A 56,910-nucleotide genomic window follows, 5' to 3' on the forward strand; every position below is an offset into this window, starting at 1 on the left:
CTCCGCCAGCTCGAAGTAATCCGGGTCCGGTTCGGGCTGCACGAACGGGACGGCGAACAGCTCGGGAAGAAGAACGATGCCGGCGCCGGGAGGCCTCCCGGAGGCACGACGCGGGCCATCGCCTCTGGATACGGGGCCTCTATCCCGTACGGCCGAGCCCGTACGACGAAGCGGCGGAGGACGCCTCGCGGGCGTCGAGAAGCTCCTCCCAGTGTTCCTGCGCCCAGGCGCACGCGGCGTTCATCGGTTCGAGCAGGCTGCGGCCGAGCGGCGTCAGCGCGTACTCGACCCTCTGCGCGGGATGAACGGTGCGCACGATCAGGCCATCGCGCGCGAGCGTCCGGAGCGACTGGGTGAGCACCTTCGCGGTGATGCCGCGCAGGGGGATCCGAAGCTCGGAGAACCGTCGCGGCCCGCCTTCGAGGCAGCGGATGATCATCCCTGCCCATTTGTCGCCGAAGCGGATGGGCGTGAGGTCGGACGGGCAGACCGGATCGAACATCTCCGGATCGAGGGGCTCTGTCACCCCTTCACGCTAGCTGGGGATCCCGCTGGGGACCACCGCCGGCCGTCGCGCCGGACCACGGGTGGCCGGGTATCCCGGTGGTAACCACCTGCCCGGTTAATCTCCCGGCAGCGGCCGGCGATCAGGTCCGGCCCTGGACACGAGGGGTTCCAATGAGCAGGATCATCGTCTTCGGTGCCGGCGGCAGGGGCGGCCGGGCGGCCGTCCACGAGGCCCTCCGGCGCGGGCACCAGGTCACCGCGGTCGTGCGCGACCCGGCCGGGCACGGTGACCTGGCCGCGGACGGTGTGCGGATCGTCGCCGGCGACGTCACGGACGCGAACGGTGTCGCGCGGCTCGCCGAGGGTCACGACGCCGCGATCAGCTCCGTCTACGACGCGGGCGCGGCGCACGACGTCTTCTTCGCCGACGCCGCCCGCGCCCTGCTCGACGGGCTGACGAGGGCGGGAGTGGCCAGGCTGCTGACGGTCGGCCTGGCGTCGGTGCTGGGGACCTCCTCGGGGACGCTCCTGATGGACACGCCCGGCTACCCGCAGGAGTACCGGTCGTTCTACCTGGGGCACGCGGCAGGAAACGAGGTGCTGCGCACCGCCCCCGCCTCGCTCGACTGGCTGGTCGTCAGCCCGGCCGGTGACTTCGACCACGGCGGCGCCCGTACCGGCCGCTACCGCGTGGCCCCCGCCGAGGCGGCCAGCCGCATCTCCTACGCCGACTTCGCGATCGCGCTGCTCGACGAGATCGACACCCCCGAGCACCACCGCACGCACCTCGGCGTCGAGGCGGCCTGATGAAAGAGGAGGTCGTCGACAGCCCGGACGAACGGGTGGCCCGGCACAGCCGAACGGCACACCCCCTGGTTGATCGTCGAGCGTACGGGACGACGCGTCCCCACCGGCGCCCCCCGCCGTGACCGGACGGCACGGCGGGGGGCGCCGGGTGGTCAGCGGGTCTCGCCGGTTCCGCTCGCGCGTTCCAGCACCTCCAGGACGGTCCCGGCGAGCAGCGCGATCTTGTAGTGGTTGCGGGCCGCCGGAGCGTACCGCGCGGCCGCCAGCCCGGCCGCCCGGTCGAGGGGCTCGCCCGCCAGGAGTGCCTCCTCGACCTCGGGCAGGCGTACGGGGACGCGGGCGACACCCCCCACGGCCACCCTGGCGAAGGTGATCCTCCCGTCGTCGACGCCCAGCCGCGCCGCGGCCTCCACCAGCGGCCACTCGGCCTCGGACCTGCCGATCGCACGGTGGTAGGCGGCCCGCTCCCCGGGCACGGGCGGCGGCAGGACGACGGAGGTGAGGATCTCCCCCACCTCCAGCAGGTGGTCCCGGGAGGGGTCCGAACCGTCTCCGTACAGGTCGGCGACGGGGAACGGGTCCCTGCCGTGCGTCTCGGCGGAGGCGTCGCAGGCCAGCAGGGCCACCGCCAGCGACGACGGGTGCGGCGCGACGCACGGGCCGCTGTCGAGGATCGCGGCGTTCGGGGAGAGCCCGGCGCGGGCCGGGCAGTGGTCGCCGCCGTTCTGGTGGCAGGAGAAGGCCGGGTTGCGGAAGTAGGCGCAGCGGTTGCGCTGCAGCAGGTTGCCCCCGACGGTGGCCACCTCGCGGATCTGGGGTGTGGCCAGACCCGCTGCCGTCAGCGCCAGGCAGGGGTGTGTGGCGCCGAGGCGCGCGTCGCGGGCCACCCGCGCGACCGTGGTGAGCGCGCCGATCCTGACGGAGCCGTCCGGCTGCCAGGTGACGCCGGACAGATCGGGCAGGCCGCGCAGGTCCACGTGCGGTCCGGCCGCGCGGCGGCCCATCAGGTCGGTGCCTCCGGCGCGGAACTCGCCCCCGCGCCGTACGGCCTCGCCGAGGTCGGTGAGTACGGTCATCGAACACCTTCCAGTGTGAGGCGGGGGGTGTGCTCCGGTGAGAGGGCCGTCGGCCGTCCCCTCCCGGGGTCCGGGTACGGGTCCGGCCGCGTCCGCGCGCAGGGGGTCAACGGGTGATCCCTTCGAGGAGCCGGTCGGGACGGATGGGCAGGTCGTGAGGGCGCCAGCCGGTGGCGTTGTGGACGGCGTTGCCCACCGAGGCGGCCACGCCGACCGTGGAGATCTCTCCGACCCCGACGCCGTTGCCGTTGACGTGGTCCCACCCGTCGCGGTGGAAGTGCACGGTGATCTCGGGGGTGTCGCCGATGCCGGGGATGCGGTAGTCGTCGAGGTTCGCGGTCAGCACGTTTCCGGTGACCGGGTCGACCAGCCGCTCCTCGTACAGGGCGTAGCCGATGCCCTGCACGACACCGCCCTCGCACTGGCTGCGTGCCGGCCGCTCGGCGTAGATGTGACCCGCCGCGATCCCGGCCCACACCCGAAGCGGCCTGACGGTGCCGAGGCGGGTGTCGACCTCGACCTCGGTGACGTGGACGGAACCGCTGAACCCCCGGCCGATCGCCATGCCGCTCATCGGGAACGGGGTGACGTAGCCGCGCCGGTCGCGGCGGCGTCCGCCCACGACCCTGGCGCCGTCGGTCAGGCCCAGCTTCCGCAGGCGCCGCGCGGCGTCGCGCGCGGCGGGGGCCACCGAGGCCGTGGTGCGGCTGCCGATCGAGCCCGGCCCGTGCACGGTGCCCGTCCTGCCGACCTCGACGCGGACGCGCTCGGCGGGCAGTCCAAGCTCCTCACATACGACGCCGGCGATGACGGTGCGGACGCCGGTCCCGATGTCCTGGGTCGCGGTCGAGGCCACGACCACGTCACCCTCGACACGCAGCTCCACCTCCGTGGCGGGGTCGAGCATGTAGAGCCAGTTGGCGGCGGCCACCCCGACGCCCCGGCGGAAACGCCCCGTCTGGGAGCCGGTACGCGGCCTGGACGTCCACTCGGGCAGGGCCGCGGCCAGGTCGTAGAGCGCGTGCCGTTTGCGGTTGCCGTCCCAGCGGCGCCGCAGCGCGATCGGGTCCTCGCCCCTGCGGTGGGCGGCCTCGTCCACCGCCTGCTCCAGCGCCCAGAGCATGGGCGGCGCCCCCGGCCCGCGGAACGGGGTGCCAGGCGGCTCGTTGGTGACCACGTCGTAGTCGCGGAGCCTGCGGGGCGCGGTGCCGTACACGAGGCGGGCCATCAGCGCGACGGACGACCCGATGGCCACGCCGCCGCGCCCGTGGACGTCCATGGTGAGGGCGGCGAGGTCGCCCCGGTCGTCGGTGAGCAGTTCGACGGTGGTGCGGGTGCCCGGGCGGTTGCCCGCGTCGGTGAGCTCCTCGGCCCGGCTGAGCACCACGCGCACCGGCGTGCCATGGGCCCGGGCGAGCTCGACGGCGGCGATCGTCTCGACGGTGACGCCGACCTTGGCTCCGAAACCGCCGCCGACGTGGTCGGCGGCGATGTGGACCCGCTCGACCGGCAGGTCCCACCGCTTGGCGGCCTGCTCGGCGGTGATGACCACGGTCTGGGTGGACAGGTGCAGGTGCAGGTCGCCCTCGGCATCCCAGCGGGCGACGCAGGCGTGCGGCTCCAGCGGGGTGTGGACCTGCACGGCGGTGGTGAACGTGCCGGTCACCAGGCGGGGGTCGGCGTCGCGCCTGGCGGCCTCGATCCGCTTGGCGGCGGTGCGCCCGCGCCAGCTCGCCCTGGTGAAGGGACCGCGCACGTTGCCGTTCCAGGCGCCGGGCAGTTCCATCCCCTCGCTGGAGCTGGGGACGTGCTTTCTGGACTCCTCGTCGTAGACGGGCGGGGCGTCCGGCGCGTCGTCGAGCGCGGCGGGCCTCGGCTCGTAGCCGATCTCGGCGGCCTCCGCGATCGCCAGCGCCTCGCGGCGGGTGGGGGCGGCGACGGCGGCGACGGGCTGGCCCGCGTAGCGGACGACGCGGTCGGGCGGCAGCAGGTCGACCACGTAGGCGGCGTCCACCGTGACCGAGGTGACGCGGGCGTGCGCCCTCGTGGAACGGATGACCACGCCTTCCAGCTGGCCTTCGAGGCGCACGTCGGTCGTGTATCGGGCGTGGCCCGCGACCTTGTCCATCGCCTCCACCCTGGCGGGCGTCCCCGCGGCGCCGTCGTGCTCTCCCCGGCAGGCGGCGGCGATCGCGGCGTAGATGCCCTCGTACGCGCCACACCTGCACAGATGACCGGCGAGGGCCGCGGCGATCCGCTCGCGCGGTGGCGCGACGTCGCCGTGCTCGGCGCGCCAGGCGTCGACGAAGGCCGCGCCCTCGACCGCGAACCCGGGCGTGCAGTAACCGCACTGCAGGCCGTCGTGGACGGCGAGGGCCCGCTGGACGGGGTGGTCGAGCCCTTCGGCGGTGGTGATCTCGCGCTCCTCCAGCGCGGCGGACGGCAGCAGGCAGCTCGCCTGGGGCACGCCGTCCACCATGACCGTGCACGCGCCGCAGACCCCGGTGCGGCAGGCGGCCTTGGCGCCGGTGAGGCCGAGACCGTCGCGCAGGACGTCCACGGCGGCGTCGTCGGGGCCGGCCTCCACCGTGGTGGGCAGCCCGTTTACCGTTATCTTCATAACTCTCCAGTTGACGTCGTCAACATTATGTTGACAGTGTCAACCAGATACGTTGACGTTGTCAACACAGCCCTGCCCGGAAAGGGGATCCACGTGGTGGACGGCACCAGGACCCGCCTGGTCGAGAGCGCGCTGAGACTGCTGCGCGAGGAGGGCCTCGACGCCGTGACGCTACGCGCCGTCGGCGACCTGGCCGGCCTGTCCCGTACGGCCCCCTACCGGCACTTCGCCGACAAGACCGCCCTGCTCGCGGCACTCGCCGTCCGGGTCATCACCGATCTCAGCGCGCACGTCGCCGCCGCGGTCCTGGCGGCCGAGACCCCCCGCGACCGGCTGCGGGCCTTCTACCTGAGCTACGTCGAGTACGCCGTCGCACATCCCGAGGAATACCGGCTGGTGTTCGCCTCGGAGTTCGTCGTCGGGCACCACCCGGATCTGGAGACGGCGATCGACCAGGTGATGACCGCGCTCGACATGGAGGGTCCCTGGGAGGGGCCGGTGCCCAAGGCCAGGGTGATGGCACTGTTCTCGACCGCCCACGGTCTCGCTGAGCTGGCGGTGGCGGGACAGTTCTCCCACAAGGGGATCGGATACTCCGACGTCGTCGACGTCCTGGTGAACCCCGGCGAACGGTGACGAGCGGCCGCAGACGGTCAGAGAGGGACGGTGTCCCTCGGGCCGCCGTCATGGGGGGCACCGGCCGGGGAGGGGTGCACGACGGACCGGCCGCCGCGCTCGGCGGCCCTCGCCACGTTGCGCAGCATCGGCCCGAAGACCAGGCTGTGGAAGGGCGCGACCGACCACCAGTAGAGGTGCCCGGCCAGGCCACGAGGGTGGAAGATCGCCCGCTGACCGTAGACGGTCTCCCCCCGGTACGTGAGCACCCGCATCTCCAGCCAGGCGAGGCCGGGCAGGCGCATCTCCGCGCGCAACCGCAGCAGGCGCCCCGGCTCGATCTCCTCGACCCGCCAGAAGTCGACGGAGTCGCCCACCCAGAGCCGCCGGGGATCGCGACGCCCTCTGCGCAGGCCCACGCCGCCGACCAGCCGGTCGAGCAGACCGCGCAGGCTCCAGGCCAGGGGCAGGGAGTACCAGCCCACCTCGCCGCCGACGGACTCGATCACCGCCCACAGAGCCTCGGGTGAGGCGTCGACCCGACGGGCCCGCGCGTCGACGTACAGGCTGCCGCCCGCCCAGTCGGGGTCGGTGGGCAGCGGGTCACTCGGCGCGCCGGGGGTGGAGGCCGAGGACCAGCGGGTGACGACCTTGGCCTCCTTGACGCGCTGGAGGGCGAGTTCGACCGCCCGCCTCAGCCCGATCAGCCCGCCCGGCGGGTCGTCGACGTAGCGGGCGATGTCGTGCTCGCCGCAGACGGCCTCGTTGCGCAGCGACTCCACCAGCGGGCGGGCCAGGCTCGCCGGAACCGGGGTGACCAGCCCCACCCAGTGGCTGGAGAGGCCGGGGCTCAGCAGCGGGACCGGGATGATCAGCCTGCGGGGCAGGCCGGCGACCTCCGCGTAGACCCGCATCATGTCGGCGTAGGTGAGCACGTCCGGGCCGCCGATGTCGAAGGAGCGGTTCACCTCCTCCTCGACGGAGGCCCAGGCCACGAGGTAGCGCAGCACGTCGCGGATCGCGATGGGCTGCGTCCTGGTGCCCACCCACCGCGGCGTCGTCATCACGGGCAGCCGCTCGGTGAGGTGGCGCAGCATCTCGAAGGAGGCCGAGCCCGATCCGATGATGACCGCGGCCCGCAGCACCACCGCGGGCACCGAGGAGCGCAGGAAGATCTCCCCCACCTCGACGCGGGAGCGCATGTGCGGCGAGAGCCTCTCGTCCGGCGCGAGGCCCCCGAGATAGACGACCCGGCGAACCCCGGCGCGCTCGCACGCGGCGGCGAAGGTGGTGGCCGCCTCGCGGTCGGCGGCGGCGAAGTCACTCCCCCCGCCCATCGTGTGGATCAGGTAGTAGACCACGTCGATGCCTTCCAGGGCCTTCGCCGCCTGCTCGGCGTCGGCCGCGTCGGCCTGGGCGACCTCGACCCGGGAGACCCACGGCTGGTCGCGCAGGCGGCCGGCCGACCTCACCATGCAGCGGACCTCGTGCCCCGCGTCCAGCAGTTCGGGAACGAGCCGCCCTCCGATGTATCCGGTCGCGCCGGTCACGAGACATCTCATGCGTACATTTTCGTACGGCGCCCCCCGGTGGTTGCGGCCGGACCCTTTCCTGTGCCGCGCACGGGCTCACCGCCCCCTTGGCCCGCCGTTTCCACGCGGCCGGGTTTCCCGCCGGCGTTTCCAGCCCGCCGTTGCCCCGCCGTCGTTCCGTGCCCGCTTCCGCTCAGAGCCTCGCTTGGAACCCCTCTCGGATCTCCAGGAGGATCTCGCGGGTGCGCGTGGCCGGCTCGGCCTCGATGCACAGGCGCTCCATGACCTCCAGGTAGCTGTCGACGTCGTCGCGCTTCTCCAGGTAGACGGCGCTGGTGAGCTGCTCCATGTAGACGATGTCCGGCAGGTCGGGCTGGGAGAAGCGCAGGATGCTGAAGGGGCCTCCGGCCGCGGCGTGGCCGCCGACGCTGAAGGGCACGATCTGGACGGTCACGTTGGGCAGTTCGAGCGCGCGCAGGATGTGGTCGATCTGCTCGCACATCGCCTCGGCCCCGCCGAGAGGGCGGCGCAGCACGGCCTCGTCCAGCACGGCCCACAGATGGGGCGGGTCCTGGCGGTGCAGCAGCCGCTGACGTGCCATGCGCAGTTTCACCCTGCGGTCCAGCTCCTCCGGGGAGGCCGAGGGGAAGCCCAGCCGGATGACGGCCCGCGCGTAGCCCTCGCTCTGCAGCAGGCCGGGAACGAACTGGACCTCGTAGTTGCGGATGCCGCTGGCCGACTCCTCCAGGCCCACGTACGTCTCGAACCAGGCGGGCAGCACGTCGTTGTAGTTGTGCCACCAGCCGGCGAGGTTGGCCTTCTCGACGAGGGAGAGGAACGGCTCACGATCGGCGTCGCTCGTCACCCCGTACAGGGTGAGCAGGTCGGACACGTCCCTGATCCGGAAGCTGACCCTGCCGAGCTCCATGCGACTGACCTTGGAGTGCGAGGCGCGGATGGAGTGCCCCGCCTCCTCCAGCGTGATGCCCCGCTGCTCGCGCAGGCGGCGGAGCTGTGCGCCCAGGACGATCCGCAGCACGGTGGAGCTTCCCCGCGGTGCGGCCATCGAGGTCGTGGGAGCCGTGGGAGCCGTGGGAGCCGCAGAGGCCGCAGAGGCCGCGGAGGTAGGACCGACCGGCCGACCGTCGGCGTTTGGCATGATCATCTGCAGTCCTTCGGGCGCGGAACGCGATCCTGCGCCCACTCTTTGTGGCGATCGCGAGCCTTCACGGTACTCCGCTCGCCACGCTCAGACCATAGAAGATTTTATCTTTCAATCACAGCGGCGGATCTTCAATTGATCAGGTCGTCGAACTCCCCGCTCTTCACCCCGCGGACGAAGTCGTCGGCCTCGCGGCGGGTGTAGATCAGCGCGGGGCCTTCGGGGTCGCGGGAGTTGCGCATCGCGACCCTGCCGTCGGGCAGTTCCGCGAGTTCCACACAGTTGCCGCTGGGGTTGCTGAAGTGGCTCTTGCGCCACATGACACCGTCCATCAGGGCGGCCGACATGCCGTTGTACAGCTGGTTCATCCTCGCCTCTCACTGACTGGGGAGGGAAACAACACTCCGAGTGTAGGGCTTTTTGTGCAGATGCACGTGCATCTGTACTTGCCTATGCACATTACGGAAGGCAAGATGGCAGACGGATCAACCTCGCCACATGATCGTCCCCTCCTCAAGGTCGCCGATGACTGGTTACCGAAGACGCGAAGCCACACCCATCCGAGCTGAGATCGGAGGGTGGGAACGGTGGTTGTCGATGCTTAATCACCTGCTCCCCCCGAGCGGCCTGCCCCCCTGGGCCGGTAGGGAGGACCACGCCGGCCAGTTACAGATGGCCGTCCGCAGCCTCCGTTACGACTCGTGCGCGGCGCGGACCGCCCGCGAGTTCACCACCAAGGCGCTGCGGGCCTGGGAGCTGGAGCCGCTGATCGACGACACCGGCATCGTGGTCTCCGAACTCGTGACCAACGCCGTACGCCACGGCACGCGAGGTGTCCCGCACGCCCGTTCCTTCCCCGAGGTCAGGGTGATCCTCTGCCACACCGAGCGCTCGGTGCTGTGCGCGGTCACCGACCCCAGCGACCAGGGCCCCTGTCTGCGCGAGCCCGACTACGAGGCGGAGAACGGCCGGGGACTCCAGTTGGTCGACGGTGTCAGCGAGACGTGGGGCTGGGCACCGCTGGAGAGCCGGGGCAAGGCGGTGTGGGCGGCCTTCGCCCTGCCCCCGGCAGGAGAACGCCACCTGGAAGCCTGCCACTGACGACACGCGAGAGCCCGTCACCGAAGGTCGAGTGCCGGGAAAGTTACCCGAGTGGAAGGAGGCTCCAGCAGAAAACACCTCACCCCGTGGGCAGAAGGTCGATAATGTCCGCTGGAACCGCATGCCGGACGGAGGACACCATGGCGTCGTCGCAACCTGAGCGCCTCAGGTTCGATCCCACGATCCCGAACGCGGGCCGGATATCGGACTACTTCCTGGGCGGCAAGGACAACTTCGCCAGCGACCGGGCCGCCGCGCAGGTGGCGCTCTCCATCGCCCCCGAGCTCCCCGCCATGTCGCGGGAAGGGCGCAGATTCCTCGACCGCGTCGTGCGCTTCCTGGTCGAGGCCGGCATCCGTCAGTTCGTCGACATCGGCTGCGGCCTGCCGACCCAGGGCAGCGTGCACCAGATCCTGCGCGGCCTCGCACCCGAGGCGCGGGTCGTCTACGTCGACAACGATCCGATGGTCGTCGTCCACGCCCAGGCCCTCCTGAAGGAGGACAGCCCGGCCATCGTCGTCGAGGCGGACATGCGCGACCCCGAGCGGCTCCTCGCGCATCCCGGCCTCACCGGCCTGATCGATCTCGACGAGCCCGTGGCGCTCCTGCTCTTCTCGGTCCTGGCCGACCTCCCCGACGACGTCGAGGCGACGCAGGCCGTCGCCGCCCTGCAGAAGGCCGTCGCGCCGGGCAGCTACATGGCCCTCTCCCACGCGGTCTCCGATCTGTGCCCGGACAGGACCGCGCGGCTCGCCGCCCTCTTCCAGGACAGCGGGTCGATCACCGGTCCCCGCCGTGCGAACCTGCGCACCAAGGCCGAGGTCGAACTCTTCCTCGACGGGCTGAGGCCGGTCGAACCGGGCGTCGTCTACATTCCCGACTGGCGGCCGGAGGGCGCGATACCGCACCGGCCGGATTCCGTCTGGGTCGTCGGCGGAGTCGCACGAAAAGAATAGGCTTTTTTGGGAAACAATCGAGTTTTGCCTGCATTCGCTGCGCCTCGGCACCTGTTCACGCGACGCGCGATTCTCTAATGTCGCAGGCAACAGCGGAGGTGAAACCTGTTGAACGACACGTCCCGGCGGCCGGGGGTAGGCCTGGACACCAGCGTTCCCAACATCGCCAGAATGCACGACTACTTCCTCGGCGGGAAGGACAACTTCGCCGCCGACCGCGAGGCGGCCGAGGAGGTGCTCGCCGTCGCGCCCGAGATCAGGACCATGACGCACGAGGCCCAGGCGTTCCTGCGCCGGATGGTGCGATATCTCGTCGAGCGAGGCATGACCCAGTTCGTCGTCATCGGCTCCGGTCTGCCCAACCGCCGCAACGTCCACCAGGTGGCCCAGGAGATCGTCCCCGACACGCGCGTGGTCTACGTCTCCAACGACCCCGTGGTGCTCTCCCACGCCCGCGCCACGCTCGCCACCAACCCGTACACCACCGCCGTCGAGGGTGACGTCCTGCACCCCCGCGAGTTGCTCACCGACCCGGAACTGCTGCGTCTGGTCGACCTGGAGCTACCGGTGGCCGTCCTGATCCTGTCAGCCCTGCAGTTCATCCCCGACGAGGACGACCCGCACAAGAGCGTGGCCATCCTTCGCGACGCGGTGCCGGTCGGCAGCCACTTCGGCATCGGCCACGTCGTCTTCGACACGCGGCCGGAGGCCAAGGGCCCGCTGGTCGAGATCTTCCAGCGGGTCCTCGGCCGCACCGAGGACGCCTCCCGGCGAAGCGATGAGGTGCTGCGCTTCTTCGACGGGCTGGAACTCGTCGATCCCGGCCTGGTCTACATCCGCCACTGGCACCCCGACAACCCGCTCACCGCGCAGGGCCGCGACAGGACGTGGACGATGGGCGGGGTGGCCCGCAAGGCCAAGGACTGACGAGGACCGGCCCCGCACGCGACCGGCGGATCCCTCCCACCGGCCTCCGGGAGACTCCGGGAGGCGGACCTAACCCGCGACCAGGAGGTCGTCGCGCTCCACGGCCTCCAACGAGAGCGTCTTGTAACCGACCTCGTCGAACAGCACGGTGATCCGGTCGCTCTCCCTGCTCATCACCATCCCCGGCCCCCAGGCGCTGTGCCGCACCCTGGCGTGCATCGCGAAGGGCCCCTCGCCCGCGGCCTCCGGCTCCTGGGGCAGGCCCGCACGGCAGGTGTCGCAGGCCTCGCAGCCGCGCTCGCGCGGCTCGCCGAAGTATTCGAGCAGGAAGCGGCGGCGGCAGCCCGTGGTCTCCGCGTACGCGCGCATCATGTCGATCCTGGAGTCGTCGATACGACGCCGGGTGTCGTCCAGCTCGACGGCGCGGGCCGCGGCCGCCTCGGGCTCGGGACCGCCGGACACCCGGCGCAGGTCGCCCTCGCCGGTGACCTCGATCGCGTTCGCCCGCTCCAGGAGGTTGACCAGCCGGGTGAGCCGGGTGGCGCCGACGTCGAGCAGGGTCCGCATCTCGCCCGCGGGTACGGTGCCGCCGTGCTCGTGCACCAGCGTGGCGACCCGTAGCAGCAGTTCCTCGTCGGCGCGTCCCCCGACGAAGAACCTGCGCAGCCCGAGGTCCTCGGAACGGTAGAAGAGCACCGCGGCGGCGGGCCCGCCGTCCCGCCCGGCCCGGCCGATCTCCTGGTAGTAGGAGTCGGGCGACTCCGGCGGGGCGGCGTGCAGCACGAACCGCACGTCCGGCTTGTCGATGCCCATGCCGAACGCCGAGGTCGCGACCACGACGTCCAGCTCGTCGTCGCGGAACATCTCGTGGATCCTGTGCCGCTCGGCCGCCTTCATCCCCGCGTGGTACGCCTCGGCCCTGCGACCGGCCTCGCGCAGCGCGGTGGCGTACTCCTCGGCGGCGCGGCGGGTGGCGACGTAGACCAGCCCGAGTCCTGAGCGGGACGCCGCGTCCTCCACCAGCGCCCGCCTCAGATCCTCCTGGGTGACGAAGCGGCGCACCTGTAGGTCGATGTTGGGCCGGTCGAAGCCCCGCACGATCTGGCGGACGTTCCTCAGCCCGAGGGCGGTGACGATCTCGTCGCGTACCGCGGGGGCGGCCGTGGCGGTCAACGCCACCACCGGCGGATGCCCCAGCTGCTCGATGACCTGGCCCAGCCTCAGGTAGTCGGGCCGGAAGTCGTGGCCCCACGCCGACACGCAGTGCGCCTCGTCCACGGCGATCAGCGAGGGACGCGCGGCGCGCAGCCGCTCGACCGTCTCCGGTTTCGCGAGTTGCTCGGGTGAGAGGAAGACGAACTCGGCCGCGCCCGCGCGTACGGCCTCCAGGGACGCCTCGCCACCGGACTGGGCGGAGTTGACCGCGACCGCCCCGCCCGCGTCGGCCTCGGCCAGCCCGGCGACCTGGTCACGCTGGAGGGCGATGAGCGGCGAGACGACGACGGTGGGCCCGTCGAGCAGCAGTGCCGGCACCTGGTAGACGGCCGACTTACCGCTGCCGGTGGGCATGACCACGAGGGCGTCGCCCCCGGCGAGCAGGTGACGCATGGCGTCGAGCTGCCCGGGGCGCAGGTCACGCCAGCCGAAGACCTCGCGGGCCACGGCACGCAGCTTCCGCGCCCTCGGCCCGAACCTGTCCTTGATGCTCATGCCCTCCGCCTTCCCGCCGTGTGACGGCCAGGTACCCGCGGATCGGGGCACTAGTCGCGCGACGTCCCCTCGATCGAAGGAGGGCGCGGGACGGGTACGGGCGGGAAGCGGGAGACACCGTGAGGGGCGCCCCGTCGCGGACACCCCTCCTTCGGCCGGATCGCGGCCCGGCCTGTCGGCCGTCAGATCGCGGCTCGGCCCACCGGGTCGCCCCGGGTCACCCCGGTCCGCCGTGTCAGGTCACCACGCCTGCCGCGTCGCGGCTCGGCCGGTCTGCCGGGCCACCGCGGACCGCTGTCGGGCCACTGTGGCGCCACTGTCGGGCCACTGTCGGGCCACTGTGGGCCGGTCGCGGTTCGGACCGCCGGGGCACGGCGGCTCTACCGGCCCGCCGGCATCGTGACGGCCGTCGCGGTCGTCGTGACCGCGACGGCCGTCACGGCCGCCGCGTGTTCACCGCCTTCGCCGCGGTCACTTCGGCATGAGCACCGTGTCGACGAGGTAGACGACGGCGTTGGAGGTCTGGATGTTGCCGCAGAGGACCTTGGCGTCGTCGACGGTGAAGTCCTCACCGGAGCCCTTCACGGTCAGTGTCCCTCCCTGCATCGTGGTCAGCGTGCCTTGGGTCAGGTCCTCGGGGGTCTTCTTCCCCTCGACGACGTGGTGGGTCAGGACCTTGGTCAGCTCCGCCTTGTCGGACAGGAGCTTGTCGAGCTTCTCCTTCGGAATCTTGGCGAACGCCTCGTTGGTGGGGGCGAACACCGTGATGTCCTTGGCGGAGTTGAGCGTCTCGGTCAGGCCGGCCTGCTCGATCGCCTGGGCCAGCGTGGAGAGGGAGGGGTTGGAGGCGGCGGCGGTGGCGACCGGCTGTGAGGCCATCTCGCTGAGGCTGCCCTCGCCGCTGGCGGGCAGGGACGCGCACCCGGGGCCGAACGGCTCCGTCATCATGCCCGAGGGTTCGGGCGAGGCGCCCTCGGTGGGCATGGTCGAGTCTGTCGGGACCGGTGTGGGAGAGGTGATCCACCCGTGGGCGGCGACCGCCTGCGCGGCGGGGGCTGCGGTCAGGGCGAGTACGGTCAGGGCCGATGCCAGAAGAGACTTCTGCTTCACGGTTTTCTCCTTGGTTGGGCGGATGAGCCATCCGGGTCCGTCGGCGGGTTCCCGAGCCACTCATGTCCTGTATTGGAGATCAATTCCCTGAGATTTGAGGCTAAATGCCCCACTAGAGGACTCTTGACCACATATCTCCCGAGAGAGATAGCTATTTTCCATTCGACGGGGCGTTAATCAAGGCCCTCCGCATCCCCCCTTAGAGTGGGAATCATGAGCCCGAAGATCGCAACCAACGAGGTCGTCTCCCGCGACCGGCTGCTGGATTTCCTCCGTGACCGCCACCGCGCGCTGGTCATCACCGCGCGGCGCGACGGCAGGCCACAGGCGTCCCCGGTGACCTGCGGCGTCGACGCCGAGGGCCGCATCGTGGTGTCCACCTACCCCGAACGCGCCAAGACCTCCAACGCCCGCCGTGACCCGCGGGTGAGCGTCGTGGTCCTGTCGGACGACTTCGACGGCCCCTGGGTGCAGGTGGACGGCACGGCCGAGGTCCTCGACCTGCCGGAGGCCCTCGAACCGCTCGTCGACTACTACCGGTCCATCTCCGGTGAGCACCCCGACTGGGACGAGTATCGAGCGGCGATGACACGGCAGGGCAAATCGCTGTTGCGCGTCACCCCGGAGCGCTGGGGCCCCATCGCCACCGGCGGCTTCCCCGCCCGGCTGGCCTGAGGGCCTGGCGCCCGGACAGGCCCTCAGGCCAGGCTGCACTGCCCGGCCGCGTTGCGGTCGATCGACTCAACCGGACAGGCCCTCAGGCCCTCAGGCCGGGCGGGCCCCCTGGACCGGTCTGTCGGCCAGGAGACGACCTCCAAGGATCACCTCAGGTCGGCCAGGACGGCCTCGGCCGCCCTGCGCCCCGAGACCAGGGCCCCCTGCTGCGAGCCGGTGTCGCGGTGGTCTCCACAAACGTAGCGGCCCGGCGCGAAGCGCACCGGGCGCCGCAACGAGAACGGCGGCACCATCGCGGGCAGCGCCTCCTTGACGGCGTACGTCGCCAGATGGTCCCAGTTCGAGGTGTCCGTCCCGTAGATCTGTGAAAGCCGTGCCCTGACCCGGGGCTCGTCCGCGTCGGAGAGGACTCCCAGCACCGACGTGGAGACCAACGCCCGGCTCGGCGGCGCGTACGCGGGCGCGGCGTCGCTGATGACCAGGGTGTCGGTGATGTGGCCCTCCGCGTCGACGATCTGCGTGGGGTCGTCCATGGGCGAGCGGGAGGCCGCGTGGTAGAAGGTCGTCACCGAGCGCATCGCCGGAGTCTCCAGCCCCGGATAGAGTGCGGCCGCCATGGCGGGGTCGGTGGCCACCACCACCGCGCGGGCCTGGATCGTCTCGCCCCCGGCCGTCTCCACCCCCTCCTCGGTCACGGCGAGGACCGGGGTCTCCAGCGCGAGCGCCCCCGGAGGAAGGCGTCCGGCGAGCTGCCGGGTGATCTCTCCCATGCCGAGCGCGGGCACCCCGACCGTTCCCCGGGCGAAGGCGCGCCAGATGAGGTGGAAGAAACGGCTGGAGGTCTCCAGTTCCCGCTCCAGGACGACACCGGAAAGGAACGGGCGGATCAGTTTCTCGACCATCCTCGGTGAGACGCCCCAGTGCCGCAGTTCCTCGCGCGTGGTGCGTTCGCGCCCGTCGCGCAGCCGGCTCACCGGCAGCAGGAGGTCCCGTGCGGTCAGCGCCGCCAGGGCTGCCTTGTCTCGCGGAGAGCCCACGTCGGCGAGGAGCCCGCTGAGCGCCTGACCCGGGTGGCGCCAGGGCAGCATGAACCGCTCCCGCCGCCCTCCCTCGAAGGAGATCAGGCCGGACGGGATCGGGCGCAGGTCCAGGGCTCCGATGTCGAGGACCCGCGCGGCCTCCGGGTAGGCGGTGTTGAAGACCTGGAAGCCGCGGTCCAGCCGGAAGCCGTCCACGACGTCGGTGCGCACCCGCCCGCCCGCCTCGTCCGCCGCCTCGACGACGCGGACCTCCACTCCCGCCGAACGCAGCCGCAGGGCGCATGCCAGACCGGCGAGACCCGCACCGACGATCACCACCGTGTCCGGCATGACGCACCCCCTCACGTCGACGGCGGCACGAAACCTCAGGGAGTCCGTGGAACCCCTCGGGTGAGGGGATCCGCCGTCCTTGTCTTCGAGCGGCGGGCGCCGGGGGTTGCGCCCGCCGATCCGTTCGTCGTACGACCTACCCCAGCTTCACGGTGATCTCGCCTCCGAGCTGGAAACCTCCGGTCAGTTCCAGGTCGTCACCGCTCCAGAAACGGCCGGGGTCGTACCAGTTCGGCCGCCGCCCTCCGGGCAGCAGTCCCATGGCCTCGTACGTGACCGCGACGACCTCCGCGCAGTAGGCGCTCTCCAGGGCGCTCTCCTCGGTGCCCCGCTTGAGGATCCTGGGCACCCGCCCCTTCATCCAGCGGCCGGCGAGCCTGGCCGTCGAGGGGAAGGGCGTGCCGTCCAGCCGGGCGACGGTGCGCAGGACGGCGTCCTCCATCTCGGGGGGTGCCTGCGGCTCCAGCTGTCTCAGCCAGCCGCGCTGGCCGTATCTGGTGGCCCAGACCGTCACCGCCTCGCGCAGGTCGTGCAGCTGGACGCCGCGCTGGTGGGTTCCCGACCACAGGTCGGGCAGGGAGCGACCCAGTTCGGCGTGCCACATCAGGGGCGGCATGTCGTCGATGACGACCGACATGCCGACGTGGTTGACGGGGCTGTTCGTCATGGTCTGGATCGCTCGATCGGGCACCGTTCGACCGCGGAACAGCCACACGTCGCCGGTGCGGGTCAGGTTGACGGCCTCATCGAGGCTGATGCTCTTGCCGGACATTCCGATAGCGTAGGCACATGCGATGGTGGAAGATACTCGGTCTGGCGGGTGTGGCGGGCGTCGCGGCCACGGGAGTCGTGATCGCGCGGGCCGAGCGCCGCCGGCAGGCGTACACCCCGGAGGAGATCCGCGCCCGCCTTCGCGCCCGCCTGGAGGAGTCCTCCGGCGAGCTCTCCCGGGATTCCGCCGAGCCGGTTCCCAGGTCCGTCGGCCCCGCCGACCAGGCTCCCTGACTTCACGCCCTGTCCCGAGGCACCCTCCCCGCCGCCCGGGCCGGACACCCGGAGTCCGGCGGCGGCGCGCCTGAGTCGCTGCCGTGCCTCAGACGTCCGGCAGCGGCTCAGGCCGCGCCGCGCGGGGGCGAGCCGTCGTCGCCGTCGCCCTCGGGGGCCGTTTCCCGGGCGAGTAGCGCGCGGGGGCGGGCCGCGAGACGGCCCGCCCCCGTCCTGCGACCGTCAGTCGAACCGGATCGCGGCGGGGTCCCACCCCTCGGGCAGCGGTGCGGGCACCGGGCAGGTGCTGCCGACCTCCACGAACTCGCCCCGCTCCGCGGACTCCGCGATGGCGATCATCGTGTCGAGGACGTGCAGGCCGAGTTCGCCGGTGGTCCGGTGGGGCCTTCCCTCACGGATGGCCTGGGCCATGTCGAGCACGCCCAGGCCGCGACCGGCCTCGGTGCCCTTGATGGGAACCGGCGTCCACTCCTCGTCGGTGGCCCGGCGCAGCCGGACCTCACCGCCGAAGGTGTTGGGATCGGGCACCTCCATGGTCGCCTCGGTACCGGTGATCTCGACGAACCCGGTGCGTCCCAGCGGCGAGTCGAAGCTGAAGACGAGCGTGGCGGCCTGACCCGCGGCGAACTCCAGGAGCGTGGTCGTGTGGGTGGGCACCGCCACGGGAATACGCGTCCCCGCCTTGGGGCCGGAGCCGACGACCCGTTCGTCCCTCGCCCTGCGGCTGACCGCGGCGACCCGCGCCACCGGGCCGAAGAGGGTCACCAGGGTCGTCAGGTAGTAGGGACCCATGTCGAACAGCGGCCCGGCCCCGGGCTGGAAGAAGAACTCGGGGTTCGGGTGCCAGACCTCGGGACCCGGTGTCTGGAACAGGGTGAGGGCGGTGAGCGGGGTGCCGATGGCCCTCTCGGAGACGAGCCTGGCCGCGGTCTGCAGCCCCGCGCCCAGGAAGGTGTCGGGGGCGCTGCCCAGGAGCACCCCCGCCGCCGTGGCGGCCTCGACGAGCCGCGCGCCGGACTCCCTGTCCACGGTGAACGGCTTCTCGTTGTAGACGTGCCGCCCGGCCAGGACGGCGGCGAGCGCCACCTCGGCGTGCGCGGCCGGGATCGTGAGGTTGACCACCAGCTCCACGTCGGGGTGCGAGATCGCCTCCTGCGGGGAGGTCGCCACCGGTACGCCGTAGCGCGCGGCGACCTCCTCGGCACGGGCCAGGTCCAGGTCGGCGCACGCCACCACGCGCACGCCGGGGAAGGTGGTGAGGTTACCCAGGTACTGGTGGCTGATGTTGCCGCACCCGACGATCGCCACCCCGAGCGGGCCGGTCATGCGCTCACCCGCCCGGCGGCGACGAGACCGGTCAGGTAGGCGTGGCTGTCGTCCAGCGCCTGGAGCATGTCGGTGGCGCAGTGGTCGAGCTCCACGATCCGCACCGCGTCCGGCGCGGTGTTCAGCGCGTCCACGATGGGCACCTGGCCGGCGCCGACCGCGGTCATCGGGCCCTCCTGGGTGGCGGGGCCGTCCTTGACGTGCAGGTGGCTCACCCGCTCGCCCAGCCGGGTCAGCAGCCCCGAGGGGTCGACCCCGCCGGTCGCCGCCCAGTAGAGGTCGACCTCCAGCAGCACCGAGGGGTCCAGCAGCTCCGCCAGCACCTCCAGCGCGGGACGGCCGTCCACCCGCTGTTCCAGTTCCCACCAGTGATTGTGGTATCCGAGTCGCAGCCCGTGGTCGGCGGCCTCACGGGCCGCCTCGCCGATGTTCCTCGCCGCCAGCTCGACACCCTCCCTGTCGGCGAACCACTCGGCGGGGGCGGCGGGGACGATGACGGTCCGCGCGCCGACCGCGACGGCCCCGGCGAGCGAGGACGCGCGCCGCTCGTCGAGAAGCGGGGCGTGAACGCTGCACACCGAGAGCCCGGCCTCCTCCAGATCCTCGCGCAGACCTCCCGGATCGAGATGCGCGTCGAACGGCTCGACCGCGTCGTACCCCATGCCGGCGATGCGGCGCAGCACGGCGCGGCGATCGACGGCCGCCTGTTCGCGTACGGAGTACAGCTGGACGGCGAGTGAGCTCATCAGTTCTCCTTAGGCGTGGACACCTCCGCCTGCGGGCGAAGGAGAGAACGCGGCTTCCTACCCCGCGACGGGGAGGACCAGGGCCGCGGCGCCGTACAGGCCGGCGTCGCGTTCCAGGGAGGTCCGTTCGACGGTCAGGCGGCGCAGGAAGGCGAGGCCGGCCCGTTTGGCGACCGCCTGGCGCAGCGGGGCGAGCAGGGTCTCCCCCGCCCCGGACACGCCGCCCCCGATGACGACGTCGTCGATGTCGAAGAGCGCCGCCGTGGTGAGGATCGCCACGGCCAGCGCGTCGGCGGCCCGCTGGAAGGCCAGCTGGGCGGCGGGCACGCCGCGCGCGGCGTCGGCCGAGAGCGCGCGGGCGTCCGGGCGCGCACCGGGAGCGCTCCAGCCGTTCGCCAGCGCCCAGCGGACCATGCTCGGGCCGCTCGCGATCGTCTCCAGGCAACCGGTCGCCCCGCAGGGGCAGAGCTCTCCGTCGCGGTCCACGATGATGTGCCCGATGTGTCCGGCGTTTCCCGTAGGTCCTACGTACGGCGTCCCGTCGAGGACGAGGCCCCCGCCCACACCGGTGGACACCACGATGCCCAGCAGGGCGCGGGAGCGCGAGTGCCCGCCCCGCCACCACTCCCCCAGTGCCATGCACTGCGCGTCCCCCGCGAGGGCGACGGGGAGGCCGGGAAGGAGCTCGCTCACCGCGCCGACCAGGGGGAAGCCCCGCCAGGCGGGGATGTTGACCGGGCTGACCGTGCCGGCGACGGCGTCGAGAGGGCCTGCGGAGCCGATCCCGATCCCGGCCAGATCTCGGGTGTCATCGACGCCGACGGCGGCGTCTGCGGGGCGATCGTCCCGGGTACCACGGATGTCGTGGACGAGCGAGACCAGTGTCGCCTCGGGGTCCCGGCCGACCGGCACCTCCACCCTGCGTGTCACGGTCCCGTCGGGCCTGACCAGCGCCGCGGCGAACTTGGTGCCGCCGATGTCGATCGCGAGGGCGGTCACCGGCCGGCCCGCCCGGCATGCCGGGGCGCGACTGGAGGGCAGGTGACCATCGGTGCCACCGCGCGGCTGTGCAAGGGGATCCTCCGCTGATCGATGCCACAAAGGGTACTTTTCCCAAGTGACCGGGCAAACAGGCTGAAGGTACGACGGTAATGACAACGTTGTCAACGGTATACGGGGAGCACGGAGCCACCGGTTCACCCCAGGCCCTCATGAGTTGTGCAGCCTTATCCGATTTAAGGGCAGATACGGTTAGCCCAGGTGTGATGTGAGGAGACTGCGATGACGCACGAACACGCGGGACAGCCCGCCAGGCCGTCCGATCTGGTCGACGTGGCCCGCCTGGTGACCTCTTACTACGCCCTGCATCCCGACCCGGGTGAGATCGGCCAGCGGGTGGCGTTCGGGACGTCGGGACACCGGGGCTCCTCGCTGAACGTCGCCTTCAACGAGGACCACATCCTCGCGACCAGCCAGGCCATCGTGGAGTACCGGGCCGCGCAGGGGGTCGACGGCCCACTGTTCCTGGGCGCCGACAGCCACGCGCTGTCGGAACCGGCCACGGTGTCGGCGCTGGAGGTCTTCGCGGCCAACGGGGTGACGGTCATGATCGACAGCCGGGACGGCTACACCCCGACCCCCGCGGTCTCCCACGCGATCCTGGCCCACAACCGGGGACGTTCCTCGGCGCTTGCCGACGGCGTGGTGGTGACCCCCTCGCACAACCCGCCCGGCGACGGCGGCTTCAAGTACAACCCGCCGCACGGCGGCCCCGCCGACACCGACGCCACCTCCTGGATCCAGGACAGGGCCAACGCGCTGATCGCCGACGGGCTGAAGGAGGTCAGGCGGATCCCGTACACCCGGGCGCTGGCCGCCGACACGACCGGCCGGTACGACTTCCTCGGCCACTACGTGGACGACCTGCCCTCGGTGCTGGATCTCGACGCCGTCCGGGAGGCGGGGGTGCGCGTCGGCGCCGACCCGCTGGGCGGGGCGAGCGTCGCGTACTGGGGGGAGATCGCCGAGCGGCACCGGCTGGACCTGACGGTGATCAACCCGCTCACCGACCCGACGTGGCGGTTCATGACGCTGGACTGGGACGGCAAGATCCGGATGGACTGCTCGTCGCCGTACGCGATGGCCTCGCTCATCGCCAACCGTGACGCCTTCGACGTCTCCACGGGCAACGACGCCGACGCCGACCGGCACGGCATCGTCACGCCCGACGGGGGGCTGATGAACCCCAACCACTACCTCGCCGTGGCGATCTCCTACCTCTACTCCCACCGGCCGGGCTGGCCCGCCGGTGCCGGGGTCGGCAAGACGCTGGTGAGCAGCGGCATGATCGACCGGGTGGCCGCCGACCTGGGCAGGCCGCTGATGGAGGTCCCCGTCGGGTTCAAGTGGTTCGTGCCCGGCCTGCTGGACGGCTCGCTGGGCTTCGGCGGCGAGGAGAGCGCCGGGGCGTCGTTCCTGCGGCGCGACGGCTCGGTGTGGACCACCGACAAGGACGGCATCATTCTGGCATTGCTCGCCTCGGAGATCATCGCGACCACGGGCCGTTCACCGAGCGAGCACTACGGCGACCTGGTGTCCAGGTTCGGCGACCCCGCCTACGCCCGCGTCGACGCCCCCGCGACCCGGGAGGAGAAGGCGGTGCTCGCCAGGCTCTCGGCCGAACAGGTCACCGCGGGCAGCCTCGCCGGCGAGGAGATCACCCAGGTGCTGACCTCGGCCCCCGGCAACGGCGCGGCCCTCGGCGGGCTCAAGGTCTCCACCGAGAACGCCTGGTTCGCCGCCCGCCCCTCGGGCACCGAGGACGTGTACAAGATCTACGCCGAGTCCTTCAAGGGCCCCGAGCACCTGAAGCGGGTGCAGCAGGAGGCACGCGACCTGGTCTCGGCCTCCCTGGGCTGACGGCGACGGCGGCGGCATACGCCCGGCGGGCGCGTCCGGGGAGGGGTGCCCGGCGGGCGCCCCTCCCCGGACGAAAGCGGGCGCGGCCTCAGGTGAACATGCGCCAGGCGGCGGGCAGGACCGTCCAGCGGCGCCGGGTGATCCGGCCGGTCAGCTCGCCGTCGGCGTTCACCGGGACGGAGTCGCCCTCCACGGTCACCTCCCCGCCACGGGTGGTGATCACGTCGCGCAGGCCGGGATGGGTTCCCCTGCGCAGCCGGAGGGCGTAGGCGAGCCTGTCCAGCGGTCCGGTCGTCAGCGAGACGACGACGTCGGCCCTGCCGTCGTCGGGCCTGGCCCGGGGAGCCAGCGGGGTGCCGCCGCCGATGGTGAGGCCGTTGCCGATCCCCACCATGAGCACCCGGCGCCCGTCACCGACGGGGCGGCCGTCCACGGTGACGCGCAGCCGCCAGCCGGGGCTTCGCACACCGGCGAGCAGCGCTCCCGCCGCGTAGGCGAGCCGCCCGAGCACCGGCTTGAGCGGCGTCGCGTCCTCGGACGCCTCGGCGCCGATACCGAGGTGGACCATGTTGACGACGACCCCGTCCTCGTCGTCCACCAGCAGGTCGAGCGACTGCGGCCGGCCCGCGAGCACGACGCGGGCGGCGACCGGCGGGTCCAGCGGGACGCCCAGGCCGCGGGCGAAGTCGTTGCCCGTCCCCAGCGGGACAAGCCCCACCGTACGGGCCTCCAGCTCGCCGCGCCGGTGCAGGGCGGCGACCACCACGTGCAACGTGCCGTCGCCGCCCAGCACGACCACGTCCCTGCCCGGGCAGGAGTCGAGCATCTCGTCCAGGTCCTTCTTACCGGCGGGCGCCTCGATCACGTCGGCGCCACCGGCGCGCAGCGTTTCGAGTGCGACGGTCCTGGCCTTCTCGTCGGCGCTCCCCGCGCTCTCGTTGTAGATCGCCAGCAGCTCGGCCATGTCGTTCCTCCACGTGGTCGTCCCTACGGCTCCTGCCCACCGGAGTCCCGATCACGCGGGTCCCGCCCCATCCGCCACCAGCGCAGGGACACCCACAGCCCGGTCGCGACACCGATCAGCACGGCCAGGACGTACACCGCGCGGATCGTCTCCGGTGAGGTGTAGCCGTTGCCCGCCACGAGGATCGCCATGAGCAGCGCGGACAGCAGTCCCACCCCCACACCCCCGGCGATCCCGAGCAGCCCCACCTTCAGAGCGCGTGACAGACGGCCGCCGGGAGGCCGGGGCACCGGCGTCATGACGGCCATGAGGCGGCCCACGACGAGGGCGGGATCGTCGTCGACCCCGCCGGCGACGAGCTGGACGGTCACCCCTCCGCGCTCGGGCTCGCTCAGGCAGATCCATTGGCGCTCGTCGAGGAAGACCGTGGCGCCTCCCGCACCGGGAACGGTCAGCCACAGGAAGGGCGTGCCCTCGGGGAACGTCCTGACGCCGTGTCTGGCCGTCGGCGCGTGCACGTCGAGCGCCGCGCCGAGAGCCCGCAGCGCCACCTCCTGGCCGGATATCCCCACGGCTGCCTCCCTTCCTCGTCCCTGTGCGGCGCGCGACCGGGCGCTCGCCTTCCGGCGGGGCGCCCCGACCCGAGGGGCGCCCGGAGGATCGGAGCCGTACGGCGGACCTCGTACGGCGGATCCCGGGGGGCCGGGCCCCGCTCTCGGCGGGGCCCGGCGAGCGGTCAGGCGGATCTCACACGGCGGACCCGCGCAGAGAACCGGTCTCGGCGAGGGAAGGGGAGCAGATCTCGTCCAGCAGGTCGCGAAGCCGGGCCCGGTGGTCCTGGTCGGCGAGCCTGCCGTCGGCGTCGAACGGGGCGGGGGTCGTGGAGACGGCCAGTTCCGCGCCCCGCACCACCGCGCCCGCCGCGCCGAGCGCCCTGCGCAGCTGGATCTGCGTCCACATTCCCTCGTGGGCGCGCGGGCAGGCGGTCACCACACCCACCGGCTTGCCCATCAGGACCGCACCGCCCCGCGCGCAGACGATCCAGTCGAGCGTGTGTCCCAGCTGCGCCGGGAGCGCGCTGTGCGCCGGTGCGGTGATCAGCACACCGTCCGCGGCGGAGAGGCGGCGCCACAGATCGGCCACCGGCCGCGGGAGCCCGCTCTCCGCCAACGGCGGCACCTGCTCCAGGCCCCGCCAGATCTCGAAGTCCACCGTCGCGGGCAGTTCCCGTGCCGCCGCCTCCAGGAGCCTCCAGACGTACGCCCCCGGGCGAAGGCTTCCCGCGATCCCAACGATCCTCATTCCCGGCCCCATCCTGTCGCCGTACGGCGACGTCACGAGTGAGAGAGGTTCCGCCCTCGGTCACGCGGTCGAGGCCGCCGGCCGGGCTCCCCCTCGAACTCACCGACACAAACCGCTACTCGACCTCACCGTGACGCGAAGAGGGAGGTCCGATCGTGGTACGGGTCGAGCCGCCCCGCTCACGAACCCCGGAACGGCGATCACGCTTCCGTGAACCAGCACGGCGACGGCGGTGCCGGCGAACCTCACACTCCATCACACTCGGGGCCTGCCCTCAGTGCGGGGGGACGAACATGATCAAGCGTATCCTTCGCGAAAAAGCAGGTTATTTCTCTGTCAAGGGCGGCGAGGGCGCTGGAGGAAAGGCCGGTCCCGCGCTATGGAGCCCCCGGGTAGGTGCGGGGAGCCGCCCGGTCGGTGACCCGCTTGAGCTCGAAGAACGCCTCCTCGGTGGCGAGCACCTTGAACGCGTCCCAGAGCCGCCCGGCCCGCTCGCCGGTCGGGATCTCGCTGACGACGGGGCCGAACTGACCGGCGTGCCCGTTCACCGAGATGGTCGGGACGCCGATCAGCGCCTGGTTCCGCTCCCCCGCCGGCACCAGGGCGTGCGAGGCGTGGATCGCCTCGTCCCAGGTGTCGTCGCTCCGCGCCGCGAGCAGTTCGGGGGGCAGTCCGGCGTCGGCCAGCGCGGTGGCGATCACCGGCTCCAGCGACTCCATCGCGGCCCGCCAGCCCGCGAGACCGCCGTCGGGCGTCGTGTCGCGGGCGCGCCGGAACAGGCCGTCCTCGCCGTGGTAGCGGGTGCCGAGCGCGGTGTAGAGCTCGCCGACGGCGGCGTCCCCGGCCGCCGCGCGTGCCGCCGCGAACACCCGGATGGTGCCCCGGCCGAGCTCGACGATCTCGCGGTACTCCTGGGACATGTCCTGTTTCTCGTTGAGCACCGCCAGGCTCATCTCCCGCCAGTTGATCCTGATGGGACGCACCTCGCGCACCTCCAGAATCCAGCGGGAGGTGATCCAGGCCCAGGGGCAGCCGGGATCGAACCAGAAGTCGACCAGATCCTCACTCATCGGAATCCTCTTTTCCGTGGAAGTTCCTCACAGCATCGGACCTCAAGCACACTGAAGGTCAAGTTCGCCGACCGCACCGGAGCCGGGCACGAGCCGCGGCCACCGGCGTTCCCTGGGGCCGGACGCCGGGATCCCGCCCGTCCCGTGCCGCGCACGTGCCACCGATCTCCCCGGGGGGGAGCCCGCCGCAGCTGATCAGTCGTGGCCACCGACTCGCCACGACGCGGCCCGCGCGGGGTAGGGGGCTAACCGGCCGACGCGGCGCGCCGGGCGGCGGGGGTGATCGCCGCCACCAGACGCGGTGCGAGGGCCGCCGCCTGGGCGCGGATCTCCGGGATCGCCGTCGTCTCGTACAGGCTTCCGCGCAGCAGAGGGCCGAGCGTGAAGATCCTGTCGTCCGCTTCTCCCGACGCGTCCAGGACCGCACCGCCGGGATCGGCGTCCAACCCGAGCCGCAGCCGGTCCGGCCGGACCACGCCGTCGGCGACGAGGCGGGCGAGGAGGGGGTCACGGGCGATGTCGGTGCCGGGCCCGGTGGCGTTGACCAGCCAGCCGACGTCGAGTTCGCGGACGGCGCCGTCGGTGCTCACCTGGGCGCGCAGCCCGCGAGGGCCGGCGGTGGCCCGGAGCAGCCGGCCGCGGATCAGGTGAAGGCGGCCGCCGGCTCTGAGGTCGGCGATCCTGGCGGCCGTGGGGGGAGGGATCCGGTGGCGGTGAACCTCCCAGTGGCGAGCGGCCAGGCCCAGGAACCGCCGCTGGTCGTCCGGGGTGAGCCGGGCCCACAGTCTCTGGGCCTGTGGCCGCAGGCCGTCGACCACGCCGTACCAGTCGCCCCCGTTGTCCCGTACGGCCAGACGCACGGCGCGGAGCAGGTCGCCGATCCCCAGCGGCCCGTCCGGGATCGATGTCGGGACCGGTGGCGGCACGGGCCGGGGGTGCGGGCGCGGCAGCAGCGCGTGCCGCGACACCGCGTGGACCACGGTATCCGGGTGCGCCCGGGTCACGCTGACCGCCACGTCCACCATGGTCAGCCCGGTCCCCAGCACGAGCACCGGCGCGCCGTCGCGGATCTCCGAGAGCGCGTCCGGCGCCCACGGGTCGGCGACGTAGCCGGGGCTTTTCTCGTCCACGATCGGCGGCCTGGCGGACTGCGCGCGGTTGCCCAGGGCGAGCACGACGGCCTCGGCGTCGATCCCGCCGCCGCCCGACAGGTGGACCCGCACCCCCCGGTCCCTGGTCAGGGCGCTCACCGTGCCCTTCACCCTGCGCACCACACGGACGGGCCACTCCTCCGCGTCGGCCAGCAGGTCGCGAAGGTAGCGCCCGTACGTCTGTCTGGGCAGGTAGTCGGATTCGGAGACGTCCAGCCCGTCGTCGAGGGCCCAGCGCAGGAAGTGGCCGGGGTCGTCGTCCAGCCCGCTCATCTTGTTCGCGCAGGCGTTGAGGAGGTGATGCGGATCGGTGGTCGAGTACGCCTGTCCCAGCGCGTGCCGCCCGTACCGGTCGATCAGCACGACCTCCAGCGGCATGTTCCGTGCCCGCGCCTCGCGGAGCAGGTGGACGGCCGCCAGCGTGCCGCTCGCGCCGCCGCCCACGACGGCGACCGATGGGTAACCTGACACGCGATCCAGCATAACCCACTATCCCTACAGGATATACGGGATAGCAAGAACACGGGCCGCCCCATTCGCGGTCTTGACGCTTTCGGCGGCGAGCACCCCCTCCGAGGGCACCGCCCCCTCCCACCTCGACGGGAGGGGGGAGCGCGCACGGATGACAGAAAACTACTTTTGAGGCATTGAAAATGAAGGAAATCATCATTGATGGGTAACCTGCCTTGAGACACCTTCCTCCGCCCACCCGCCACACGACGCCTACCTCGATCAAGGTGACCGCATGCCCCATCGCAGCCCCGACCTGGCCCGGCTGGCCATGACCGTCCTCCAGCCCGGGTTCGACGGCACCGAGCCGCCCGGATGGCTGCTGCGCGCACTCGGCGAGGAGGGCCTCGGCGGGACCGTGTTGTTCGCCCGCAACCTCACCGGTCTCGGCCACACCGCCGATCTGGTCGCCCGGCTGCGCGCGGAGAACCCCGCCGCGGTGATCGCGGTGGACGAGGAGGGCGGGTCCGTCACCCGTCTGCAGGCCGCGCGGGGCAGCTCGTGGCCGGGCAACCGGGCACTGGGCGTGGGCGACGACGTCGAGGCGACCCGGCTCGTCGCCCAGGAGATCGGCCGCCTCCTCGCCTCCGCCGACATCACCCTCGACTACGCCCCGGTGGCGGACGTCAACGCCAACCCGGTCAACCCGGTGATCGGCGTCCGCTCCTTCGGCGCCGACGCGGAGCTGGTCTCCCGGCACACCGCGGCCTGGATCTCCGGGCTCCAGGGGACCGGGGTCGCCGCCTGCGCCAAGCACTTCCCCGGCCACGGCGACACCCACACCGACTCCCACCACGCCCTGCCGACCCTGCACGCCTCCGCGCGCCTCCTCGCCGAGCGCGATCTGCCCCCCTTCCGCACCGCGGTGGCCGCGGGGGTGCGGGCCGTCATGTGCGGGCACCTGCTGATCCCCGCCCTCGACCCGGAGAATCCCGCGACGCTGAGCCGGAGGATCGTCACCGGCCTGCTCCGCGAGGAGCTGGGATTCACCGGCATGATCGTCACCGACGCCATCGAGATGCGCGCCGTCGCGGCCCTCCATCCGCCGGGGGAGATCGCGGTCCGCGCCCTGGCGGCCGGGGCCGACGCGATCTGCGCGGGCATCTCCTCCCCCGGGGGCGAGAACGTCCACGAGTTGCGCGACGCCATCGTGGACGCCGTACGTGAGGGCAGGCTCGGCGAGGACCGGCTGGCCGAGGCCGCCTCCCGCGTCCTCGCCCTGTCCGGCTGGTACGCCTCGGACGCCGCCGCGCGGGCGCGGGCGGCGGGGATCGCCGCCAGGGACGCGGGGGACGAGGGGGAGGAACTCGGCCTGCGGACCGCTCGGTCGGCCATCCGGGTGACCTCCACGGCCGCTCCGGCCGTGCTCTCCGGACCGCCGTTGGTCGTCGACATCGCCCCCCGGCTGAGCGAGGCGGTCGAGCCGGGCACGCTCACCGGTCTCATCGGCGCCTTCGCCGAGGTGCTTCCCGGCACCGTCGGCCACGTCGTCACCGTGGAGGCGCCCGAGCTGCCCGACCTGGGTGACGAGAGCCGCCCGCTGGTGATGGTGGTGCACGACGCCGGGCGCCACCCCTGGGTCGGCGAGCTGCTGGCGCGGGCCGTCGCGCTGCGCCCCGACACCGTGGTGATCGAGACCGGGATGCCCGGCACCCCCACAGGGGCCGTGTACGTGACCACGAACGGCATCTCCCGGGCTTCGGCCCGCGCCGTGGCCCGCTGGTTGACCGGTGACCAATAGGCTGATTTATGACATGAAAGGCGCTTAATGAACGTCCTCGACGGCCCCACCCCCGTGAACCTGGTGGCCACGGTGAGGGCCGTCCTCCCCTCCCTCACCCCCGCCGCCCAGTCCATCGCCCGTCTCATCCTCGACGACCCCGGCGTCGTGGCCCGCAGCACCATCACCGAGTTCAGCGCGGCCTCCGGCACGAGCGAGGCCACGATCGTGCGCACCGCGAGGGCCCTTGGCTTCGCCGGATACTCGCAGCTGCGCTTCGCCCTGGCCGCGGCGGTGGCCAGGAACGAGCCGGAACGGCTGGTTCCCGGCGACCTCGGCCCCGACGACCCGCTGACCGACGTGATCGCGAAGGTGGCGAGGGCCGAGTCGGAGGCGCTGGCCGACACCGCGGCCCAGCTCAACCCCGACCGGCTGGGCCTGGTGGTGGAGGCGATGGCCGGAGCCCGCAGGGTCGACGTCTACGGGGTCGGCGCCTCCGGGCTCGTCGCGGTCGACATGGCGCAGAAGCTGATGCGGATCGGCCTGCCGGGTCACGCCTACACCGACGCGCACCTCGCGCTGACCAGCGCGGCACTGGTACGAGGCGAGGACGTCGCGGTGGCGGTGAGCTGCACCGGCGAGACCCCGGACGTGCTCGCGCCCGTGCGCGTCGCGCGACGGGCGGGCGCCACCACGGTGGCGATCACCAACAACCCGCGCTCCTCCCTGGCCGAGCTCGCCGACCACGTCCTGGTCTCGGCGGGCAGGGAGACCGCCTTCCGGCCGGGTGCCCTGGCCAGCCGGATCAGCCAGCTCCTCATCGTCGACTGCATATTCGTCGGCGTCGCCCAGCGCACCTTCGAGACCTCCGACGCGGCCCTGAGGGCGACCAGGGACGCCATCGACGGCTTCAGGACCGACTATCGCCGCAGGAGCAGGTCCGGCTCAGGACAGGCGCAGGGCCTCGGCGGCGACGGCGTGGCGTAGGTCACGAATGCCCGCCCGGCCGCGCAGGGGGTGGACGTTGTTGGTCAGCAGGACGACGGTGAGGGCGCGTTCGGGATCGACGACGAGCGAGGTGCCGGTGAAGCCCGAGTGACCGTAGGCGTCGGCGAGCGGGCCGACGATCGCGGGATCGCCGATCCGCACGCCCAGGCCGTGGCGGAAGCCCGCGTCCCTCACGCCGTGGTCGCGGGTGAGCTCCGCGACCGCGCCGGGCCCCAGCACCGGCGCTCCCCCGGTGCGCAACGCCTCGGCGAAGCGGAGGAGGTCGTCGGCGGTGGAGAAGATCCCGGCGTGCCCGGCGACCCCACCCAGGCCGTGCGCGGTCTCGTCGTGGACCTCGCCGCGCACGCATCCGGGCCCCGGGCGCTCGGGTTTGTGCTCGGTGGCGACGATCCGGGGCAGCAGGGACGCGGCGGGACGATATCCGGTGTCGGGCAGGCCCAGCGGCTCGACCACCCGGGTACGGGCGAGCTCGTCCAGGGAGGCCCCACCGGCGATCTCCGCCACCCGGCCCGCCGTGATCAGCCCGACGTCGGAGTAGAGGTAGCGCTCGCCCACCGGACCGATCGGCGGTGTCGAGAGGATCCGCTCCATGCGCGCGGCGCGGATCTCCGGGCCGTCGCCGGGGATCTCCTCGTGGGCCCTGCGTCCCGGCGGCAGGCCGGCGGTGTGGGTGAGCAGGTGCCGCAGGGTGACCTCGGGGGCACCGCCGTAACGACTGGACAGCCAGGCCGCGACGGGCTCGTCCAGGCCGAGAAGGCCGTCCTCGGCGAGTGACAGGACGACGGCCGTGGTGAAGAGCTTGGTGATCGAGGCGAGGTCGAAGATCGAGTCCCGGAGGGCGGGTGGCCGGTCTCCGGCGAGCTCCTCCGAGGCCGACGAGTAGCGCACGGCCTCCCCCACCGCGGCGGCGGCCACCGTGACACCGCCCACGGCGATCGCGGCCACCGCCGCCGAGCAGACGCGCGGCACGGCCGCCCCGAGGATCCCGGCGAGCCGGGCACCCTCGTCACGCTCGGACATCGTTCCCGCCTCCGGTCCCCGGTCCCGGCTCCGCACCCGGCGTCGCTCTCACGTCCGGCGCCGGCTTCCCTTCCGCCGGAGGTTCAGGCGCCCCTGGCCCGTCCCGCCTCCAGCGCCGCCTCAAGATGGTCACCGTGCCGCTCCAGCAGGACCCGGGCACCGTCGGCGTCGAGGCCGTGCTCGATCATGAGTACCGCGACCTTCACGTGCCATCCGGCGGCCTCCAGCGCGGAGCGGGCGGCCGACGGTGCCGCCCCGGTGATGTCACTCACCATTCTGGCCGCCCGGTCGGCCAGCTTGGAGTTCATCGCCGACACCTCGATCATCGTGTTGCCGTAGGTACGGCCCAGCCTGACCATCGCGATCGTGGAGATCATGTTGAGGACCAGTTTCTGCGCGGTCCCCGCCTTGAGCCTGGTGGAGCCGGTCACCACCTCCGGGCCGACGATCACCTCGATGGGGTGCCGCGCGGCCGCCGACAGCGGGGTCGCGACGTTGCACGACAGGGCCACGGTCAGGGCTCCACGGCGGCTCGCCTCGGCCAGCGCGCCGAGCACGAAGGGCGCGCGACCGCTCGCGGAGACGCCCACCACCGCGTCGAGCGCGCCCACTCCCCGTTCCGCCAGGGCCGCCGCTCCCCCGTCCCGGTCGTCCTCCGCGCCCTCGACCGAACGCGTCAGCGCGGGAGTGCCGCCCGCGATGACACCCTGGACGAGCTCGGGGTCGGTACCGAAGGTCGGCGGGCATTCCGAGGCGTCCAGCACGGCCAGCCGGCCCGACGTCCCCGCGCCCACGTAGAACAGGCGGCCACCCGACCTCATCCTGGCCACGACCGCGTCCACCGCGGCCGAGATCTCCGGAACCGCCTCGGCGACCGCCGCGGGCACCGCGGTGTCCGCGGCGTTCATCAGCCTGGCCACCTGCTCGGTGGGGAGCAGGTCGATCCGGCTGTAGCGCGGATCGCTCTGCTCGGTGGAAAGCGTGGACAGCGTGGCTACTTGATCACTCATGACATCCCATGTCGTTAGTTGTCCTGTCTCACTGCCGTCAACCAGATGATCATCTGGCAGCGAGGAAGTCGCGGCCGCGTACCCGGCAGGAACCCGTACATCGGGTCACCCCGGTGTGCCGAGGCCCTCATGACAGCCCACGGCGATAGAGCCAGAAGACCCGCTCGGCGTGCGCGCCGACCGTCCTGGCGTAGAAGCGCAGCGGCCCCACCCAGCCGATCTGGGCACTCGACATGCCCGCGGCCCGCTGCTCGGCGAGACAGCGGCGTACGAGCACGCGACCGACCCCCAGGCCCCGCGCGGCCGGCGCGGTGCCCATCGGGCCGAACCAGGAGGGCCGCGCGCCCCACGCGGCGAAGCCGAGGATCTCGCCGTCCCTGACGGCGTAGTGGCAGCCGGTGGCCTGCTCCGCCTCCCAGGCCCAGTTCGCGTTCCACTGTTCCTCGACGAAGGCCGACACGGCGGCGCGGTCCCCGGGGGCGACGGCGTGCACGGTGACCCCCAAGGCCGCCAGCCGCCCGAGGTCGGCGTCGACGGACAGGTCGCCGGTGAGGTCGGCGGTCATGTTCCAGGCGACGTTGTGGCGCTCGTAGCCGAGGCTCTCGGCCAGGCAGGCCGCCGCGGTGTAGCGCACGTCGATGCCCGGCCAGGCGTAGCAGGGCGGGTTACCGGCGAAGCGCGCCTCGGTCGCCCCCCGGCCGCGCAGCCAGTCCTCGGCCGCGGTGACCAGCGCCCGGCCCAGGCCCGCTCCCCTAGCCTCGGGACGTACGGCGAGCAGGTCGAGATGGCCCGCCCACGGGTCGCGCGCCGACATCGAGGCGAACACCACACCGTCCAGACCGCGCGTCACCAGCGCCGTCCAGGAGCGGTGCGCGGGCGGCGCGGCGAGACGGGCGACCAGGCTCGCGGCCTCCCCCGCGTCATGGGCGAGAGCGGCCCCGGCGATCTCCGCGAGCGCCTCCGCGTCGGCCGCGACGGCCTGCCTGATCCCGGACAGCTCGCCGATCTCGGACGCCGCACGGCTTCCGGGCAGATCGCGGATTCCCGTCGATTCCGGGCTCCTCGACGTCTCAGCGGCCCCCGGCGCCTCGCCCGCACTCCACGACCCCGCCCCGGGTCTCTTTCCCAGCGGGGTCACGGGTGACCGACCGGCATCGCGACGACGTTGCGTGGAGCGGGGTGGAAGCAGGCGTGCTCCTGGGGCGTACCGCCGTCGTGGCCGAGCAGCGGGTGCTCGGACTCGCAGCGGCCGGTACGGAACGGGCAGCGCCGGGCGAACAGGCAGCCTTCGTCGAGGCGGCTCTCGTCGAGCGCCCCGGTCGGCGTCACCGGCTCCTCGCCCGGCCGCTCCAGGCCGTGCAGCACGGGGATCGCCGACAGCAACGACTGGGTGTACGGGTGCACCGGAGCGGAGATGATCGTCTCGACGTGGCCGCGCTCGACGACCTGCCCCCGGTAGATGACGTACAGCTCGCCGTCGTCGCCGATGTAGCGCGCGGTCGCCACGTCGTGGGTGATGAACAGCACGCTCACCCCGAGGCGCTCGCGAAGGTCCTTGAGCAGGGCGAGGATGCCCAGCCGCAGCGATACGTCGATCATGGAGACGGCCTCGTCGGCGACGAGCATCTCGGGGTCGACGGTGAGGGCGCGGGCGATGACGACCCGCTGGCGCATCCCGCCGGAGAGCTGGTGGGGGTAGCGCGGCAGCACGTAGCCGGGGTCGAGGCCGACCAGTTCCAGCAGTTCCTGGGCACGTCCGTCCGCCCACGAGCGTGATCGGCCGGTCTGCGCGGCTCGCAGTGCCAGCGGCGCGTCCAGCGTCTGGTGCACCGTACGGGTCGGGTTGAGCGCCGAGTACGGGTCCTGGTGGATGAGCTGGATCCTGCGGAAGTGGGGCTGGCGCTGCCTCGGACGCAGCGACGACATGGGCGTGCCGTCGATGACGATCTCTCCGGAGTCGTAGCTCTCCAGCCCGGCGATGATCCGCCCCAGCGTGGTCTTGCCGCAGCCCGACTCCCCGATGAACGACACCGCCCCGCCCTTGGGGATGGCGAAGTCGACGCCGCGCAGTGCCTTCACCTCCCGGCCGGCGAGTATGCCGCCCCGCTGCTTGAAGGTCTTCGTGACTCCCTGTCCAGTGATCACGCTTTCTCCCTCGGCCCGTGTGTCCCGGCGGGCCTTCCGGCCCCCCGCGAAACCGCGTCCCGGTCCTCGTGGGCGTTCCCGTTCGTGTTCGCGGCCCCGTTCCCGGCGCCGCCGTCCGTCCCGTCCGTGGCGCGTGCGGCGGCTCCGTCGCCGGTCCGGTGCGCGGTGCGCGCGGCGTTCGCGTCCTCGTCCGCGTGGCGGGCGGCGACGGCGTGGCAGGCCACGATCCACTCGCCGCGCGTGACGGCGGGCGGCTCCTCGGTCTCGCAGACGTCCATGCGCAGCTCGCAACGCTCCCTGAAGACGCATCCCCTCGACGGGACGGTCCCAAGCGTCGGCGGACGGCCGGGCAGTGCCCTCGCCTCCCCGATGTCGCCGACCAGACGCGGGATGGCCCGGATCAGGCCCTGGGTGTAGGGGTGGCGGGGTGCGCCGAGCACCTCGGTGGTCGGTCCCTGCTCCACCACGCGTCCGCCGTACATGACGGCCAGCCGGTCGGCGACCTCGGCCACCACGCCGAGGTCGTGGGTGATGACGAGCGTGGTGAGCCCGCGCTCCTCGTGGACCTCCCTGATGATCCGCAGGATCGTGGCCTGGCTGATCATGTCGAGCGCGGTCGTGGGCTCGTCCAGCACGACGAGATGGGCGTTGAGCACCAGCGCGAACATGATGCCGACCCGCTGGCGCATCCCGCCGGACAGCTCGTGCTGGTGGGAGTCGAGCACGCGCGCGCCGTCCAGGCCCATCCTGCCGAGCAGGTCCTTGGCGTCCCTGACCAGCTCCCTCAGATCCTGGATGTCGTGCGAACGCCCCAGGTCGAGGAGTTGCTTGCCGACCGTCTTGAGCGGGTTGAGGGAGTTCTGTGCCGCCTGGAAGACGTACCCGATGTGCCGTCCCCGCGCCCGGCGCAGATCGTCGCCCCGCAACTCCACGACGTCGCCGAGCCCGTCGATCTCCACGCGGCCCGAGCGGATCCTGCCGGGAGGCTGGACCGCGTTCAGCAGCGACAGCGCCAGGGTGGACTTGCCCGACCCCGACTCGCCGACCACCCCGGTGATCGTCCCCGGCACCAGCTCAAGGTCGATCCCCGACACGGCGGGCAGTTCTCCCGCCGACGTCCGGTAGACGACGGACAGGTCGTCGACGCGCACTCCGGGCGGGCCGCTCCTTCCCGCCTCGCGGGAGTTCGCCGCGCCCTGGGCGCTCGCGGTGCTCTCGGTGCTGCCGGTGCCCTCCGGATTCCGGGAGCCCCGGGTGCGCCGGGCGCTCAGGGTTCTCACGGCGGCGGCCAGCCGCTCGCCCGGTGTCACGGACACCTTCTCCGAACGTGCGAACATCTGTTCAGTCCTCCCGCAACCGGGGGTTGAAGATCTCGTCCATGGCGTCGACGACGAGGACGATGCCCAGGGTGAGCAGCAGGATCGCCAGCAGCGGCGCCAGCATGTACGGCAGCGCGGTGGTCGTCGTCAGCGCGCCGCCGCCGAACACGGCGAGGTTGAGCATCACGCCCCAGTTGTTGGCGTCGAACGGCAGGACCCCCAGGAAGAACAGGCCCACCTGCGCGTACACCGCGCCGGTCACCGCGATGAGCATGTTCATCGCGATGAAGGGAGCCATGCTGGGCAGCAGTTCCCTGCCGACGATGTGCCTGCCGGACAGGCCGAGCCCTCTGGCCGCCTCGATGAAGCCGCGCTCGCGCAGCGAGAGGGTCTGCGCCCGTACGGCGCGCGCCACACCGCCCCAGCCGAGGAGTCCGAGCACCAGGCCCATCTCGAGCGCGCTGGTGAACTTCCAGACGGTCGACAGGACGAGCAGCAGCGGCAGGGCGGGAATGGTGAGCTTCATGTCGGTGATCCGCATGAGCACGGAGTCCCAGCGGCCGCGCCGGAACCCCGCGAAGAGCCCGACGGCGGTGCCGACGGCCACCGTGATCACGGCGGTGACCAGCGCGGTCAGCAGGACGTACCGGGCGCCGGTGACCACCAGGGCGAGCACGTCCGTGCCCTCGAAGTCGGTGCCGAAGGGGTGTGCGAGGCTCGGCGCGGCGTAGAGCGCGTTGTCGTCGCGCGGCAGCCGCGCGGGGTAGAGCAGCGGCCCGAAGATCCCCATGAACGCGAACATGGCCAGGATCGCCACGCCCACGATCCGGCTGGGCTTGCGCCGCAGGACCCGCCAGACGCCGCGCCGGAAGTTGCGCCGCAGCGTCGCGCGGGTGCCGGCGATCCCCGGGGTCCCCGGGGTCCCCGGGGTGCCGGGTGCGCCGGGGGCGCCACCCGTGATGACCGGTGCCGTCACGCGATCACCCCCGTGGTGCGGGTGTACGGGCTCGTGAGATCCGCCGCCCGCGTGCCGGAAAGGCGGTTTCCCACGGCTCCCCTGATTCGTCCGGTCATGACGCCTCCTGTCCGGAACGGACCCGTGGGTCGATGGCGGTGTAGAGCATGTCGGCGACGATGTTCGCGATGACGATCGCCACGGTGATCAGCAGGAAGGCCCCGCCCATCAGCGCGTAGTCGCGGTCGGTGATGCTGTTGAGCAGCAACAGGCCGAGCCCCGGGTAGGTGAAGATCCGCTCGATGAAGATCGCGCCGCCGAAGAGCAGACCCAGCGAGAGCGCGAGGATGGTGAACAGCGGCAGGATCGCGTTGCGCGCCACGTAGCGGAAGATGACGCCGCGCTTCATGCCGCGCAGCTCGGCGGCGAGGATGAAGTCGTCGCCCAGCACGGTGACCACGCTCGACTTCATCGCCAGGATCCAGCCCCCGTATCCGGCCAGCGCGTAGGTGAGGATCGGCAGCGTGGCGTACTGGATCAGCGAGCCGATGTAGGGAGCGTTGAGGCCGGGTTCGAGCGTGACGTCCGCCGTGCCGCTCGCGGGGAAGATCGGCAGCAGCGTCGTGAAGACCGCGCTCAGCAGCAGCGCGAGGACGTACTGCGGCAGGCCGTGCAGCAGCGAGCCCGAGACGGCCAGGATGTCCCCCAGCTTGCTCGACCGCTTGATCGCCGCGTAGACGCCCAGGATGATGCCGACCGCGAAGCTGAGCAGGGTTCCGATGAGCACCGGCAGGATCGTCCACGTCGCCGCCGAGGCGAGCAGGGTGGTCACCTCCGCGCCGGGAACGCTCAGCGACTGGCCGAGGTCGAGGTGGAGCAGACCTCTCATGTAGTCGACGTACTGCTCCCACATCGTGCCCTTCGGCATGAACCCGTACAGCACCGCGACGGCGCGTTCGGCCTGTTCCGGCGACATGCCCTGCTCGACCAGCTTCTCGTAGCGGGCCCGCATGGGGTCTCCGGGGATGTTCCTGATGATCACGAAGCTGATCGTGGTGACCACCAGGATCATGGCGAGCCCGCGGACGAGGTGGCCCGCGAGGCGGCGTGCGATGACCGTCATATCTGGCTCCTCCTCTTGATCATGCCCAGCTGGAGCCAGACCCCGGAGGTGAGACGCAGCGCGTCGCTGTCGTCGCCGGGGAATCCGGTGAAGCGGGTGGTGTTGACGACCTGGGTGTTGACGTAGTCCCACAGCTGGATCACCGGGAGGTCCTGGTTGGCGGTCCTGGCGAGGGTCGAGACGATGCCCCGCTGCTCCGCCTCAGGCACGGAGTTCAGCTTCACCGCCAGCTCACCGGGATTGACCCTGCCCACGCCCTTGACGTCGATGATCTCGGCGCCGCCCATCCAGTTGCCCTCCGTGCCGGGGGCGACGTGCTTGAGCCTGCCGCCGAAGAGCTGCCAGCCGTTCTGCGCGCCGTACAGACGCTGGAAGATGTTGTACGGGGCCGGGCCGAGCGCCACCAGCCAGAAGCCGAGGTCGTACTTCCCCGCCGCCATCTCCTCCAGGTAGAGCGGGTAGTCGGCGGTGGTAACGACCTGCGCGTCGATCCCGGCGTCGTTGAGCTGGCTGGTGACGGCCTTGGCGCCCGCCAGCCAGTCGGAGAAGGAGGCGGGCACGTTGATGGTCATCTTCCAGGGGCTGCCGTCGGGCATCGTCCACCTGCCGTCGACCTTTCTCATCCCCGCGGCCCGCAGCTCGCTCTCGGCCCTGGCGGGGTCGTGCCGGTAGGGGTCCAGGGCTGCGATGCCGTTGCCCAGCCACGCCTTCGCGGCCTCCTCGTGCAGGCCGGAGGTGGTGGCCGAGGCGGCGCCCCCCTCGGGGGAGGCGACCTTGGTGACCTGCGCGCGGTCGATCAGGTACGCCAGTGCCCGGCGTACGTGCACGTTGTCGTAGGGCTTCCTGGACTGGTTGAACGCGAGTCCCATGCTGACCGGCGAGTATCCCCTCACGATGGTGTTTCCCGGGGTCTCGGTGATCCGCCGCATCACCCCCGCGGGGACCGCGGTGAACGGGGCGTTGTCCAGCCTGCCGGAGACCAGGTAGTTCCAGACCTGCTCGTTGCCGGTGTAGTTGAGGATGCGCACCTGGTCGGCGGCGACGTTGGCCGCGTTGTAGAAGTTCTCGTTCTTGACCAGCAGCGCCTCGCCCGGGTTGACGCGCTTCAGCACGAACGGCCCGGCCGAGACGTCCCTGGGCGGGGCGAAGGAGATCACCTTGTCCGCGAGGCTGGTGATCCCCGCCCGTGCCACCTCCGCGCCGGGGGCGTCGCTCTGCGCGAGCTTCAGCTTCTGCCAGAAGTCGGCGGGCAGCACGCCGCGCCAGACGTGCTCCGGGACGATGACGGTCTCCATGACGCTGCGGACGAAGGAGGAACTCGGGTTCTTCGCCGCCTGGGTGATCTTGATGGTCCGATCGTCCACGATCTTGATGTCGGAGGCCGTACCGGCCGCGGAGGGGTCGAGGGCGTAGGCGGTGCCACCCTGGGTGTAGGCCACGCCGATGGAGAACCTCACGTCCTCCGCGGTGATCGGCTCGCCGTCGGACCACCTGCCGTTCGGGCGGAGCTTGAGGGTGATCGAGGACTGGTCGGGGGCGACCTGCCAGCTCTGCGCGACCCCCGGGTAGAACCGGTTCGGATCGGTCAGGTGATTCTTGGTCCACCCGAGCCACTCGGCGTTGAACCCCCGGAAGGCGTTGCCCTTGGGGTTGTACGGGTTGACCGGCGCGTTCGCGTCGATGCCCGGCTTGAGCGCGTCGATCGTGGTGAAGACGTCACCGGCGGAGCTGGCGGAGTCGGCTGTGTTACCGCCGCACGCCGCGGTGGCGGCTGCGAGGCAGAGGGAGACCGCTGCCGCTGCTAGTCGCTTCATGAACGCTCCGTTGGGTGTTCTTCGAGGTCAGGGCACTGATACCGAGGTGTGGCGTTGTCCGGACAATACGTTCGCCCTGCCGTCGGCGTCAATTATCTCCACTTTCGTGATGTTCTCTGTAGCTTTCCTTCACCGGCCGCCGGCCGAGGTTTCACCCCCGCGCCGATCACCGTCGGCCCCGTGTGGAGCGGGCGATCCGATCCGCGCGGAGAAGATCCGGTCCGCGCGGGGAGGTGGACGATCTCACCGGGGTGTGAGGCCGCCCAGCGGCCCCGGACCCGGCCCCGTCCGGAAGGCACGAAGGACACGGAAGGCCGCGAGACACGAGAGCGGGCTGAAAGTTACACCCTCCCGGCGAGAACCGCGCAGGTCAGGACCCCGCGGACGCGGACGGCTTCCTGCCCCCGCCCGGGACGCCTAGCATCGGCCCGCAGCCGGGCGAGACCGAGGCGGGAGCGGAAGATGCGAAGAACGGCACGCGGAGGCGGCACGATTCTCACGGTTCTGGCGACCGCGATGGCCGCGGTCGTGACCCTGGGACTCCTGCTCGCGGGCACCGCGGTCCCCGCGCAGGCGGCGGCCACCAGGATCATGGCACTCGGGGACTCCATCACCGGCTCCCCCGGATGCTGGCGCGCCCTGCTGTGGAACCGCCTCGTGAACGCGGGGCACACCGGCATCGACTTCGTCGGCACCCTGCCGCCCCAGGGCTGCGGCGTCGCGCACGACGGGGACAACGAGGGACACGGCGGGGCGCTGGTCACCAACGTCGCCGACCAGAACCAGCTTCCCGGCTGGCTCTCGGCGACCAGGCCCGACATCGTGATGATGCACTTCGGCACCAACGACGTCTGGAGCAACCGCCCGACCGCCACCATCCTGTCCGCGTACGGCAAGCTGGTGGACCAGATGCGGGCGAGCAACCCCGACATGAAGGTCCTCGTCGCCCAGATCATCCCCATGAACCCCGGCACGTGCGGTGAGTGCGCACAGCGGGTCTCCGCGCTCAACGCGGCGATTCCCGGATGGGCCGCGAGCAAGACCACCGCGCGGTCACCGGTGATCGTGGTCGACCAGTGGACGGGCTTCACCACCGGGTACGACACCTACGACGGGGTGCACCCCAACGCGTCGGGCGACCAGAAGATCGCCGACCGGTGGTTCCCCGCGCTGGCCGCCCTGCTCGGCTCCGGGCCGACCACCACCCCGACCCCGACGATCACTCCGACGCCGACCGTCACGCCCACGGCGGGCCGTGGTTGCACCGCCGTCTACCAGACGACCAACCAGTGGTCGGGCGGCTTCCAGGGCGAGGTGACCGTCAAGAACACCGGCCCGGTGGCCATCACCGGCTGGACGGCGAACTGGACGTTCACCGGGCGGCAGATCAACCAGGCGTGGAACGCGACCGTGACCCAGTCGGGAGCCGCCGTCTCGGCACGGAACGCCACCTGGAACGGCTCCCTGGCACCCGGCGCGACCACGGTCTTCGGCTTCCTCGCCTCGGGGCCGGGCTCCCCCGTCCCCGAGGTGTCCTGCACGGCCGACTGACCCGCGGGGCCCCGCGCCGGAGTCCCCTCCCGGCCCCGGCGCGAGGGGCCGTGCGGGACGCCGACCGGCGCGAACACGAGCGGGCCCCCGGCCATTTGAGGCCCGGGGGCCCGCTCGTTTTCGCGCCCTACGACGCTTCCCCGCCCTGGCTCAGGGCGCCGGGAAGCCTCTCCAGCAGGCTCTTCAGATCGTCGGCGTGCTCCTCTTCCTGGGCCAGCAGGTCCTCGAAGACGCGCCTGGTGGTCACGTCGTCGTTGCCGAGCCAGTTGACGATCTCCGTGTAGGAGGCGATCGCGATCCGCTCCGCGACCAGGTCCTCCTTGACCATCTCGATCAGGTCGAGGCTGTCGTCGTACTCGGCGTGCGAGCGCGCCGCCAGCGTCTCGGGGTTGAAGTCCGGCTCGCCACCGAGCTGGACGATGCGCTGGGCGAGACGGTCGGCGTGCTCCTGCTCCTCGGCGGCGTGCTCCAGGAACTCCGCGGCCACCACCCCGGCGTGGATGCCCGAGGCGGTGTAGTAGTGCCGCTTGTAGCGGAGCACACAGACCAGCTCGGTCGCCAGGGCCTCGTTGCACACCTGGATCACCCGGGGCAGGTCCGCGCCGTAGGCCGACGTGATGGGACCCTTGTCGATCTCCTGACGCGCCCGCGCCCGGAGCTCCTTGATATCTGTGAGGAATTCAGCCATGAGCCTGCCCTACCCAGAATCGGCGGGTTATCCAGCACCTTTTGTTCGCGGTGTCGCTTTCTGGGTAGCCGCCCGCTCGACATGGGAACAGCGACGAAGGTCCCGCAGACGCGGACCATGAACGGTGAAGAGCTCTCGGCCGACCACGCCTGGGCCGCCCTGCGCGAATACGGCCGCTGGCATCTGGTCCGCGACTCCTTCAGCAGGTTCAGATACGGCGAGGGCATGACCAACGCCAGGGCCCTGGCGTTCCAGGTCTGCCTGTCGATCATCCCCGGCGCGATCGCGCTGGTCGGGCTGAGCTCGGTGATCAACCAGGAGCATCTCGGCGAGGTGCTGGAGCTGGTCCTGAGCAAGCTCGCGCCGGGGGCGGGGGTGGAGGCGGTCAAGGACGTGCTCTCCGACAGCCACCGGCAGGCGGGCCGCACCGGGGGTGTCATCGCGCTCTGGCTCGGCCTGGCCACCGCCGTGTCCTCGCTGACCAGCGCCATGGCCCAGGTGGAGCGGGGGGCGAATCGCATCTACGGCGTCGAGCGGGACCGTCCCTTCCATCGCAAGTACGGCAGGGCCCTGCTGATGGCGCTGACGGCCGGCGCCTTCATGACCGCCGGTTTCGTGGTGATGGTCGGAGGCGGCGCCATCGGCAGGGCCCTGGCCCAGGTCTACGACTGGAGCGACGGCGCCAGGGAGGCGTTCGACCTGGTGCGCTGGCCGCTCGGCTTCCTCCTCGCGCTGCTGTCGACCTCGGTGCTGTTCCGCGCCGCACCGCGCAGGAGGCAGCCCGGTCACACCTGGCTGGCGTTCGGTGCCCTGGTCTCGCTCGTCCTGTGGACGGTCTTCACCCTCCTGCTCGCCTTCTACACCGAGAGCAGCGGCACCTTCGGCGCCACGTACGGACCGCTCACGGCCGTCATGGCGCTGCTGCTGTGGTCGTTCCTCAGCTCGATCGCCCTCTTCCTGGGGCTGGCGTTCGCCGCGCAACTGGAGGCCGTCCGCGCCGGGCGGGCGGATCCCGTTCACCCCGACCCCGGTCCCACCGCGGCCGAGGAGCGAGAGCCCCTGGTCGGCGCGGTGGGTACGGCGGCCGTCACGATCGCCAGGACGCTCGTGGGAGCCCTGCGCGGGCGCCGGCGGGAATCGGGGAACGGGCCGCCTCGTCCGTAGCGGCTCATCCCTGAAGGCCCGCCCGTAGCGGCCCGCCCATAACGGTGCGCCCGTAGCGGCCCGTCCGTAGGCGACCCGTTCCACGACGACCGGCCGCTCCGCCGTCTCGTCCCACCCTGCCCCGTCCGGGGCGCCGCGTGATCATCGGAGGATCTCAAGGTCCCCCGGTGCTCCGGAGGGCGGCTCCCCCGGGCGCCCGAGCGTGATCTGGAAAACCAGGCGTGACATCGGGATACCCATCTCGATAGTCAACTCATCAACCAAGAGCCTCTTCCACCATAGTGAGATATATTCATGTGCGGATCCGAAGGGGGCGAGGGTGTCGGCACAGGAACGCAGGCTCGCGGCCATCGCGGCGGCATCGGCCGACGCCTTCCGGAGCGGCGACTACCACCAGGTGAGAGCCGAGGACGTCGCCGAGCGGGTCCGGCTGCCGCGGGGCACCGAGGGCGACAGAGGCCGCAGCGCCGTCTGGCTGTACAACGAGGTCAGGAGCCGGCGCGTGCTGGTGGCCCTCGCGGTCAAGCACGCCTTCGACGAGTTCACCTCGGACGACCTCGCGCCCGAGCCGCCGCGCTCCCTGCTCGACGCGCGGCGCCTGGTCACGGCCGCACTGCGCAGGGTGGCGCGCTTTCACCAGGTGGAGCGCTTCATGCTGGCCCAGGTGCGCCTGGGCATCGGTGACATCTCCACCTCCGAGAAGCGCCCGTCGGCCGGGCAGAGCCAGCCGGTGTGGGAGACGGCGGAGGTCTACGGCGCCACCGCCGCCGCGGGGTGGGAGGGCCGCGTCACCGCGTACGCGCGATTTCTGGAGCCCCGGCTGGAGCTCGCCGCGCTCGCGGTCGCCGTTCCGTCCGCGGGGTGGACCGCGGCGAGTGCCGAGCGCCTGTCCGAACTCGCCTTCCGGTCGATGGCCGACGATCCCGAGGGAGTGGCGGAGCACCAGGCGACCGCGCTCTGCGCGCACTGGTTCGCCCGCGACCTGTTCCCGCTGGCCGGGGAGTGGGCCGAGCGGCTGCACACCGCCGAACGGGCCGCCGAGCTCGCCGAGCGGATGGACTCCGGCGGCCGTGCCAGGAGCCGTGCCCTGGAGACGGTCCTGCAGGTGCTGCTCGACGGCAGCCCTCTGCTGGCGCGGGCGGCGGAGGTCGGCGGCGAGCTGGCCGACCTGCTGGCGGCCGGTGACCTCGACCCGCGCACCCTGTGCGACGTGACCAGCAGGCAGGGTATCGCCCTGCTGCGCCTGGGCGACCTGCCGGGCGCGAGATCGTGCTTCGAGCGGTCGCTGCGGGTGGCGGGAGGGCTTCCCGCCTCCGCGGACGCGACGTCGCTCGGCGCGCGGGCCCGGCACAACCTCGCGGAGGTGCTGGTGGAGGCCGGCCGTCCCTGCGAAGGGCTGCGCGAGCTGACGAAGGTGAGCGAGCAGCGCGTCGAAGGTGTCCCCGCCACCGGGGTCACCCCGGCGTGGCGGGGGTTCACGCTCACCCGGCAGGCGATGGCCAGGGCCGCCTCCCGCGCGGGCCGGATCGTCACCGGCGTGACCCTGGCCGAGGCGACGCTCGCCGACCGCGAGCAACGCCTCGGTCCCGACAGCGTCAACACCGCCTCGGCCAGGGTGACCCTCGCCGAGGCCCTGCTCGCGGCGGGCCAGCCCGCGCAGGCGCGTCACCACCTGACCGAGGCGCTCCGGCTGCGGACGCAGCACCTGCCGCCCGAGGGCTACTGGCCCCAGTACGACACGGTGCTTCTGGCGGAGATCGAGCTGACCGCGGGGTTCCCCGCGCAGGCGGTGCGGCTGCTCACCGGGGTCACCGTCACCACGGAGTGGTTCGCCCGGCAGGTCTCGCCCCGGCTGGGCGCCGAGGCGACACTGGTCCGCGCCACGGCCCTCACCGCCTCGGGCGAGCCCGCCCAGGCGCTCGCCGCCCTGCGTACGCTCCCGGACGAACGACCGGTGCGTCGTGCCCAGGCCGCCGCGCAGCTGGCCCTGGGCGACGCGGCCGGGGCGGCGCGGGTGCTCGCCTCCCTCGCGAAGGACGAGCACGAGATGGACGACGACTTCCCCGGCCAGGCCGAGCGGCTGCTGCTCGCCGCCCGGGCCGCGTACGCCCTCGGTCTGGAGGACGAGGCGGAGACCACCGGCGCGGCGCTCGTCGCCATGGGCGAGGACGTGCTGGAGGCCTCACACCCGCTGGTTCTCGCCGGGCGCCTGGACCTCGCGCTGCGCCGGATGGGCTCGGGAAAGGTGGAGGAGGTGGCGCCCCTGCTCGCTCCCCTGCTCGACCGCCGCCCGCTGGCTCACGGCCGCCCGCCCCTGGGCGACGGGCACCCGCTGCTGGCCGAGGCCCGGTCGGTGGCCGCACGGGTGGGCGAGCCCACGTCGAGCACCCCGGAGGACCGTCTGTGGGAGGACGACTGACCGTGCCGTCCCGGCCTGCCCGGTGGACCCGTCGGTCACGGTTCTCCGCGACGGGTGCCACGCGACCCCGTACGGTGGGCTCGCCTTCCCCCGCGGCCGGGTGCGGCGGGCCGGCCGAGGTGGGTGAGCGTGCTGGCCAGGTCGTCCGCCGCCTTGGGCCAGAGCGGGTCGTCGTCGGAAGTGGCCTCCAGGAACAGGCCGAAGTGCCCTGCCGCCCGCTCCAGGTCGGCGGCGCTGCCGGTGGTGATCCCCCTGCTCCGCAGGAGCCCGCCCAGGGCGAACGTCGCCTGGTTCGTGGCCGGGTCGCCCTCCGGCAGGTGAGGGAGCACGTCTTCGAGCAGGGCGACGGCCTCGCCGAGATCGGTGCCCGCCCCCGGCCGGGTGGCGCGCAGAGCCAGCGTCGTACCCAGCCGGTAGCGCAGATAGAGGGCCGACCACCTGTCGTCGCACTCGCGCAGGGCAGCTCTGAGCCTGTCGACCGCGAGGTCCAGGTCGTAGGGCACGCCCCGGTCCGCGTGACGGCTCAGCAGCAGCTCGGCGAGGGCCTCGTGGTCGGCGGCGCTGAACCAGGCGTTCTCCTCGCGAAGGTCGTCCGCCTCACAGAGCATGGTGATGGCGACGTCGCGATCGGCGGGATCCCCGAACTCCTCCCAGCGGATCTCGTGCACCCGTCCCACCAGGGCGAAGGACCATTGGTCGCAGTCGTGGGCGAGGAGCCAGCCCGCGTGTTCGGCCGCCTCGTCGAGATCCGTCCGGCTCACGGTGCCCGGGAGATCCTCGTCGGCGCACCGGCGCAGGATCGCCTGGGTGAGCGCCTGGCGCCACCCGACCTCGCCATAGGTGCCGTCCATCTTCGCCCGCAGGGCACGCAACCGCGTGACCTCGTCCCCAGCCATGCCGGACCTCCCTTCCAAGACTGTATGAAACTATATAAAGAGAATCCGCTCTTCCTTGTGGTAAGTAAATAACTGTCGCCAAAGGGGAAGCCGGACGGAGGCAGTGTGGCGCGACCGGTTCCTGCGAGCGTGGGCCCTGCGCCGCGTCCGCGCCGACGAGGCCTGAGCGCCGCCCGGGCCGCCGGTGGTGGCGGCGGCGAATATTTCCGGCGGCCACAAAAATTTTCCACCCTCCGATAACGATCAGGCTCCGGGGGCGTATCGGGCGAGAGTCCGTTGGGAGACGAAGAGGCGTATTCCCAGGCCACCGGCCACACTCCGAAAGGTTTCGGATATGCTGCCGGGCATGCCAGGTAAGCCCCGGGTGACGATCGCCCGCATCGCCGAGGAGGCGGGTGTCTCCGCGCCGACGGTCTCGAAGGTGATCAACGGCAGGGCCGAGGTGTCGCCCGAGACCCGCAAGCGGGTCGAGCGGCTGCTGCGCGAGCACGGCTACATCCGGCGCACGACCGGTTCCGACGGCCCGGCGGGCCTGATCGACCTGATCTTCGCCGAGTTGGAGAGCCCGTGGGCGATGGAGCTCGTCCGCGGGGCCGAGAAGGCGGCCGCGGAGGCAGGGGCCAGCATCGTCATCTCCGTCCTGCACACCCATGCGGGCCCAGGCCGCGACTGGCTCGACCGGCTGGCCGCCCGCCGCACCGACGGTGTGATCATCGTCGGCTCCCACCTCTCGGCACAGCGCTACGACCGGCTCAACTCCCGCTCGATCCCTTTCGTGGTCGTCGATCCCGAGGGCGAGCCCGCTCCCGGAGTGGCCTCGGTGGGCGCGACCAACTGGCAGGGCGGCCTGACCGCCACCCGCCATCTCCTGGAGCTCGGCCACCGCAGGATCGGCATGATCGGCGGTCCGCCCGACGTGCTGTGCAGCCGCGCCCGCATAGACGGCTACCGGGCCGCGCTGGAGACGGCGGGGGTCGAGGTCGACCCCGCGCTGATCCTGTACGGCGACTTTCTCGTCGGCTCCGGCCACGACCACGGCCACACCCTGCTCTCACTGCCCGACCCGCCCACCGCCATCTTCGCCGGCTGCGACCTGCAGGCCTTCGGCGTCTTCGAGGCCGCCAGGCAGCGCGGGTTGCGCGTCCCCGACGACCTGAGCGTCGTCGGCTTCGACGACCTGCCCCTGTCCAGGTCCGCCTGGCCGCCGCTCACCACGGTCCGCCAGCCTCTGGAGGAGATGGCCTTCGTCGCCGCCCGCATGGCCCTGGGCATCTCCCGTGGTGAGTCCCCCGAGCCCCGCCGGGTCGAGCTCTCCACCGACCTCATCATCCGCGAGAGCTCCGCTCCCCCGGCGGGCTGACCGCCCCCTCACCTTCCCGCCGTCCGCCGGGCCCGGTCGCGGACCGTAGTCCCCGCCGGGGGAGCGATCGTCTCCGCTTGGAGGCCATGATCGCGGGAGGGGTGCCGGGGGATCGCTTCGCGATGATTATGACGTGCCGCTAATTCCTCGAATGCAGCGACGAATTAGCACGATATTTCATACGATCTCGCGATAGCTCCTCTCCCGTATTACCTTTCCTCATATGGTGACGCTGCCCTGCGAAAAAACCCGGCGATAGACCATTACATCCGGTATGTGGCCGCCAGCGACGGGGGAGAGAACCATGGCCGCTTCACGACGGAGAACCACCCGCCTCGCACTCGCCGTACTGCTCACCGGCGCGCTGCTCGCGGGCATCGCGGGTACCGCGGGAACCGCGAACGCCACGACAGGCGCGAACGCCCCGGTGGGCGCCTCCGCCGCGAGCGGCCTCGACGACATCAACGAGGACATCCGCAGCGCGCGGTACGTCGTCAACCGCTTCTGGGCGACACGCTGGCCGGATTTCTTTCCCGGCAGGTATTCGCCTCCGCGCGTTCTCGGCGGGTACGACGGCGCGCGGGGCGACACGCCGACATGCCGGGGATATCCCCTTCCCGATGACAACGCCCTGTACTGCTGGCCGCCCTACGACTTCGTCGCCTGGGACGTCGACCTCATGCGAATGGGATACCGGCAGGGCGACGCCTGGGTCTATCTGATCATCGCGCACGAATGGGGTCATGCCGTCCAGGCCCGCATCCCCCAGCGGCTGCTGTCCCGGCAGCTCGAACTCCAGGCCGACTGCCTCGCCGGAGCCACGCTCTTCGGAGCTGCGGAGGACGGCATCCTGTTCTTCGAGACCGGCGACACCGAGGAGATCGCGGCGGCCCTGCGGGCACACGCGGACGACACCCCCTGGACCGACGTGAGCGACCACGGCACCGCCGCGCAACGCCTGGGCGCTTTCAACCGGGGCGCACGCCAGGGCGTGGGGGGATGCTTCGCGTGACGAGGGCGAGGACGTTCCCGGCTCACGACCACCACAGCACCCGGCTCACCGCCGGGTAGGACCCCGGCCCGGATGACGGAGGGGTCATCTGGGCCGGGGTCGTGAAGCCCACCCCCCGGTCCGCGTGCGGGTCTCCCCTCCCGCACGCGGACCTCCGGCCCGCACGAGTCCCCTCCTCCCCGTGCGGGACGCGAATCCCGTCCCCGCCACCGCGCTCCCCCTCCCCGAGGAAACCGGCCTCCGGTTCCGTACGGGAGGCGAGGGGTCAGACGCGGATGCTTCCGGCACGTTCCATCAGGGCGGCCAGACGGCCGGCCCGTTCGATGTCGCCGGCGTGCACGGAGGCGGCTCTGGCGATCTCCAGTGGTTCCATGGCCGCCGGGAGGCGGCCCGCGTCCATGAGAAGGTCCGCCCACTCCCCCGCCACGGCGGCGAGGTAGCCGTGGTCGGCGGCCTGGACGTCCTCCGACAGGGTGAGCCCGCGGCGGATCGTCACCGACTCCGCGTAGGCGGCGATGGCCTCCTCGCGTCTGCCCAGCGCGGCGAGCAGCCACCCGAGGCCGTGCAGCGCGGTGGCGAGGGCCACCGCGCCGGCGGACGGGTTCTCCGTGGCGAACCCGCGCCGGATGGAGACGGCTCTCGTGCTGTGGAGCACGGCCTCCTCCAGCCGCCCCAGCGACGCCGTCCGCTGGGCCAGGGTGTGCAGCGCCATGGCGAGACCGGGCTCGTGCGCGACCGGGTTCCGCGCGGCGAGATCCCGGTAGATGTCGACCGCCTCGCGGGCGGCGTCCAGGGCGGCCTCCGGCCTGCCGATGCGACCCAGGTCGCAGGCGAGGCCGTTCAGCGAACCCGCGAGGTGAGGCAGGTGGTCGCCGGGGCGCGCCCGCGCCAGCTCGCGCCTGACGGCAACCGCCTCGCGGCCCACCTCGACCGCCTCGTGCCTGCGGCCCAGCCTGACGTACCGGGTCGCCGCCCCGGCCAGGCACAGGGCCAGGTCGGGAAGGTAGGTGTCACGGTCGTCCGCGGCCAGCCGCCGGACGATCGCGAGGGCCTCCTCACTCGCGGCGAGCGCCTCCCCGTGACGCCCCGCCGCTCCGAGCACGCTGGAGCGGCGGCTCAGCGACAGGGCAAGACGGTGCGCGCGCTCCGCGGACGCACCGCCGTCCTCCACCTTCACCACGGTCTCACCGGGGTGCTCCGGTCCGCGGACCGGCAAGGGGTGGCGTCCATCCCTTCTCCTTGAGCATGAGAACCCTCCTTGAACTCGAACGGTGTCACCGGGATCCATCTCGCCTCCTTTCGCCGAACCGAGCCGTCGGTGACGATGACCAGGTCTTCTGCTGTTTTGGAACGCTCCGATTTCGGGGGTGACGACTTCCCGAGGGGCTTCTCGCCCCTAGCCGAGACCTCGCGCGGAAACCCACCTCGTCCCGGTGGGGAATCCTCTGTCCCGGAAGTCGAGGAGGGCCCCGAGCCCCTTCTTCCCCGGAAGCGTCTCCGCCTCCCGCGGGCCGTCCGGCAGCACCTGCCAGACAGGGTCGCGCCGGAGGACCGGCCGCTCCCTTTCCGTCTCCCCCTCGGCGACCGGTGTCCAGAGCGTGCGGACGCCGTGCTCGTTGACGAGGCGCAGGCGGGTACGGCACCCGGGGCAGCGGATCCCTCCCGCGCCGAGGTCCTCGCGGCGGGCGGTGAAATAGCCGTACTGGTCCACCCCCCGCTCGTTCCACGACAGGTCCATGTGCCGGTCCCAGTCGACCTTCGCCGCACGCCTGCCCTTGGGAGCGCAGATCGGGCAGGGCACTCGCACCTCGTCCCAGAACCGTGAGGACGCCAGTTCGGGGTCGCGGTGGCCGACGTTCCTCACCATCCCGGTGACATCTCTCCCGCCGCCCTCGGGGGGTCTCCGGATCTGCGGGACGGTGGTGATCGGATCGGCGTGGTTGACGAGCCTGGCGAAGCGGTCGGCGTGAGCATCGCTCAGCAGGGGGACGCCCAGGACGGCACGGGCGGTGAGGTGCTCCATCCGCCGGATGCCGCCCGAGGGGCGGGCGGCGTACGCGGAGGTGATCATGGGAGGTGTGGAGCCGCGCGGCAGCAGCCACAGCGTGGCCAGCAACTCGCTCACCGTCCAGAACGACGCGAAGTAGTCCGGGGTGGGATGGACGATCGCCCTGCCCGTCGTGACGATCTCGTACATCAGCCGCGCCACGCCCTCCCACATCTGCTGCCGGGTGACCACCTCGGCCGGGTAGGAGTACTCGCGAGGCGACACCATCCGCACGGTCACCGAGTGGGCCTTCTCGAAGGCCTCGCGCCACTCCCCCGCCTCCCGCCGGCGCTCGCCGTGGAAACTGAGGAAGTAGTCGGCCGGCTCGTCGAACATCCAGTAGTGCGCCCGGGGTTCGGGCAGGCGTGGCGCGGGTGTCCTGACCGCGCCCAGCACGCGGCGCAGACGCCGCTCCAGCCACACGCCCAGCTCCGGGTTTTCCAGAACCTCACCGTGGACGGGGGCGTGGCTGGCGCGGGTCAGCACGTTGCGCGGCAGCGGGGTGCGGCTGAGGACGATGCTGCCCGGGTCGAGTTTGGCGCGCATGTTGAAGGCCGCGTAGACGTCCTCCGGCCCCTCGACCGAACAGTCCCACACGACGAAGGTCGACGCCCGCTGCGCCGCGAGCGCGGTGATCTGGCCGGCGCCGGGAAGAGCGACCGCGAGGCGGATCCCCAGTCTCGCGCAGATCGGCCGTATCCAGTTGTCCAGCAGGTCGTGACCGTCGTCGGTCGGTGGCACGAAGGCCGTCATGGTGGCGTTCACGCGACCGCCCCGGCCGACCCCGCGCGACCGTTCCCCTCGGGACGCACCACCGGCACGTCCCGTACGTCCTGTACGGCGAGAGGTGCCCGCGGTACCGTACCGGCCCGCGGCCGGCGGTGCGCCCGGCCCGGCTCGGGTCCGCGACGCCGGCGTCCCGTTGTGAGGTGCGATGTGCTGCCCATCCGATGTTCTCCCCTGGCGTGCACTCCATGGACGACGATCTCCAGCCCCGCAGGGGGGGCGCGGCATCCCTTCGTGCGGTCATCCGTCCAGGTGGGTTTCCAGGAGGGTGACCAACTCGATGACACCGTGGAAGGGGACGGGCTGCGCGGAGTCGTCGGACGCGACCGTCCCGGCGATGTGACCGGTGGCGGTCCTCTGGACGTCGATGGTCAACCGCATTCCGGCCTCCTTCTGCGGCACCGCTCTGCCGGCGCTCTGGCGGCGCCCACGGTAGTCGCCGGGAGAGCGGAAGGCGTCCAGGTACCACCCCTACGGATGGAACGACGGACCTTGACATGCCCGCTTCACCCGCACCGGCCCGGCCGCGCCGCCGGTATGCCGCTCCTGTGAGCCGGGTGTCCGGTCCCGGCCGCCGGTCAATCCCCGGGGTCGGACAGGACGGCGCGCAGCTCGATCCGGTTGGTCACGTTCAGCTTCGCGTAGATGCGGTTCAGCTGCGTCTCCACGGTGCTGATCGTCACCGAGCGCCGCTGCGCGATCTGACGGGTGGTCATGCCCTCGCAGACCATCGCCACGACCTCGCGCTCGGCCCCGGTGAGGCTGCTGAAGGCGGCGTTGGGGCCGTCCACGGAGAGCCTGAGCTCCCCGGCCGTCTTCAGCGCGAGGGCGGCGTAGGCCGCGGCGCCGGTGCGGTTGAAGGCGACCAGTGCCCGCCGAAGCAGCCGTTCCGCCTCGGCGTGGCGCCCCCTGGCGTGCTGGGAGCGCGTCATCACCAGGTCGATCCTTCCCGCCTCGATCGGCAGGCCCACCTCGCGGGCGAGCGCGAGGGCCTCCTCGCACTCCCGTACGGCGCGCGTGTGGTCTCCCCTCGCCGCGGCGATCTGGCCCCTGACCCTCGCGATGGACATCAGGGTCGAGCGGCGCCCGCTGGAGGCGGCCCTGTCGCTGAAGACGTCCAGCGCGGCCTCGGCCTCCTCGACCCGGCCCAGCTGGGAGAGCGCGTCGGCGCAGACCGGGCCGAACAGGTGGGTTCCCGGCTCCAGGGAGTCGTAGTGCGCCTCGATGGCCTCGGCCGCGACGAGCAGCCGCCGGGTGTCCCCCTGGGCCTGGGCGATCGCCGCACGCGCGCCCGCCGCGTAGGCGAGGCTCACCCTGCTCTCGACGATCGGCGCCCACTCCGCGGCCTGGCGGGCGTGCTCGCGCGCCTGGTCCCACTCTCCCCTGGCCGCCTGGGGGAAACACGCCAGGGAGTGCAGGAGCGCGTAGTCCCAGATTCGCTCGTTCTCCTCGGCGTCGCCGACGGCGAGCCTGGTGAACTGGACGGCGTCGTCGAGCCTGCCCCGGCGGAACTCGACCTCGCCCAGGAAACCGAGTGCCTGGCCGACCCGCAGCGCCTCGCCGCGCGTGGCCCGCGCGACGCCGTCACGCAGGTCGGCGGACGCGCCCTCGAGATCGTCGGTCCACAGCCGGATCATCCCGCGGGCCACCAGCCCGTCCAGCCCGGCCACCGACCCCGGCAGGTCGGCGTCCGTCAGGGACGCCAGCGCCTCCTCGGCCCGTCCGGCCAGGGTCCAGCCCAGGGATCGGGCGAACCAGGCGAAGGCCCGCACCCATGGCTCGTGACTGCCCGCCGCGACGGCGGCCGTGCCGTATTCGACCATCTCGGGGTAGGAGATCTCGACCACCCCGATGATCGCGAGCTGGGCCGCGATGCGCGCCCGCAGGTCGGCGGGCGCGTGCGGGTTCTCCGCCCCGTCGCGCTCGGCGGCGCCCAGTGCCTGGACCAGCAGCAGCTTCGCCTCCGCGACGCGCCCGGAGATCAGTGCCTGGTAGCCGGCGACGTAGTCGCGCCAGGGACCCGGTGGCGCGGCGAGGACCTCACTCTCGTAGCGCCGGGCGACGGTGGCGTCGCCGGAGACCAGCAGGGTCTCCACGGCCGTCAGCAGGCGGGCCACCCTGTCCGGTCCCGGTGGTGTCAGTTCCACCGCGTGGCGGGCGTACACCGCGGCGAGGGGAAGCCTGCCCCGCGCCAGCAGGAACCGGGCCTCCTCCTGGGCCAGCTCGGCGAGCTCGCCGTCCGTACCGCCTCCGGACGCCGCGATCCCGTGCCACAGCGCGCCGGGGCCACCGAGCAGCGCGGCGCTGCGGTGCAGGGCGCGGCGGCGCTCGATGCCGGAGTCGTAGTAGATGCCGTCCCAGACGAGCAGGGTGGTGAACGCGAACTCCTGCCCCGCCGTCCCGGGGATCTCCTTCACCAGCCCGGCGCCGACGGCCTCCGCGAGGGGGGTGGTGGCGTCGGCGACGCCGGCCAGGGCACGCAGGTCGGTCAGGCCGAAGCGGCGGCCGAGCACCGCCGCCGCACCGACGACCTCGCGGGTACGGCGGTCACACGACGCCAGCCTCGCCACGACGGCCTGCGTCATGCCCCGGGGGGCGGGCAACGGGCCGTTGCCGAAGTTGATCGAGTGCATCTCCACCTGGTCCAGCAGGAGGAGTGAGTGCAGCGCGTTGCCGTCGGTGTGCTCGTGCAGCCTTTTCGCGCCGGAGAGGGTGAGCCCGTCGTGGCCGGTCGCGACGGCTAGCCGCACCAGATCGTCGGCGGGGAGTCCTTCGACCTGGAGCAGGCGCCCCTGCGGCGAGTCGAAGATGCGGGCCCAGCCCTCGTGGAGTTCCAGGCGGGGCGCGTCCGGCGCCGCTCCCGTCGCGTATCCCGGAGCCTGGTGGACGACCAGGAGCATGACCTGGGCGTTGCGCAGGCGCCGGGCGGCCAGGCGGAGCGCGGCCATCGACTGCCGGTCGCCGCAGTGCGCGTCGTCGACGACCACGATCAGCGCGTCGGCGGCGACGAGTTCCGCCGCGAGGGCCTGGCCGACGAAGGCGGCCTCGGCCTGGCCCGCCAGCGTCCTGGCGAGCACCGGGGTCGGCAGCTGCTCGGCGATCTGCTCCAGGACGCCCCACGGGTGGGCGAGCGCGTCCTCGTCACCGAAGGCGCGAACGGTCCGCACTCCGGGCACGGTACGCAGGAAGCGCTCGACCAGCTCGGTCTTGCCGATCCCGGACGCCCCGCGGACACCCACGATCCGCGCGTCACGACGTCCGGCATCCCTCCACGCCTCCCCGAGAAAGTCGAGTTCCCGCTTCCGGCCGATGAACAGCGGAGAGGTTCTGCCGTACAACGCAGCGCTCCCTTTTTCACGATTCACATGTTCTTGACGGCGATTATGGGTCAGGAATCAACCTGTCGGCACGCGTTTCATCTGAAGATTTCTCACGAAACGGATTCGGGAAAATTTCACGTCGCCCGCCCTCGCGGGCACGGAACGCCTTCGGACGCAGGCCGCGCCCCCGGACACTCTGGATTCCATCGTCCGGCGGGTCCGCGACGCCCCTTCCCCTCGGCCCTCCCACGGCATTTTCCGAAATGGGAGCGGTCCATCTTCGACAAAGGTGCGGCAGCCTGCGGATACGGCCGACCGAAAGAGGAGGCGACCATTGATTGCCTCACCCGCGAGACGCATTCCACGATTCCCGCACCGGGTAAGTGCATGATGACATGAAGTGATCAAAACCTCGCATGTCGCGCGAGACGTCACACGGCGCACCGAGTACGACTCTCCGGCCACGGCCACCCCCTTTTTTTTTCGGACGCCTGGAACGGAAGGTGAGGCAGGAGAGAGATCACCGACGGCGCGGGCGGTGCCCAGTGGACGACCTGCCACCCGGCGATCAGGCGCTGCCACAGGAACTCCCGCGAGTTCGCGCCGAGCCTGCGCCTGCACACCCTGACAGGAACGCCACACCGAGAGTAGTGAACCGCTTGGCGTTCCGTCGGGATTCCTGAAGTGTCGCCGGTGATTGAGATGTCTGGCCGGAGGCAGTGAGCGGGGGTGTGCCGATGAGCCTTGGTGTGGTGCGATCACCGGTGTGGTGCGATCACCGGCTACTCCCAGGCGTCCGATACTTCGCCGCGTCACTGTGGAGGCGGGTGGGATTGCGGATCACCGAGACGGTCAAGCTCGACATCCGAGACCGGCGCCCGGACCTCGGCGAGGCCGGCAAACTTCATATCCGATTCGGTAAGGGAAGTCGCGGGCCCAGGCCCCGACTCGTCCCCGCCATCAACTCCGTGAACTCCCCTGCCGTGAATCGCTCCTTTTCGTCGGGGCCCTTTTCCATCGCCTGGACGAAGACATCGAAGACCCGAGTGGCCGGGCACTATTCCGACTGTTGACAGGTGCCCGGACAGCAATCAAAGTATGCGTTTGTACCTCTCAATACAGCAGTCGTAAGCGGCGCCCGGCAGCGCGGCCATGTGGAAGAACCGGCCACGCTCATGGACCGGTGCAAACTCAAGTCGCGTGGAGGTAAAGATTGGCCGGCACTCGAAGCAGAGCGCACGACCGGCGGGGAATGGCCGGAAGACTCAGCGGACGGCATAGAAGACTCACCGCGTTCACGGTGCTCACGGCCCTGATCTCAAGTCTAGGTGTGACCGTGACGCCGGGCATCGCACATGCCGACGGGCCTGGTCCGCAGATTTCCTGCCCAACCGACCCCACCATCGTTTGGCAGCTGGCGTTCTACGGCCGCACCCCCTATTTGGCGGGGTACCGATACACCGCGATTTCCACTGCCTCGACGTTCAACGTGAGTGACGCCCGTGTCGTGGACAACGCCCTTGACACGCCAATCAATGCGACGTTCAGCTCATCGCAGTCACGGACCTGGCGGATCAGCGTCACAGTGGGCGCGACAGCCGAGCTGACCAAATATCTGCAGACCAATGTCAGCACGCAGATCGTGCAGGAACGGACCACCGCCATCGGTGTGAACGCCAGCCTCGTCGTCCCTCCGCACAGCAGAGTGACCGGGCAGTACGGCGTGCAGGCGTACGACGTGGTATACGACGTCCAGACGGTGTTCTCCTGGCCGGCGGTCGTGGGACGACCACGCGAGAAGTGCTTCGACCGGGGCACCCAGCGAGGCACCACCAACGCTCCGACCGTCACCGAAGGCTGGCGCTTCACCGCGGGCTGACCGGAACCGGCTTTCGCCTTCGCTGAAAGGCGGGAGCCGGAAACGCGGGCGGCCGGCGCGGGCGTCTCAGATGGAGGGCGGCAGGGCCGACGACAGCATGTCGAAGCGGCGGTCCCCCTCGTACAGGGGCGTCTGCGTGGAGGGGGACGCGGGCAGCGGGTCGTACAGGGGCGTGGGCGTCGGGATCGGGGCCGGTGCGGGAAGGGGCGGGGGTACGGGGCTCAGCGACCTGTTCCCGCTCTCGTACAGGACCGCGTACAACCCGCTGATCAGGCGCCGCACGTCCTGCTCGGGGCGGACCGCCAGGCGGATGAACTGGCTGGTCATACCGAGCTTGTTTCCGCACTCGCGGACGAACAGGTTGTGCTCGTCGAGCAGCTGGTCGCGCAGGGCGGCGCCGTCCCTGCCACCGGGGAGCCGTACCAGCAGGAAGTTGCCCTGGGAGGGGAAGACGGTGAGGCCGGGGACCCGGGTCAGCTGGTGGCGCATCGACTCGCGGTCCAGGGCGACCAG

General features: G+C 71.9%; 49 protein-coding genes (1 of these 49 only partly in view). 16 read left to right on the forward strand and 33 right to left on the reverse strand.

The features are described from left to right. Positions 1-139: 139 nt before the first annotated feature. Entirely contained in the window at positions 140-526 is a 387-nt protein-coding gene (locus tag AB0B90_RS07780) for a helix-turn-helix domain-containing protein (RefSeq protein ID WP_350946229.1), read from the reverse strand. A 152-nt stretch (positions 527-678) separates the two neighbouring features. On the opposite strand from AB0B90_RS07780, the gene AB0B90_RS07785 reads away from it, so the two are divergent. After that, entirely contained in the window at positions 679-1,314 is a 636-nt protein-coding gene (locus AB0B90_RS07785) for an NAD(P)H-binding protein (RefSeq protein WP_350946230.1), read from the forward strand. 152 nt (positions 1,315-1,466) lie between these two features. Here the strand turns inward: AB0B90_RS07785 and AB0B90_RS07790 are convergent, their stop codons facing one another. Both AB0B90_RS07790 and AB0B90_RS07795 read right to left on the reverse strand, forming a co-directional pair. Next, on the reverse strand, positions 1,467-2,390 hold the full coding sequence (locus AB0B90_RS07790) for an FAD binding domain-containing protein (protein ID WP_350946231.1): 924 nt from the start codon (positions 2,388-2,390) through the stop codon (positions 1,467-1,469). Between the two features lie 106 nt (positions 2,391-2,496). Continuing rightward, the gene (locus tag AB0B90_RS07795; RefSeq protein ID WP_362921497.1) at positions 2,497-5,010 is read right to left on the reverse strand and encodes a molybdopterin-dependent oxidoreductase; all 2,514 of its coding nucleotides are present in this window, start codon (positions 5,008-5,010) and stop codon (positions 2,497-2,499) included. A 36-nt stretch (positions 5,011-5,046) separates the two neighbouring features. Between AB0B90_RS07795 and AB0B90_RS07800 the strand changes: the two genes are divergently transcribed. Then, positions 5,047-5,646, forward strand: coding sequence for a TetR/AcrR family transcriptional regulator (locus AB0B90_RS07800; RefSeq protein ID WP_350946233.1), 600 nt, complete (start codon positions 5,047-5,049; stop codon positions 5,644-5,646). Positions 5,647-5,663: 17 nt separating this feature from the next. On the opposite strand, the gene AB0B90_RS07805 is transcribed toward AB0B90_RS07800, so the two are convergent. The 3 genes from AB0B90_RS07805 to AB0B90_RS07815 form a co-directional block, all read right to left on the reverse strand. Next, on the reverse strand, positions 5,664-7,187 hold the full coding sequence (locus AB0B90_RS07805) for an SDR family oxidoreductase (protein WP_362921500.1): 1,524 nt from the start codon (positions 7,185-7,187) through the stop codon (positions 5,664-5,666). Positions 7,188-7,350: 163 nt separating this feature from the next. Further along, positions 7,351-8,223 carry a helix-turn-helix transcriptional regulator gene (locus tag AB0B90_RS07810; RefSeq protein WP_350946235.1) on the reverse strand — a complete coding sequence of 291 codons (873 nt, stop codon included), beginning with the start codon at positions 8,221-8,223 and terminating at the stop codon, positions 7,351-7,353. Between the two features lie 227 nt (positions 8,224-8,450). Then, complete coding sequence (locus tag AB0B90_RS07815) at positions 8,451-8,687, reverse strand: DUF397 domain-containing protein (RefSeq protein ID WP_350946236.1); 237 nt, start codon at positions 8,685-8,687, stop codon at positions 8,451-8,453. A gap of 229 nt (positions 8,688-8,916) precedes the next feature. Between AB0B90_RS07815 and AB0B90_RS07820 the strand changes: the two genes are divergently transcribed. From AB0B90_RS07820 to AB0B90_RS07830, 3 genes are all read left to right on the forward strand, one after another. Then, the gene (locus tag AB0B90_RS07820) at positions 8,917-9,420 is read left to right on the forward strand and encodes an ATP-binding protein (RefSeq protein ID WP_350946382.1); all 504 of its coding nucleotides are present in this window, start codon (positions 8,917-8,919) and stop codon (positions 9,418-9,420) included. A gap of 140 nt (positions 9,421-9,560) precedes the next feature. Further along, complete coding sequence (locus tag AB0B90_RS07825) at positions 9,561-10,376, forward strand: SAM-dependent methyltransferase (RefSeq protein ID WP_350946237.1); 816 nt, start codon at positions 9,561-9,563, stop codon at positions 10,374-10,376. A 108-nt stretch (positions 10,377-10,484) separates the two neighbouring features. Next, entirely contained in the window at positions 10,485-11,303 is an 819-nt protein-coding gene (locus tag AB0B90_RS07830) for an SAM-dependent methyltransferase (protein WP_350946238.1), read from the forward strand. Positions 11,304-11,372: 69 nt separating this feature from the next. Here the strand turns inward: AB0B90_RS07830 and AB0B90_RS07835 are convergent, their stop codons facing one another. Next, on the reverse strand, positions 11,373-13,013 hold the full coding sequence (locus AB0B90_RS07835) for an ATP-dependent DNA helicase RecQ (protein WP_350946239.1): 1,641 nt from the start codon (positions 13,011-13,013) through the stop codon (positions 11,373-11,375). Positions 13,014-13,484: 471 nt separating this feature from the next. After that, positions 13,485-14,123: a fasciclin domain-containing protein gene (locus tag AB0B90_RS07840; RefSeq protein ID WP_350946240.1), complete on the reverse strand. Its 639-nt coding sequence runs from the start codon at positions 14,121-14,123 to the stop codon at positions 13,485-13,487. A gap of 213 nt (positions 14,124-14,336) precedes the next feature. On the opposite strand from AB0B90_RS07840, the gene AB0B90_RS07845 reads away from it, so the two are divergent. Beyond that, the gene (locus AB0B90_RS07845; protein WP_350946241.1) at positions 14,337-14,798 is read left to right on the forward strand and encodes a PPOX class F420-dependent oxidoreductase; all 462 of its coding nucleotides are present in this window, start codon (positions 14,337-14,339) and stop codon (positions 14,796-14,798) included. A gap of 146 nt (positions 14,799-14,944) precedes the next feature. Here AB0B90_RS07845 and AB0B90_RS07850 read toward each other — a convergent pair whose 3' ends face one another. Next, positions 14,945-16,168, reverse strand: a complete 1,224-nt coding sequence (locus tag AB0B90_RS07850; protein WP_350946242.1) for an NAD(P)/FAD-dependent oxidoreductase — start codon at positions 16,166-16,168, stop codon at positions 14,945-14,947. A gap of 136 nt (positions 16,169-16,304) precedes the next feature. Continuing rightward, complete coding sequence (locus tag AB0B90_RS07855) at positions 16,305-16,940, reverse strand: hypothetical protein (RefSeq protein ID WP_350946243.1); 636 nt, start codon at positions 16,938-16,940, stop codon at positions 16,305-16,307. A gap of 17 nt (positions 16,941-16,957) precedes the next feature. On the opposite strand from AB0B90_RS07855, the gene AB0B90_RS07860 reads away from it, so the two are divergent. Next, entirely contained in the window at positions 16,958-17,173 is a 216-nt protein-coding gene (locus tag AB0B90_RS07860; protein ID WP_350946244.1) for a hypothetical protein, read from the forward strand. A gap of 222 nt (positions 17,174-17,395) precedes the next feature. On the opposite strand, the gene AB0B90_RS07865 is transcribed toward AB0B90_RS07860, so the two are convergent. From AB0B90_RS07865 to AB0B90_RS07875, 3 genes are read right to left on the reverse strand one after another with little or no spacing between them, the layout of a single operon-like run. Further along, a complete protein-coding gene (locus tag AB0B90_RS07865; RefSeq protein WP_362921504.1) occupies positions 17,396-18,499 on the reverse strand; it encodes a Gfo/Idh/MocA family oxidoreductase in 1,104 nt (367 codons plus the stop codon). Continuing rightward, positions 18,496-19,245 carry a sugar phosphate isomerase/epimerase gene (locus AB0B90_RS07870; RefSeq protein WP_350946246.1) on the reverse strand — a complete coding sequence of 250 codons (750 nt, stop codon included), beginning with the start codon at positions 19,243-19,245 and terminating at the stop codon, positions 18,496-18,498. The genes AB0B90_RS07865 and AB0B90_RS07870 overlap by 4 nt, the downstream gene beginning before the upstream one ends. Before the next feature lie 57 nt (positions 19,246-19,302). Beyond that, complete coding sequence (locus AB0B90_RS07875) at positions 19,303-20,244, reverse strand: ROK family protein (protein WP_362921507.1); 942 nt, start codon at positions 20,242-20,244, stop codon at positions 19,303-19,305. A 282-nt stretch (positions 20,245-20,526) separates the two neighbouring features. Between AB0B90_RS07875 and pgm the strand changes: the two genes are divergently transcribed. Then, positions 20,527-22,164 (forward strand): phosphoglucomutase (alpha-D-glucose-1,6-bisphosphate-dependent), encoded by a 1,638-nt coding sequence (pgm, locus tag AB0B90_RS07880; protein WP_362921509.1) that lies wholly within the window; start codon positions 20,527-20,529, stop codon positions 22,162-22,164. 88 nt (positions 22,165-22,252) lie between these two features. Here the strand turns inward: pgm and AB0B90_RS07885 are convergent, their stop codons facing one another. The 5 genes from AB0B90_RS07885 to AB0B90_RS07905 all read right to left on the reverse strand — a co-directional run bounded on the left by AB0B90_RS07885 (position 22,253) and on the right by AB0B90_RS07905 (position 27,122). Beyond that, on the reverse strand, positions 22,253-23,128 hold the full coding sequence (locus AB0B90_RS07885) for a diacylglycerol kinase family protein (protein WP_362921511.1): 876 nt from the start codon (positions 23,126-23,128) through the stop codon (positions 22,253-22,255). A 23-nt stretch (positions 23,129-23,151) separates the two neighbouring features. After that, on the reverse strand, positions 23,152-23,700 hold the full coding sequence (locus AB0B90_RS07890) for a hypothetical protein (protein ID WP_350946250.1): 549 nt from the start codon (positions 23,698-23,700) through the stop codon (positions 23,152-23,154). Positions 23,701-23,875: 175 nt separating this feature from the next. Further along, positions 23,876-24,430 carry an NAD(P)H-dependent oxidoreductase gene (locus AB0B90_RS07895; RefSeq protein ID WP_362921513.1) on the reverse strand — a complete coding sequence of 185 codons (555 nt, stop codon included), beginning with the start codon at positions 24,428-24,430 and terminating at the stop codon, positions 23,876-23,878. A gap of 377 nt (positions 24,431-24,807) precedes the next feature. After that, entirely contained in the window at positions 24,808-25,500 is a 693-nt protein-coding gene (locus AB0B90_RS07900) for a DsbA family protein (protein ID WP_350946252.1), read from the reverse strand. Between the two features lie 245 nt (positions 25,501-25,745). After that, the gene (locus AB0B90_RS07905; RefSeq protein ID WP_362921515.1) at positions 25,746-27,122 is read right to left on the reverse strand and encodes an FAD/NAD(P)-binding protein; all 1,377 of its coding nucleotides are present in this window, start codon (positions 27,120-27,122) and stop codon (positions 25,746-25,748) included. Positions 27,123-27,396: 274 nt separating this feature from the next. Here AB0B90_RS07905 and AB0B90_RS07910 point away from each other — a divergent pair, with 274 nt between their 5' ends. Further along, a complete protein-coding gene (locus tag AB0B90_RS07910) occupies positions 27,397-28,902 on the forward strand; it encodes a glycoside hydrolase family 3 N-terminal domain-containing protein (protein WP_350946254.1) in 1,506 nt (501 codons plus the stop codon). Between the two features lie 27 nt (positions 28,903-28,929). Next, the gene (locus AB0B90_RS07915) at positions 28,930-29,868 is read left to right on the forward strand and encodes a MurR/RpiR family transcriptional regulator (RefSeq protein ID WP_362921517.1); all 939 of its coding nucleotides are present in this window, start codon (positions 28,930-28,932) and stop codon (positions 29,866-29,868) included. Here the strand turns inward: AB0B90_RS07915 and AB0B90_RS07920 are convergent. The 8 genes from AB0B90_RS07920 to AB0B90_RS07955 all read right to left on the reverse strand — a co-directional run bounded on the left by AB0B90_RS07920 (position 29,827) and on the right by AB0B90_RS07955 (position 39,275). Next, positions 29,827-30,909 (reverse strand): serine hydrolase domain-containing protein, encoded by a 1,083-nt coding sequence (locus AB0B90_RS07920; protein ID WP_362921519.1) that lies wholly within the window; start codon positions 30,907-30,909, stop codon positions 29,827-29,829. The genes AB0B90_RS07915 and AB0B90_RS07920 overlap by 42 nt on opposite strands. A gap of 83 nt (positions 30,910-30,992) precedes the next feature. Beyond that, entirely contained in the window at positions 30,993-31,919 is a 927-nt protein-coding gene (gene murQ / locus AB0B90_RS07925; protein WP_350946257.1) for an N-acetylmuramic acid 6-phosphate etherase, read from the reverse strand. A gap of 127 nt (positions 31,920-32,046) precedes the next feature. Then, the gene (locus AB0B90_RS07930) at positions 32,047-33,057 is read right to left on the reverse strand and encodes a GNAT family N-acetyltransferase (RefSeq protein ID WP_362921521.1); all 1,011 of its coding nucleotides are present in this window, start codon (positions 33,055-33,057) and stop codon (positions 32,047-32,049) included. After that, entirely contained in the window at positions 33,054-34,064 is a 1,011-nt protein-coding gene (locus AB0B90_RS07935) for an ABC transporter ATP-binding protein (RefSeq protein WP_350946259.1), read from the reverse strand. Before AB0B90_RS07935 ends, AB0B90_RS07930 begins: the two co-directional genes overlap by 4 nt. Continuing rightward, entirely contained in the window at positions 34,061-35,401 is a 1,341-nt protein-coding gene (locus AB0B90_RS07940; protein WP_362921524.1) for an ABC transporter ATP-binding protein, read from the reverse strand. Before AB0B90_RS07940 ends, AB0B90_RS07935 begins: the two co-directional genes overlap by 4 nt. 4 nt (positions 35,402-35,405) lie before the next feature. Further along, complete coding sequence (locus AB0B90_RS07945) at positions 35,406-36,359, reverse strand: ABC transporter permease (RefSeq protein ID WP_362921526.1); 954 nt, start codon at positions 36,357-36,359, stop codon at positions 35,406-35,408. A gap of 94 nt (positions 36,360-36,453) precedes the next feature. Beyond that, positions 36,454-37,461, reverse strand: coding sequence for an ABC transporter permease (locus AB0B90_RS07950; protein WP_350946262.1), 1,008 nt, complete (start codon positions 37,459-37,461; stop codon positions 36,454-36,456). Further along, the gene (locus tag AB0B90_RS07955; RefSeq protein ID WP_362921528.1) at positions 37,458-39,275 is read right to left on the reverse strand and encodes an ABC transporter substrate-binding protein; all 1,818 of its coding nucleotides are present in this window, start codon (positions 39,273-39,275) and stop codon (positions 37,458-37,460) included. The genes AB0B90_RS07950 and AB0B90_RS07955 overlap by 4 nt, the downstream gene beginning before the upstream one ends. A 462-nt stretch (positions 39,276-39,737) precedes the next feature. On the opposite strand from AB0B90_RS07955, the gene AB0B90_RS07960 reads away from it, so the two are divergent. Beyond that, entirely contained in the window at positions 39,738-40,826 is a 1,089-nt protein-coding gene (locus tag AB0B90_RS07960; protein ID WP_362921530.1) for a cellulose binding domain-containing protein, read from the forward strand. A 127-nt stretch (positions 40,827-40,953) separates the two neighbouring features. Here AB0B90_RS07960 and AB0B90_RS07965 read toward each other — a convergent pair whose 3' ends face one another. After that, positions 40,954-41,514 carry a ferritin-like domain-containing protein gene (locus AB0B90_RS07965; RefSeq protein WP_350946265.1) on the reverse strand — a complete coding sequence of 187 codons (561 nt, stop codon included), beginning with the start codon at positions 41,512-41,514 and terminating at the stop codon, positions 40,954-40,956. A gap of 117 nt (positions 41,515-41,631) precedes the next feature. Here AB0B90_RS07965 and AB0B90_RS07970 point away from each other — a divergent pair, with 117 nt between their 5' ends. Next, positions 41,632-42,678 carry a YihY/virulence factor BrkB family protein gene (locus AB0B90_RS07970; RefSeq protein WP_362921533.1) on the forward strand — a complete coding sequence of 349 codons (1,047 nt, stop codon included), beginning with the start codon at positions 41,632-41,634 and terminating at the stop codon, positions 42,676-42,678. Between the two features lie 319 nt (positions 42,679-42,997). Beyond that, positions 42,998-45,097 (forward strand): tetratricopeptide repeat protein, encoded by a 2,100-nt coding sequence (locus AB0B90_RS07975; protein WP_362921535.1) that lies wholly within the window; start codon positions 42,998-43,000, stop codon positions 45,095-45,097. 35 nt (positions 45,098-45,132) lie between these two features. On the opposite strand, the gene AB0B90_RS07980 is transcribed toward AB0B90_RS07975, so the two are convergent. Continuing rightward, positions 45,133-45,993, reverse strand: a complete 861-nt coding sequence (locus AB0B90_RS07980) for a hypothetical protein (protein ID WP_350946268.1) — start codon at positions 45,991-45,993, stop codon at positions 45,133-45,135. 346 nt (positions 45,994-46,339) lie between these two features. On the opposite strand from AB0B90_RS07980, the gene AB0B90_RS07985 reads away from it, so the two are divergent. Further along, complete coding sequence (locus AB0B90_RS07985; RefSeq protein WP_350946269.1) at positions 46,340-47,353, forward strand: LacI family DNA-binding transcriptional regulator; 1,014 nt, start codon at positions 46,340-46,342, stop codon at positions 47,351-47,353. Between the two features lie 304 nt (positions 47,354-47,657). Then, the gene (locus AB0B90_RS07990) at positions 47,658-48,365 is read left to right on the forward strand and encodes a neutral zinc metallopeptidase (protein ID WP_362921537.1); all 708 of its coding nucleotides are present in this window, start codon (positions 47,658-47,660) and stop codon (positions 48,363-48,365) included. Positions 48,366-48,630: 265 nt separating this feature from the next. Here AB0B90_RS07990 and AB0B90_RS07995 read toward each other — a convergent pair whose 3' ends face one another. From AB0B90_RS07995 to AB0B90_RS08010, 4 genes are all read right to left on the reverse strand, one after another. Next, entirely contained in the window at positions 48,631-49,581 is a 951-nt protein-coding gene (locus AB0B90_RS07995) for a tetratricopeptide repeat protein (protein ID WP_350946271.1), read from the reverse strand. A gap of 180 nt (positions 49,582-49,761) precedes the next feature. Continuing rightward, the gene (locus tag AB0B90_RS08000) at positions 49,762-51,177 is read right to left on the reverse strand and encodes a hypothetical protein (RefSeq protein ID WP_362921539.1); all 1,416 of its coding nucleotides are present in this window, start codon (positions 51,175-51,177) and stop codon (positions 49,762-49,764) included. A gap of 261 nt (positions 51,178-51,438) precedes the next feature. After that, a complete protein-coding gene (locus AB0B90_RS08005) occupies positions 51,439-51,579 on the reverse strand; it encodes a hypothetical protein (RefSeq protein ID WP_350946273.1) in 141 nt (46 codons plus the stop codon). A 197-nt stretch (positions 51,580-51,776) separates the two neighbouring features. After that, positions 51,777-54,536, reverse strand: a complete 2,760-nt coding sequence (locus AB0B90_RS08010) for an AAA family ATPase (RefSeq protein ID WP_350946274.1) — start codon at positions 54,534-54,536, stop codon at positions 51,777-51,779. Positions 54,537-55,848: 1,312 nt separating this feature from the next. Between AB0B90_RS08010 and AB0B90_RS08015 the strand changes: the two genes are divergently transcribed. Next, positions 55,849-56,397 carry a hypothetical protein gene (locus tag AB0B90_RS08015; RefSeq protein WP_362901143.1) on the forward strand — a complete coding sequence of 183 codons (549 nt, stop codon included), beginning with the start codon at positions 55,849-55,851 and terminating at the stop codon, positions 56,395-56,397. A gap of 66 nt (positions 56,398-56,463) precedes the next feature. Here AB0B90_RS08015 and AB0B90_RS08020 read toward each other — a convergent pair whose 3' ends face one another. Beyond that, positions 56,464-56,910 carry the end of a histidinol-phosphate transaminase gene (locus tag AB0B90_RS08020; protein ID WP_362921542.1) on the reverse strand. The gene runs 837 nt beyond the window's last position, so the window shows 447 of its 1,284 coding nt (coding positions 838-1,284); the start codon falls outside the window, past its right edge — the gene reads right to left on this strand; its stop codon occupies positions 56,464-56,466.

The organism is Streptosporangium sp. NPDC049078, assembly GCF_040648855.1.
GTDB lineage: Bacteria > Actinomycetota > Actinomycetes > Streptosporangiales > Streptosporangiaceae > Streptosporangium.

What these genes read in the sequence shown, in the direction of transcription:
- AB0B90_RS07785 (WP_350946230.1), top strand. Translation starts at nt 679, where the DNA reads ATGAGCAGGATCATCGTCTTCGGTGCCGGCGGCAGGGGCGGCCGGGCG.
- AB0B90_RS07790 (WP_350946231.1), bottom strand. Translation starts at nt 2,390, where the DNA reads ATGACCGTACTCACCGACCTCGGCGAGGCCGTACGGCGCGGGGGCGAG.
- AB0B90_RS07795 (WP_362921497.1), bottom strand. Translation starts at nt 5,010, where the DNA reads ATGAAGATAACGGTAAACGGGCTGCCCACCACGGTGGAGGCCGGCCCC.
- AB0B90_RS07805 (WP_362921500.1), bottom strand. Translation starts at nt 7,187, where the DNA reads ATGAGATGTCTCGTGACCGGCGCGACCGGATACATCGGAGGGCGGCTC.
- AB0B90_RS07810 (WP_350946235.1), bottom strand. Translation starts at nt 8,223, where the DNA reads ATGGCCGCACCGCGGGGAAGCTCCACCGTGCTGCGGATCGTCCTGGGC.
- AB0B90_RS07815 (WP_350946236.1), bottom strand. Translation starts at nt 8,687, where the DNA reads ATGAACCAGCTGTACAACGGCATGTCGGCCGCCCTGATGGACGGTGTC.
- AB0B90_RS07820 (WP_350946382.1), top strand. Translation starts at nt 8,917, where the DNA reads ATGCTTAATCACCTGCTCCCCCCGAGCGGCCTGCCCCCCTGGGCCGGT.
- AB0B90_RS07825 (WP_350946237.1), top strand. Translation starts at nt 9,561, where the DNA reads ATGGCGTCGTCGCAACCTGAGCGCCTCAGGTTCGATCCCACGATCCCG.
- AB0B90_RS07835 (WP_350946239.1), bottom strand. Translation starts at nt 13,013, where the DNA reads ATGAGCATCAAGGACAGGTTCGGGCCGAGGGCGCGGAAGCTGCGTGCC.
- AB0B90_RS07845 (WP_350946241.1), top strand. Translation starts at nt 14,337, where the DNA reads ATGAGCCCGAAGATCGCAACCAACGAGGTCGTCTCCCGCGACCGGCTG.
- AB0B90_RS07850 (WP_350946242.1), bottom strand. Translation starts at nt 16,168, where the DNA reads ATGCCGGACACGGTGGTGATCGTCGGTGCGGGTCTCGCCGGTCTGGCA.
- AB0B90_RS07855 (WP_350946243.1), bottom strand. Translation starts at nt 16,940, where the DNA reads ATGTCCGGCAAGAGCATCAGCCTCGATGAGGCCGTCAACCTGACCCGC.
- AB0B90_RS07860 (WP_350946244.1), top strand. Translation starts at nt 16,958, where the DNA reads ATGCGATGGTGGAAGATACTCGGTCTGGCGGGTGTGGCGGGCGTCGCG.
- AB0B90_RS07865 (WP_362921504.1), bottom strand. Translation starts at nt 18,499, where the DNA reads ATGACCGGCCCGCTCGGGGTGGCGATCGTCGGGTGCGGCAACATCAGC.
- AB0B90_RS07870 (WP_350946246.1), bottom strand. Translation starts at nt 19,245, where the DNA reads ATGAGCTCACTCGCCGTCCAGCTGTACTCCGTACGCGAACAGGCGGCC.
- pgm (WP_362921509.1), top strand. Translation starts at nt 20,527, where the DNA reads ATGACGCACGAACACGCGGGACAGCCCGCCAGGCCGTCCGATCTGGTC.
- AB0B90_RS07885 (WP_362921511.1), bottom strand. Translation starts at nt 23,128, where the DNA reads ATGGCCGAGCTGCTGGCGATCTACAACGAGAGCGCGGGGAGCGCCGAC.
- AB0B90_RS07895 (WP_362921513.1), bottom strand. Translation starts at nt 24,430, where the DNA reads ATGAGGATCGTTGGGATCGCGGGAAGCCTTCGCCCGGGGGCGTACGTC.
- AB0B90_RS07900 (WP_350946252.1), bottom strand. Translation starts at nt 25,500, where the DNA reads ATGAGTGAGGATCTGGTCGACTTCTGGTTCGATCCCGGCTGCCCCTGG.
- AB0B90_RS07910 (WP_350946254.1), top strand. Translation starts at nt 27,397, where the DNA reads ATGCCCCATCGCAGCCCCGACCTGGCCCGGCTGGCCATGACCGTCCTC.
- AB0B90_RS07915 (WP_362921517.1), top strand. Translation starts at nt 28,930, where the DNA reads ATGAACGTCCTCGACGGCCCCACCCCCGTGAACCTGGTGGCCACGGTG.
- AB0B90_RS07920 (WP_362921519.1), bottom strand. Translation starts at nt 30,909, where the DNA reads ATGTCCGAGCGTGACGAGGGTGCCCGGCTCGCCGGGATCCTCGGGGCG.
- murQ (WP_350946257.1), bottom strand. Translation starts at nt 31,919, where the DNA reads ATGAGTGATCAAGTAGCCACGCTGTCCACGCTTTCCACCGAGCAGAGC.
- AB0B90_RS07940 (WP_362921524.1), bottom strand. Translation starts at nt 35,401, where the DNA reads ATGTTCGCACGTTCGGAGAAGGTGTCCGTGACACCGGGCGAGCGGCTG.
- AB0B90_RS07950 (WP_350946262.1), bottom strand. Translation starts at nt 37,461, where the DNA reads ATGACGGTCATCGCACGCCGCCTCGCGGGCCACCTCGTCCGCGGGCTC.
- AB0B90_RS07955 (WP_362921528.1), bottom strand. Translation starts at nt 39,275, where the DNA reads ATGAAGCGACTAGCAGCGGCAGCGGTCTCCCTCTGCCTCGCAGCCGCC.
- AB0B90_RS07960 (WP_362921530.1), top strand. Translation starts at nt 39,738, where the DNA reads ATGCGAAGAACGGCACGCGGAGGCGGCACGATTCTCACGGTTCTGGCG.
- AB0B90_RS07965 (WP_350946265.1), bottom strand. Translation starts at nt 41,514, where the DNA reads ATGGCTGAATTCCTCACAGATATCAAGGAGCTCCGGGCGCGGGCGCGT.
- AB0B90_RS07970 (WP_362921533.1), top strand. Translation starts at nt 41,632, where the DNA reads ATGAACGGTGAAGAGCTCTCGGCCGACCACGCCTGGGCCGCCCTGCGC.
- AB0B90_RS07980 (WP_350946268.1), bottom strand. Translation starts at nt 45,993, where the DNA reads ATGGCTGGGGACGAGGTCACGCGGTTGCGTGCCCTGCGGGCGAAGATG.
- AB0B90_RS07985 (WP_350946269.1), top strand. Translation starts at nt 46,340, where the DNA reads ATGCCAGGTAAGCCCCGGGTGACGATCGCCCGCATCGCCGAGGAGGCG.
- AB0B90_RS07990 (WP_362921537.1), top strand. Translation starts at nt 47,658, where the DNA reads ATGGCCGCTTCACGACGGAGAACCACCCGCCTCGCACTCGCCGTACTG.
- AB0B90_RS08005 (WP_350946273.1), bottom strand. Translation starts at nt 51,579, where the DNA reads ATGCGGTTGACCATCGACGTCCAGAGGACCGCCACCGGTCACATCGCC.